Annotated in this window: 57 protein-coding genes and 6 pseudogenes (1 of these 63 cut by a window edge); 35 read left to right on the top strand and 28 right to left on the bottom strand. The window is 67.7% G+C overall.

Translation table 11 applies throughout. From position 1 onward, the window contains the following. The 3 genes in view from mshB to typA are tightly spaced (at most 44 nt apart) and all read right to left on the bottom strand, a layout consistent with a single transcriptional unit that may run on beyond the window. Positions 1-139 carry the 5' end (the start) of an N-acetyl-1-D-myo-inositol-2-amino-2-deoxy-alpha-D-glucopyranoside deacetylase gene (gene mshB, locus VX037_RS07005; RefSeq protein WP_328713730.1) on the bottom strand. Its footprint begins 758 nt before the window's first position, so 139 of the gene's 897 nt are visible here — the first part of the coding sequence; it begins with the start codon at positions 137-139; its stop codon lies beyond the left edge, outside the window. Then, complete coding sequence (locus tag VX037_RS07000; RefSeq protein ID WP_442903647.1) at positions 136-2,067, bottom strand: ABC transporter family substrate-binding protein; 1,932 nt, start codon at positions 2,065-2,067, stop codon at positions 136-138. Before VX037_RS07000 ends, mshB begins: the two co-directional genes overlap by 4 nt. 44 nt (positions 2,068-2,111) lie before the next feature. Continuing rightward, positions 2,112-4,022, bottom strand: a complete 1,911-nt coding sequence (gene typA, locus VX037_RS06995) for a translational GTPase TypA (protein WP_235722433.1) — start codon at positions 4,020-4,022, stop codon at positions 2,112-2,114. Positions 4,023-4,161: 139 nt separating this feature from the next. Between typA and VX037_RS06990 the strand changes: the two genes are divergently transcribed. Beyond that, entirely contained in the window at positions 4,162-4,338 is a 177-nt protein-coding gene (locus tag VX037_RS06990) for a hypothetical protein (protein WP_235722432.1), read from the top strand. A gap of 113 nt (positions 4,339-4,451) precedes the next feature. Further along, the gene (locus VX037_RS06985; RefSeq protein ID WP_266061783.1) at positions 4,452-4,889 is read left to right on the top strand and encodes a VOC family protein; all 438 of its coding nucleotides are present in this window, start codon (positions 4,452-4,454) and stop codon (positions 4,887-4,889) included. A gap of 23 nt (positions 4,890-4,912) precedes the next feature. Here the strand turns inward: VX037_RS06985 and VX037_RS06980 are convergent, their stop codons facing one another. From VX037_RS06980 to VX037_RS06965, 4 genes are read right to left on the bottom strand one after another with little or no spacing between them, the layout of a single operon-like run. After that, positions 4,913-5,317, bottom strand: a complete 405-nt coding sequence (locus tag VX037_RS06980; protein ID WP_266061784.1) for a (deoxy)nucleoside triphosphate pyrophosphohydrolase — start codon at positions 5,315-5,317, stop codon at positions 4,913-4,915. Further along, entirely contained in the window at positions 5,314-6,330 is a 1,017-nt protein-coding gene (locus tag VX037_RS06975; protein ID WP_328713728.1) for an ABC transporter ATP-binding protein, read from the bottom strand. Before VX037_RS06975 ends, VX037_RS06980 begins: the two co-directional genes overlap by 4 nt. 17 nt (positions 6,331-6,347) lie before the next feature. Then, positions 6,348-7,973, bottom strand: coding sequence for an ABC transporter permease (locus VX037_RS06970; protein WP_328713834.1), 1,626 nt, complete (start codon positions 7,971-7,973; stop codon positions 6,348-6,350). Further along, complete coding sequence (locus VX037_RS06965; RefSeq protein WP_235722425.1) at positions 7,949-8,965, bottom strand: thiamine ABC transporter substrate-binding protein; 1,017 nt, start codon at positions 8,963-8,965, stop codon at positions 7,949-7,951. The genes VX037_RS06970 and VX037_RS06965 overlap by 25 nt, the downstream gene beginning before the upstream one ends. 382 nt (positions 8,966-9,347) lie before the next feature. Here VX037_RS06965 and VX037_RS06960 point away from each other — a divergent pair, with 382 nt between their 5' ends. From VX037_RS06960 to VX037_RS06945, 4 genes are all read left to right on the top strand, one after another. Continuing rightward, entirely contained in the window at positions 9,348-10,124 is a 777-nt protein-coding gene (locus VX037_RS06960; protein WP_328713726.1) for an Rv1157c family protein, read from the top strand. 299 nt (positions 10,125-10,423) lie between these two features. Further along, positions 10,424-11,260: a hypothetical protein gene (locus VX037_RS06955; protein WP_372474967.1), complete on the top strand. Its 837-nt coding sequence runs from the start codon at positions 10,424-10,426 to the stop codon at positions 11,258-11,260. A 49-nt stretch (positions 11,261-11,309) separates the two neighbouring features. Beyond that, on the top strand, positions 11,310-12,509 hold the full coding sequence (locus tag VX037_RS06950) for a lipase family protein (protein ID WP_235722421.1): 1,200 nt from the start codon (positions 11,310-11,312) through the stop codon (positions 12,507-12,509). Continuing rightward, positions 12,506-13,213 carry a lysoplasmalogenase family protein gene (locus VX037_RS06945; RefSeq protein ID WP_372474966.1) on the top strand — a complete coding sequence of 236 codons (708 nt, stop codon included), beginning with the start codon at positions 12,506-12,508 and terminating at the stop codon, positions 13,211-13,213. The genes VX037_RS06950 and VX037_RS06945 overlap by 4 nt, the downstream gene beginning before the upstream one ends. Here VX037_RS06945 and VX037_RS06940 read toward each other — a convergent pair whose 3' ends face one another. Together VX037_RS06940 and VX037_RS06935 are read right to left on the bottom strand one after the other, a co-directional pair. Further along, the gene (locus VX037_RS06940) at positions 13,214-14,734 is read right to left on the bottom strand and encodes a sugar porter family MFS transporter (RefSeq protein WP_235722419.1); all 1,521 of its coding nucleotides are present in this window, start codon (positions 14,732-14,734) and stop codon (positions 13,214-13,216) included. 121 nt (positions 14,735-14,855) lie between these two features. Next, a complete protein-coding gene (locus VX037_RS06935; RefSeq protein ID WP_235722418.1) occupies positions 14,856-15,398 on the bottom strand; it encodes a hypothetical protein in 543 nt (180 codons plus the stop codon). A gap of 34 nt (positions 15,399-15,432) precedes the next feature. Between VX037_RS06935 and VX037_RS06930 the strand changes: the two genes are divergently transcribed. Together VX037_RS06930 and VX037_RS06925 are read left to right on the top strand one after the other, a co-directional pair. Further along, positions 15,433-15,999, top strand: coding sequence for an HhH-GPD-type base excision DNA repair protein (locus tag VX037_RS06930; RefSeq protein ID WP_235722417.1), 567 nt, complete (start codon positions 15,433-15,435; stop codon positions 15,997-15,999). A gap of 64 nt (positions 16,000-16,063) precedes the next feature. Then, positions 16,064-16,987 carry a hypothetical protein gene (locus tag VX037_RS06925; RefSeq protein WP_235722416.1) on the top strand — a complete coding sequence of 308 codons (924 nt, stop codon included), beginning with the start codon at positions 16,064-16,066 and terminating at the stop codon, positions 16,985-16,987. Here the strand turns inward: VX037_RS06925 and VX037_RS06920 are convergent. From VX037_RS06920 to VX037_RS06890, 7 genes are read right to left on the bottom strand one after another with little or no spacing between them, the layout of a single operon-like run. Beyond that, positions 16,954-18,306, bottom strand: a complete 1,353-nt coding sequence (locus VX037_RS06920) for a WS/DGAT domain-containing protein (RefSeq protein ID WP_235722415.1) — start codon at positions 18,304-18,306, stop codon at positions 16,954-16,956. The genes VX037_RS06925 and VX037_RS06920 overlap by 34 nt on opposite strands. A 28-nt stretch (positions 18,307-18,334) precedes the next feature. Further along, entirely contained in the window at positions 18,335-18,892 is a 558-nt protein-coding gene (locus VX037_RS06915; protein WP_235722414.1) for an alkaline shock response membrane anchor protein AmaP, read from the bottom strand. Continuing rightward, positions 18,889-19,491: a DUF6286 domain-containing protein gene (locus VX037_RS06910; RefSeq protein WP_235722413.1), complete on the bottom strand. Its 603-nt coding sequence runs from the start codon at positions 19,489-19,491 to the stop codon at positions 18,889-18,891. Before VX037_RS06910 ends, VX037_RS06915 begins: the two co-directional genes overlap by 4 nt. Next, the gene (locus VX037_RS06905) at positions 19,488-19,991 is read right to left on the bottom strand and encodes an Asp23/Gls24 family envelope stress response protein (RefSeq protein WP_235722412.1); all 504 of its coding nucleotides are present in this window, start codon (positions 19,989-19,991) and stop codon (positions 19,488-19,490) included. The genes VX037_RS06910 and VX037_RS06905 overlap by 4 nt, the downstream gene beginning before the upstream one ends. Continuing rightward, positions 19,984-20,166, bottom strand: a complete 183-nt coding sequence (locus tag VX037_RS06900; RefSeq protein ID WP_235722411.1) for a DUF2273 domain-containing protein — start codon at positions 20,164-20,166, stop codon at positions 19,984-19,986. The genes VX037_RS06905 and VX037_RS06900 overlap by 8 nt, the downstream gene beginning before the upstream one ends. Before the next feature lie 17 nt (positions 20,167-20,183). Then, entirely contained in the window at positions 20,184-20,504 is a 321-nt protein-coding gene (locus tag VX037_RS06895; RefSeq protein WP_235722410.1) for a hypothetical protein, read from the bottom strand. After that, positions 20,501-20,992, bottom strand: coding sequence for an Asp23/Gls24 family envelope stress response protein (locus VX037_RS06890; protein WP_235722409.1), 492 nt, complete (start codon positions 20,990-20,992; stop codon positions 20,501-20,503). Before VX037_RS06890 ends, VX037_RS06895 begins: the two co-directional genes overlap by 4 nt. A gap of 167 nt (positions 20,993-21,159) precedes the next feature. On the opposite strand from VX037_RS06890, the gene VX037_RS06885 reads away from it, so the two are divergent. Both VX037_RS06885 and VX037_RS06880 read left to right on the top strand, forming a co-directional pair. Further along, positions 21,160-21,849: an RNA polymerase sigma factor gene (locus VX037_RS06885; protein WP_235722774.1), complete on the top strand. Its 690-nt coding sequence runs from the start codon at positions 21,160-21,162 to the stop codon at positions 21,847-21,849. Continuing rightward, the gene (locus VX037_RS06880; RefSeq protein WP_235722408.1) at positions 21,842-22,132 is read left to right on the top strand and encodes a hypothetical protein; all 291 of its coding nucleotides are present in this window, start codon (positions 21,842-21,844) and stop codon (positions 22,130-22,132) included. Before VX037_RS06885 ends, VX037_RS06880 begins: the two co-directional genes overlap by 8 nt. 22 nt (positions 22,133-22,154) lie before the next feature. On the opposite strand, the gene VX037_RS06875 is transcribed toward VX037_RS06880, so the two are convergent. Beyond that, entirely contained in the window at positions 22,155-22,673 is a 519-nt protein-coding gene (locus VX037_RS06875) for a hypothetical protein (protein WP_235722407.1), read from the bottom strand. A gap of 141 nt (positions 22,674-22,814) precedes the next feature. On the opposite strand from VX037_RS06875, the gene VX037_RS06870 reads away from it, so the two are divergent. The 4 genes from VX037_RS06870 to VX037_RS06855 all read left to right on the top strand — a co-directional run bounded on the left by VX037_RS06870 (position 22,815) and on the right by VX037_RS06855 (position 29,095). Beyond that, entirely contained in the window at positions 22,815-25,202 is a 2,388-nt protein-coding gene (locus tag VX037_RS06870; protein WP_235722406.1) for an acetyl-CoA acetyltransferase, read from the top strand. Positions 25,203-25,295: 93 nt separating this feature from the next. Then, positions 25,296-26,474, top strand: a complete 1,179-nt coding sequence (locus VX037_RS06865; RefSeq protein ID WP_235722405.1) for an AI-2E family transporter — start codon at positions 25,296-25,298, stop codon at positions 26,472-26,474. Between the two features lie 189 nt (positions 26,475-26,663). Continuing rightward, a complete protein-coding gene (locus VX037_RS06860) occupies positions 26,664-27,899 on the top strand; it encodes an acyl-CoA dehydrogenase family protein (protein ID WP_235722404.1) in 1,236 nt (411 codons plus the stop codon). A gap of 50 nt (positions 27,900-27,949) precedes the next feature. Then, positions 27,950-29,095, top strand: a complete 1,146-nt coding sequence (locus tag VX037_RS06855) for an acyl-CoA dehydrogenase family protein (RefSeq protein ID WP_235722403.1) — start codon at positions 27,950-27,952, stop codon at positions 29,093-29,095. 57 nt (positions 29,096-29,152) lie between these two features. On the opposite strand, the gene VX037_RS06850 is transcribed toward VX037_RS06855, so the two are convergent. Further along, on the bottom strand, positions 29,153-29,764 hold the full coding sequence (locus tag VX037_RS06850; protein ID WP_287016689.1) for a TetR/AcrR family transcriptional regulator: 612 nt from the start codon (positions 29,762-29,764) through the stop codon (positions 29,153-29,155). Between the two features lie 98 nt (positions 29,765-29,862). Here VX037_RS06850 and VX037_RS06845 point away from each other — a divergent pair, with 98 nt between their 5' ends. From VX037_RS06845 to VX037_RS06835, 3 genes are all read left to right on the top strand, one after another. Then, complete coding sequence (locus tag VX037_RS06845) at positions 29,863-31,179, top strand: cytochrome P450 (RefSeq protein ID WP_328713724.1); 1,317 nt, start codon at positions 29,863-29,865, stop codon at positions 31,177-31,179. A gap of 135 nt (positions 31,180-31,314) precedes the next feature. Further along, positions 31,315-31,944, top strand: coding sequence for an endonuclease (locus VX037_RS06840; RefSeq protein WP_328713722.1), 630 nt, complete (start codon positions 31,315-31,317; stop codon positions 31,942-31,944). A 280-nt stretch (positions 31,945-32,224) separates the two neighbouring features. Beyond that, complete coding sequence (locus VX037_RS06835; protein ID WP_235722399.1) at positions 32,225-32,545, top strand: transglycosylase family protein; 321 nt, start codon at positions 32,225-32,227, stop codon at positions 32,543-32,545. Positions 32,546-32,597: 52 nt separating this feature from the next. Here VX037_RS06835 and VX037_RS06830 read toward each other — a convergent pair whose 3' ends face one another. Further along, positions 32,598-33,800, bottom strand: coding sequence for a cation:proton antiporter (locus VX037_RS06830; protein WP_328713831.1), 1,203 nt, complete (start codon positions 33,798-33,800; stop codon positions 32,598-32,600). A gap of 105 nt (positions 33,801-33,905) precedes the next feature. Between VX037_RS06830 and VX037_RS06825 the strand changes: the two genes are divergently transcribed. Together VX037_RS06825 and VX037_RS06820 are read left to right on the top strand one after the other, a co-directional pair. Next, a complete protein-coding gene (locus VX037_RS06825) occupies positions 33,906-34,673 on the top strand; it encodes a hypothetical protein (RefSeq protein ID WP_328713720.1) in 768 nt (255 codons plus the stop codon). Positions 34,674-34,768: 95 nt separating this feature from the next. Continuing rightward, positions 34,769-35,263, top strand: a complete 495-nt coding sequence (locus VX037_RS06820) for an acyl-CoA thioesterase (protein ID WP_235722397.1) — start codon at positions 34,769-34,771, stop codon at positions 35,261-35,263. A gap of 43 nt (positions 35,264-35,306) precedes the next feature. Here the strand turns inward: VX037_RS06820 and VX037_RS06815 are convergent, their stop codons facing one another. Continuing rightward, the gene (locus tag VX037_RS06815) at positions 35,307-35,690 is read right to left on the bottom strand and encodes a hypothetical protein (RefSeq protein ID WP_235722396.1); all 384 of its coding nucleotides are present in this window, start codon (positions 35,688-35,690) and stop codon (positions 35,307-35,309) included. Positions 35,691-35,791: 101 nt separating this feature from the next. Next, positions 35,792-35,983 (bottom strand): annotated as a pseudogene (locus VX037_RS06810) (response regulator transcription factor); the annotation flags it as partial. A gap of 14 nt (positions 35,984-35,997) precedes the next feature. On the opposite strand from VX037_RS06810, the pseudogene VX037_RS06805 reads away from it, so the two are divergent. The 5 genes and pseudogenes from VX037_RS06805 to VX037_RS06785 all read left to right on the top strand — a co-directional run. Further along, positions 35,998-36,831: pseudogene (locus tag VX037_RS06805) on the top strand (ABC transporter ATP-binding protein); the annotation flags it as partial. Then, positions 36,828-37,253, top strand: a pseudogene (locus VX037_RS06800) (ABC transporter permease); the annotation flags it as partial. The pseudogenes VX037_RS06805 and VX037_RS06800, both read left to right, overlap by 4 nt. A gap of 57 nt (positions 37,254-37,310) precedes the next feature. After that, entirely contained in the window at positions 37,311-37,892 is a 582-nt protein-coding gene (locus VX037_RS06795; RefSeq protein WP_328713718.1) for an IS607 family transposase, read from the top strand. After that, complete coding sequence (tnpB, locus tag VX037_RS06790; protein WP_328713706.1) at positions 37,892-39,355, top strand: IS607 family element RNA-guided endonuclease TnpB; 1,464 nt, start codon at positions 37,892-37,894, stop codon at positions 39,353-39,355. Before VX037_RS06795 ends, tnpB (VX037_RS06790) begins: the two co-directional genes overlap by 1 nt. Positions 39,356-39,408: 53 nt before the next feature. Continuing rightward, positions 39,409-39,801, top strand: a pseudogene (locus tag VX037_RS06785) (ABC transporter permease); the annotation flags it as partial. Positions 39,802-39,843: 42 nt separating this feature from the next. Here the strand turns inward: VX037_RS06785 and VX037_RS06780 are convergent. Together VX037_RS06780 and VX037_RS06775 are read right to left on the bottom strand one after the other, a co-directional pair. Then, on the bottom strand, positions 39,844-40,896 hold the full coding sequence (locus VX037_RS06780) for a PHP domain-containing protein (protein ID WP_287016797.1): 1,053 nt from the start codon (positions 40,894-40,896) through the stop codon (positions 39,844-39,846). Then, positions 40,893-41,078, bottom strand: a complete 186-nt coding sequence (locus VX037_RS06775) for a hypothetical protein (RefSeq protein WP_235726275.1) — start codon at positions 41,076-41,078, stop codon at positions 40,893-40,895. The genes VX037_RS06780 and VX037_RS06775 overlap by 4 nt, the downstream gene beginning before the upstream one ends. Positions 41,079-41,112: 34 nt before the next feature. Between VX037_RS06775 and VX037_RS06770 the strand changes: the two genes are divergently transcribed. Further along, positions 41,113-41,817 (top strand): guanylate cyclase, encoded by a 705-nt coding sequence (locus VX037_RS06770; protein ID WP_235726276.1) that lies wholly within the window; start codon positions 41,113-41,115, stop codon positions 41,815-41,817. Positions 41,818-41,860: 43 nt separating this feature from the next. On the opposite strand, the gene VX037_RS06765 is transcribed toward VX037_RS06770, so the two are convergent. Next, a complete protein-coding gene (locus VX037_RS06765; protein WP_328713829.1) occupies positions 41,861-42,829 on the bottom strand; it encodes an oxygenase MpaB family protein in 969 nt (322 codons plus the stop codon). 233 nt (positions 42,830-43,062) lie between these two features. On the opposite strand from VX037_RS06765, the gene VX037_RS06760 reads away from it, so the two are divergent. After that, positions 43,063-43,659 carry a TetR/AcrR family transcriptional regulator gene (locus tag VX037_RS06760; RefSeq protein ID WP_235726277.1) on the top strand — a complete coding sequence of 199 codons (597 nt, stop codon included), beginning with the start codon at positions 43,063-43,065 and terminating at the stop codon, positions 43,657-43,659. Between the two features lie 129 nt (positions 43,660-43,788). Continuing rightward, positions 43,789-45,213 (top strand): S1C family serine protease, encoded by a 1,425-nt coding sequence (locus VX037_RS06755; protein ID WP_442903646.1) that lies wholly within the window; start codon positions 43,789-43,791, stop codon positions 45,211-45,213. A gap of 99 nt (positions 45,214-45,312) precedes the next feature. Here the strand turns inward: VX037_RS06755 and VX037_RS06750 are convergent, their stop codons facing one another. After that, complete coding sequence (locus tag VX037_RS06750; protein ID WP_328713716.1) at positions 45,313-46,284, bottom strand: isopenicillin N synthase family dioxygenase; 972 nt, start codon at positions 46,282-46,284, stop codon at positions 45,313-45,315. Next, complete coding sequence (locus VX037_RS06745) at positions 46,281-46,790, bottom strand: nucleoside deaminase (protein WP_235726279.1); 510 nt, start codon at positions 46,788-46,790, stop codon at positions 46,281-46,283. The genes VX037_RS06750 and VX037_RS06745 overlap by 4 nt, the downstream gene beginning before the upstream one ends. A gap of 89 nt (positions 46,791-46,879) precedes the next feature. On the opposite strand from VX037_RS06745, the gene VX037_RS06740 reads away from it, so the two are divergent. Then, entirely contained in the window at positions 46,880-48,418 is a 1,539-nt protein-coding gene (locus VX037_RS06740; RefSeq protein WP_328713714.1) for a PucR family transcriptional regulator, read from the top strand. 23 nt (positions 48,419-48,441) lie between these two features. On the opposite strand, the gene VX037_RS06735 is transcribed toward VX037_RS06740, so the two are convergent. Continuing rightward, a complete protein-coding gene (locus VX037_RS06735; RefSeq protein ID WP_328713713.1) occupies positions 48,442-49,863 on the bottom strand; it encodes a purine-cytosine permease family protein in 1,422 nt (473 codons plus the stop codon). Between the two features lie 105 nt (positions 49,864-49,968). Continuing rightward, positions 49,969-50,421 carry a cyanase gene (gene cynS / locus VX037_RS06730; protein ID WP_235726281.1) on the bottom strand — a complete coding sequence of 151 codons (453 nt, stop codon included), beginning with the start codon at positions 50,419-50,421 and terminating at the stop codon, positions 49,969-49,971. A 122-nt stretch (positions 50,422-50,543) separates the two neighbouring features. On the opposite strand from cynS, the gene VX037_RS06725 reads away from it, so the two are divergent. The 7 genes and pseudogenes from VX037_RS06725 to VX037_RS06695 form a co-directional block, all read left to right on the top strand. Further along, positions 50,544-51,005: a hypothetical protein gene (locus VX037_RS06725; protein WP_328713712.1), complete on the top strand. Its 462-nt coding sequence runs from the start codon at positions 50,544-50,546 to the stop codon at positions 51,003-51,005. 13 nt (positions 51,006-51,018) lie between these two features. Next, entirely contained in the window at positions 51,019-52,395 is a 1,377-nt protein-coding gene (locus VX037_RS06720) for a diacylglycerol/lipid kinase family protein (protein ID WP_328713711.1), read from the top strand. Between the two features lie 80 nt (positions 52,396-52,475). Further along, positions 52,476-52,829 (top strand): Fe-S protein, encoded by a 354-nt coding sequence (locus tag VX037_RS06715; protein ID WP_328713709.1) that lies wholly within the window; start codon positions 52,476-52,478, stop codon positions 52,827-52,829. A gap of 113 nt (positions 52,830-52,942) precedes the next feature. Beyond that, positions 52,943-54,175 (top strand): cyclopropane-fatty-acyl-phospholipid synthase family protein, encoded by a 1,233-nt coding sequence (locus tag VX037_RS06710; protein WP_328713708.1) that lies wholly within the window; start codon positions 52,943-52,945, stop codon positions 54,173-54,175. An 82-nt stretch (positions 54,176-54,257) separates the two neighbouring features. Continuing rightward, positions 54,258-54,557 (top strand): annotated as a pseudogene (locus VX037_RS06705) (recombinase family protein); the annotation flags it as partial. Continuing rightward, positions 54,557-56,020, top strand: a complete 1,464-nt coding sequence (gene tnpB, locus VX037_RS06700; protein ID WP_328713706.1) for an IS607 family element RNA-guided endonuclease TnpB — start codon at positions 54,557-54,559, stop codon at positions 56,018-56,020. The pseudogene VX037_RS06705 and the gene tnpB (VX037_RS06700), both read left to right, overlap by 1 nt. A 158-nt stretch (positions 56,021-56,178) precedes the next feature. Further along, positions 56,179-56,370, top strand: a pseudogene (locus VX037_RS06695) (FAD-dependent oxidoreductase); the annotation flags it as partial. Positions 56,371-56,455 lie beyond the last annotated feature (85 nt).

Genomic DNA, 56,455 nt, shown 5'->3' with positions numbered 1-56,455 from the left:
CTTCACCGAGGGTGAAGGTCAGCACGCGCACGTCGACGCCCTCGGCGAGGTAACGGGCGATGGTGCCGCCGGTCATGATCGTCTCGTCGTCGGGATGCGCGTGCAGCAGCAACAAACGCCGCGAGGTGTCGGTGGTCATCGTTGCTCCCAGGCGACCGTGTCGCCGAAGATGGCGACCTGGATCGGTCCGGAGAGCGGAACCCCGACGACCTGGTCGGTGAGGCCGACGAACATGCTGTCCTGATACAGCGGCACATAAACCGACTGTGCGGCGAGCAACGGCTCGGCCTCGGTGAGCAGTGGGATCGGGTTCGGCGCGGACAGCGCTTCGCGGGCCAGACCGATGAGCTGCGGATCGCAGATCCCGGAGACATTACTCGCATAGCTGTCGTCGGCCGCGCCCTCGCGACCCGGGGACACACTGGCGGGGGTAGGCGGCGTCGACAGTGACGGCGCGGTCCCCGGCTTGGGTTGATCGCAGTCGACCTGGGAGGCCAGCGATGCCGCGGCCGGCACGCCGAGGCCCTGCCAGCCCACCACGAGATCGACACGCGCGTTGGTCAGCGCGACACCGTAGAGCTCACTGTTGGGCAGCGCGAGCACCGTTGCCCGGACGCCTTGGCCGCGCAACTGGTCGACGATGTTGGCCGCCGCCGAGGTGGATCGTGGATCCCCGCTGATGGCGCCCACCCGGATCACCAGGTCGTCGCCGTCCTTGCGGTATGGGGCGATTCCGGCCGGTAGCGGCTCCACCTCGTTGCCACCGTCGGACGCGCTGGAGCCCTCGGAACCCGACTCGGCGGCCGATGCGGGCGCGCTCGACGCACCCATCGAGGCCGACGGAGCACCGGAAGGATTAGTGGTTTCCTCGTCGGGCGCTGCCCGTTGGTAACCCTCGTCGGCGAGCAGACCGGCGATCTCATCGGCCGTCGGCCGGACACTATCCACCGGGAAGTATCCGGGATCGGTGGGTGCGAAAACGGTGTTGGCGAACGGCGTGACGATGTCGTCCCCGGCACCGGCCAGGGTCACCAGATCCGGGTCGATCATTCCCAGCACAGCACGCCGTATCGGTAGTGCACGCATCGTCGAGGTGCGGGCGTTGACGCTGATCGACAGAGCCCGCGACGTGGGGCTGCGGCGGGTCATCAGACCGGGGACGGCCGACAGTTCGGCGGTGGTCGCCGGGCTGGTCCGCACCGCGGCGATCGCCGAGTCGCCCGTCCGCACCGACTCGACCATCTGCGATGCGGTGCCGGCACGTCGCAGCACCACCTGATCGAGACTGGGCGGTTCCATCCAGTATCGGTCGTTGCGAGCCAACCGCACCTCGTCGCGGGTCTGGTCGATGGAGACGATCGCAAACGGGCCCGCCGACACCGGTTTCCCGCTGTCCATACCGGTCTGGAAACCGGCCGGAGCACCCCGCAACACGTGACTGGGCAGCAGATCGGTGAACAATTGCCGCCACGCCGGATAGGGCTGGGCGAAGGTCACCTGCACCTCTTTACCGCCTGCGCGCGACTGCACGGAGTCGATGAGCCGGTATCCCGCGGGCGCCACCACATTGGGCTGGCGCGACATCTGTTGCCAGAGATACGAGAAATCGTCACCGGTGACCGGCAGCCCGTCCGACCACTGGGCATCGGTGTGGATCTGATAGGTCACGGTGAACGGGTCACGTGAGGTGACCTCGGCCGAGGTGATCAACGCCTCCTGGCGTTGCCACACCACTCCCTCCGGCGTTGCGACCGGCCGGAATGCGCTCGGCAGGGTCATCGCCGCGACCGCGGTGGTGACAGTGCCCTGATCGGCACCGATGTGCGGGTTGAAGCCGCCACCGACCGAATCGGTCGCGACATAGACCGTCTTCTCGGTCGGATACTCGGTCGGAGTGGGCGGTGGAGCGGTTTCTCGCACCGGCGGCGGCGGGTTGGACATACACGCCGTCGCCAGCAGCGCGAGAGCGCCGAGTAGTGCCAGCAGCCGGACCCTGCGTCCACCGGAGACCGACTGTCTCACGCGGCCCGCTCCCGCCTGCCAACGACTCACCGACAACACCCCCACAAGCTCGTCACGGCGCGAATCGACGCCGGGCGCACACGCGCCGGCTATCCGGCCGCCTGGTCACGCGACTTCGCCCGCGAGCGCTCGCGGGCGCGCGTCGAGGAGTCGAGATGCACCTTACGCACCCGCACGACCTCGGGCGTCACCTCGACACACTCATCGGCGGCGCAGAACTCCATCGCGCCCTCGAGGTCGAGTTGCATCGGCTTGGCGAGGGTCTCCATCACGTCGGCCGACGACTGGCGCATGTTGGTCAGCTTCTTCTCGCGCGTGACATTGATGTCGAGATCCTCGGCACGCGGATTGATCCCGACGACCATGCCCTCGTAGGTGTCGGCACCCGGCTCGACGAAGAAGGTGCCGCGGTCGGCGAGCTGGATCATCGCGAACGGGGTGACGCTGCCGGTGCGGTCACTGACCAGCGATCCGGTGTGGCGTGCGCGGATCTCGCCGGCCCACGCGTCGTATCCGTCGAACACGGCGTTGGCGATGCCGGTTCCCCGGGTCTCGGTGAGGAAGTCGGTGCGGAACCCGATCAGGCCTCGCGAGGGCACGATGAACTCCATCCGGACCCAGCCGGTGCCGTGATTGTTCATGTGCTCCATGCGGCCCTTGCGGGCGGCAAGCAATTGGGTGACCGCACCGAGGTACTCCTCGGGGACGTCGACGGTCAGGTGCTCGAACGGCTCCTGCACCTTGCCGTCGACCTTGCGGGTCACCACCTGAGGTTTGCCAACGGTGAGTTCGAAGCCCTCGCGTCGCATCTGCTCGACCAGGATGGCCAGTGCAAGCTCGCCGCGGCCCTGGACCTCCCAGGCGTCGGGACGGCCGATGTCGAGCACCCGCAGCGACACGTTGCCCACGAGTTCGGAGTCCAGGCGCGACTTCACCATCCGGGCGGTCAGTTTGTGGCCCGACACCCGGCCGGCGAGCGGCGAGGAGTTGGTGCCGATGGTCACCGAGATCGCCGGCTCGTCGACGGTGATCCGCGGTAGCGGCTCCGGGTTGTCGAGGTCGGCGAGGGTGTCACCGATCATGATCTCCGGCATACCGGCCACCGCGACGATGTCACCGGCCACGGCCGATTCGGCCGGGGCGCGGTCCACGCCGACGGTGGCCAGCAGCTCCGTGATCTTCGCCTTCTCGACGACCGGCTCCCCGTCCACTTCACGACACCACGAGATCTGCTGGCCCTTGCGCAGGGTGCCGTTGTGGATACGGACCAGGGCCAGGCGACCGAGGAACGCCGACGCGTCGAGGTTGGTCACATGCGCCTGCAACGGCGCATCGGGGTCGCCCTTGGGCGCGGGAACGTGCTCGAGGAGCACATCGAAGAACGGGTCGAGATTCTCCCCCGACGGCACCTCGCCGTCGGCGGGCTGCTCGGTGCTGGCGACGCCGGCGCGGCCGGAGGCATAGAGCACGGGGAGCTCGAGTGCGAGCTCGGCCGCGGCAGCGGCCTCGTCGTCCAGGTCGGAGGCGAGGTCGAGCAGCAGATCCTGACTCTCGTCGACGACCTCCTGGATGCGCGCGTCCGGGCGGTCGGTCTTGTTCACCACCAGGATCACCGGCAGCGATGCGGCGAGTGCCTTGCGCATCACGAACCGGGTCTGCGGCAGCGGACCCTCGGAGGCATCGACGAGCAGCACCACACCATCGACCATCGACAGGCCGCGTTCGACCTCGCCACCGAAGTCGGCGTGGCCGGGCGTGTCGATGACGTTGATGACGACCTCGGTGCCGTCGGGCTGGCGACGATGGACCGCGGTGTTCTTCGCGAGAATGGTGATGCCCTTCTCGCGTTCGAGGTCACCCGAGTCCATCACGCGGTCGACGAGTTCGGCGCGCTCGCCGAAGACCCCCGACTGGCGCAGCATCGCGTCGACCAGCGTGGTCTTGCCGTGGTCGACGTGCGCGACGATCGCGACGTTGCGGAAGTTGTGGACAGCGCTCACTGAGCTCTCTTTCACTGCGATGGGGACCGGTCGATCACCGGTGGACAAGTCAACGCGTACAGGGTATCGGGCGACAAGCTGAGATCGCGATCACATCTCCGGGTCGGCCGATAAGTTAGGGCATGCTAATGTCCGGCGCATGGGCAAGGTCCACCCGGCGGACATCGCCGAACTGAAGCCGAAGAAGAAATGCTGCCGCAAGTCCACCAGGTGCGTACGGTGCCCGGTGGTGGTCCATCGGATGCGCAAACTCGACGGTGCGCAGATGACGAAGAAGCAGCTCACCAAGGCCCTTAAGCGGGCGCGCGCGGCCTGAGGGTGTGCGAGGGCCCTTCGTGTCGCTCGCAAGCTCGCTCCTCGGGGACAAACGGGAGACGCTCGCAAGCTCGCTCTTCAGGGACGAGCTGGTGACGCTCGTAGGATCCGGGCATGGGCATCAAACTCGAGAACGTCGCCATCGCCGTACGTGACCTCGACGCGGCCATCGCATTCTTCACCGACCTCGGACTCGAGGTACTCGGTCGCGACACGGTAAGCGGCGAATGGACCGACACGGCCGTCGGCCTCGACGGCAACCACGCCAAGATCGCCATGTTGCAGACACCCGACGGCCTGGGGCGTCTCGAACTCTTCGAATACATCCACCCCGACGCGATCGAGACCGCACCCACGCGTCCGAACGAGATCGGTATGCACCGCGTCGCGTTCTCGGTCGATGACCTCGACGAAGCACTGCAGATCGCCGCTCGCCACGGGTGCCACCCGCTGCGCGGCGTGGGGACCTATGGGGACAGCTATCGGCTCACTTACGTGCGGGGGCCCAGCGGCATCATCGTGATGCTGGCCGAGGAGCTGAACCGCGGGTGAGCCTGGCCCGCATGGATGTCATCTCACCCGCCGAGGTCGCCGAGCAGTTCGGGCACCCACACGTTGTCGGCGGGTACCAGTCGACCCGAGTCGTGCATCAGTCGCAGGCCCGGCGCATCCACCCAACGCAGCGCCTCGTGTTCGGCGGGGTGCGGGGTGCCGCACTCGATGCGCGCCCGCAGGGCGACCAGCGTGAGATCGCGGGTCAAGGCGACCGATTCGCGCAGCGCCGCGCCCACCGCGATCGTCACCCCGAGCTCCTCACGCAGTTCTCGACGCAGCGCGTCCGCGGGGCTCTCCCCCGCCTCGACCTTGCCGCCCGGTAGCTCCCAGAGGCCCGCCAGGTCGGGTGGATAGCGCCGCTGCGCCAGCAGTAATCGATCACGGTCCAGGACCGCCCCGGCCACCACGATCCGGTGTCCGGTCATCCGCCGATCACCGCGACCCGCTCTTCGACCAGCTCGAGGGCGGCCCGGTCGCCCACGCCGAGTCGATCCGAGGTGATGGCATCGAGTTCGATGTGGCCCACCTGCACCCGCAGCCGGCGACCGGCCGGCAGATCGGCTACGGCCGCGACTACGCCGGACGACGGGCTCTCCCCGACGACACCTACGGCACGCACGGACTCGGGCCGTAGCCCCAACGACGCGTGTCCGTCCGGGAGATCGAGGGTGGCCTCCCCCAGCGAGGTCACCGCTCGTCCGTCGGTGACCTCGGCGGCCAGCACGGTGGTCACGCCGAGGAACCGGGCCGTCCACTCGTCCTTCGGGCTCAGCCACAGCTCAGCCGGCGCGGCGGTCTGCACCAACGCGCCACTGCGCATCACCGAGATCGAGTCGGCCATCAGCGCGGCCTCGGTGTGATCGTGGGTGACCACGATCGTCGGGGTCGCGGTGGTCGTGACGATGTCTCTGATCTCGGTGGCCAACCGGTCACGCAGCAACCGGTCGAGCGCGGCGAGTGGCTCGTCGAGCAACAACAGCCGCGGGCGGGGTGCCAGCGCCCGGGCCAGCGCGACACGTTGCGCCTGGCCCCCGGAGAGCTCCTCCACGCGACGCTCCCCGAACCCGCTGAGACGGACCAGTTCGAGCATCTCCTCGACTCGCACCCGGATTGCTGGACGGGGCCATCGACGCATCCGCAACCCGTAGGCGATGTTGGCGGCCACACTGCGCCCGCCGAAGAGCTGCCCGTCCTGGAACACCACCCCGAAGTCACGCCGATGCGCCGGAGTGTCGGCCAGGTCCTGGCCATCGAACATGATCCGCCCCGTTGTCAGGGGCTCCAGTCCGGCGATGGCCCGGATGAGCGTGGACTTGCCACACCCCGAGGGACCCAGCAGTGCGGTCACCACCGATCCGCCGGTGCCCGTCGACCAGGTGAGTTCGTCGATCACCGTGGTCGATCCGTACCGCACTGCCACATTGTCGAGTTCCAGCATGTCAGCGATCCACCATCTCAGAGCAGCGCCCCCTGGCGCGGCCGCAGCGCCTCCACGATCGTCACCGCCAGGGTCGTCACGGCGACCAGTACCACGGACGCTGCCATGGCGGTGGCAAGGTTCTCCGCGCCGGGTCGGTTCAGGGCGGACCCGATCAGCACCGGCAGCGTGGTGGTGTCGGCGCGCGCCAGGAAACTCGTCGCACCGAACTCCCCGAGCGCCATCACGAAGGCGAACCCGCCGGCCGCGCCCAGAGACCGTCCGATCATCGGCAGGTCGACGGTCCAGAACACCCGCAGCGGTGACGCGCCGAGCGTCATCGCGGCCTGCCGCAGTCGCCACGACACCGATTCGAGCGCGGGCACCGCCACCCGTACCACCACCGGGATGGCGATCAGTGCCTGGACGCACGGGATGACCAGTGGCGATGCGGCCACCTCCCGGGGCAACGCCGCGAGCACGATCAAATAGCCGAATCCCAGTGTCACCGCGCTGATTCCGAGCGGAATGGTCGTAATGACGCCCCCCGCTGCCGCCCAGGCCCCGGTGGATCGATGCATCGCGACGGCGGCGAGGAGACCGACCACCAGCGCGATCACCATCGCGAGCGCGGCCGTGACCAACGAGTAGCGCAGCGATTCCAGCGGGGTGACGCCGTTGACCGATTCGTTGAGCGCGCGGTAGCCGGCCAGCGTCCAGGTCCCGTCGGCTCCGGGGCGTACCGAGCGCACCACCAGGACCGCCAGCGGCGCGATCAAGACCACCGCGACCCACGCCAGAGCGGCGGACACCGGCAACCACTGCCTGCCCCGAGGCCGTACCCGGGTCTCGGCCGCAGCGGTGGGACCCGAACCGCCGGGCTCGGTAAACAGCCGGGTCAGCAGCAGCGCGGCCACCACCACGACGATCTGCAGCATCGACAGGGTCACCGCTTCCGGAATGCGGAAGTAACTGACGGCCTGGGTGTAGATCTCGGTCTCCAGAGTGCGAATCTCCCCGTTGCCCAGGATGATGATCACCCCAAAGCTCGTGGAACAGAACAGGAAGACCAGCGCAGCGGCAGCGCCGACGGCGGGGAGCAGGCGTGGGAGGGTCACGTCGACGAAAGCGCGCGCCCGGGAAGCGCCGAGCGTCTGGGCGACCTGGGCGAGCCGGGGGTCCACCGACCGCCACGCCGCCCCGACCACCCGTGCGATCACCGCGACGTTCAGGAAGGCGTGGGCGAGCAGGATCGGCCAGAGTCCCGACGAGATGTCAGCGAAGGCCAGCGGGCCATCGAGCAAGGCCCGGAACGCGACCCCGACGACGACCGTCGGCAACACGAAGGGCACCGTCACCACGACCGTCAGCAACAGCGAGCCGGGGATGTCGATACGGGCGATCAGCCACACCATCGGCGCAGCGACCACCAGCGCCAGCACGGTGGACGCGGCAGCCTGAAACAGGGTGAAGCCCAACAGGTCCACGGCGTTGGTGCGACGCAGCAAGGCACCGATACCCTCGCCCGAACGCACCTCGACCGCGCGTCGCACGAGCGCACCGAGCGGCCACAGGAAGAACACCAGGATGAAAGCCGCGGGCACCAACCTCAGCGCGAACACGCCCAGACGCCGGCCCGTCACCGCCCGACGGCGTCGCGCCATTCCTGCAGCCACGCCTCCCGATTCTGCGCGACGTAGGCAGGTGGGAGGCTGACAGTCCAGGACGGCACCGGGGCCCGCTGGACCCATCCGTCGGGCAGCGGTGTCCCCTGCTGCACCGGATAGACATACATCGATGACGGCAGGGCCTCCTGCACCGTCGGCGAGAGCATGAAGTCGACCAGTTTTCGCGCGCCGGTGAGATTGTCGGTCCCTTTGAGGATTCCGACGTACTCGACCTGCCGCCAGCAGCTGTCGAGGAGCGCCGAGGTCCCCGGGGTGGCGGCCGGCGACGATGCGTAGGACAGCACGATGGGTTTGTCGCCTTGCGCCTCACCGGCGGAGAACAGCTGGTTGTAGGCGATCTCCCAACCGGAGACCACGGTCGCACCGCCTGCGGTCACCGTCTTCCAGTAGTCCTGCCATCCCTGCGGAAACACCCCGATGGTGGTCAGCAGGAAGGCGAGTCCGGGCGACGAGGTACCGGGATCGAGCAAGGCGGCCTGCGACGCGTATTTCGGGTCACGCAGGTCACGCAGACTCGTCGGCGGTTCCTCACCGCGTGAGGCATACCAATCGTCGTCGACGTTGAGGCAGACATCGCCACGGTCCACCGCGGTCAGTTCGTTGTCGGAATCGGGCAGCGCGTAATCGGCGGCGCCGCCGGCCGCCATCGGCGACTGGTAGGGCTCGAGCGCACCCGCCTCGATCGGACGCGAGGCAAAGGTGTTGTCGATGCCGAACACCGCATCCGCTTTGGGCGATCCGGGGGTCAGCGACACGGTCGAGGCGAGCTGGCCGGCATCTCCGGATTTGACCACCTTCAGGGTCAATCCGGTCTCCTGGCGGAAGGTGTCGAACACCGAATCCGGCAGGGTGAACGAATCGTGTGTCAGCAACGTGACCTCGGCGCCGGGCTCCGCGTCGTCGGCGCATCCGGCCACCACGGTCGCACCGGTCAGCACCGCTGCCACTGCGGCGACTGCCCTGGTCACGTATCTGCGTCTGTGGACACCGATCACGATGAACGGCCACCTCTCTCGTCGTCTGGCCACTGCTCGATCTAACCAGTAACTCCACGACTACACGACCGTTGCCACAGCGAACCCCATCAGTAACAATTGCATCAACAACACCATTGGTCACATTCTTTGGCGTTAGGCTCCCTGGACGGTGCCCGTCGTCGGCGGGTGCATAGAATGACGCGCGACGCGATCTGCGTCGTCCGTCACTGACCGCGGAGTGCAGGCCACAACCGGCCCGCACCGACGACCGATTGGACCGGAAACAGTGCGTTTGCCTGCACTCCTGAGCCCGCGCTCCTCCCGCACCCGTAGCCACGCCGGCCGCCCGGCACGCCGGATCACGGTTGCGGCGATGAGCCTCGTCGCGGCGACCTCGCTGGCCGTACCCGCCGTCGCCGATGCCGCGCCGGCACCCGCACAGCCCAAGGTCGATCAGCGCGTCCTCGACTCGCTCGGCGCCTTCGCCCCCGCCATCATCGGCGCTGTCGCCACCAAGGGGCCGGACGGCAAGATCAGCCCGCAACTTCTCGACCAGGCCAAAGCCCTCGCGGCCGCCCCCGGTCTGCCGCCGAAGGTCAAAGAGATCTGGCAGGACGTGATCGACTTCCTCGGCGAGCCGGGACGGGTGGCAGCGCAGCGACATCTGGCCGCGGAACGCAAACCCGGCGAGCCCGAGATCCCACAGGGACCCAATGCACCGAAGATCCAGGAATTTCTTTATCCGACGCTGGGATTCGGCTGCATGGAGGGCAACGGCAGTCCCGACGGCGGCAACTCGCTGGGCCGGGCGTTGGTCACCGCCGGTCCGCAGGATGCGCCCGCGCCGGGGCCCAAGCGCGGTGAGGCCGGTTACGTCTACACCAGTCTCGGCACCGGCCCGGCCATCAACAACCCCGATCGCAAGCTGCGGGTGACCTGGCTCAACATCGACAACGGCCGAACCGGCCAGCAGCCGCTCAAGCGCAACCCGAAGATCAATGTGACCGACGGCCCGGGCACCTTCACCGGGATCGCCAAGACCGGCAGGGGTCGGATCGTGTCGACGATCTACGGTGACGTCACCACCAAGAGCGACGGACGCATCAACAGCTGCACCATCGTGCCGACGATCGGCCTCGCCATCATCTGACCCACGGGCGGCGACACATATAGTCACCGACCCCGACCATTCGACACCCCCGGGACTCACGTCCTCGGGGGTGTCGTCGTAGTGCCCAACGGACCATGTGATCACCGCCACACGTCCACCACCTGCGGGTTCGATCCGCTCCGCCAGATGATCGCCCCATGATCGCGACCATGTCACAGGTCGGACTCACGACTTGCTCCGTCGCTGTCAATCGTGCTCTCTTTTAACTTGAGCAACATCTGTCACATTCGTAACACCGCCGGTGAGACCCGGCGGCGTGCATCGTTGAAGGAGAGAACATGGTGGGCAGCGACATGGTGGGAGCCGGCGCGCGGACACGCCGCCGTCGTCGCCCGTACCGTCTGCGAGCGGGTGCGCTCGGCGTTGCCGTCGCAGCTGCTGCCGGACTGTGTGTACCGGCTCTGGCGACCCCCGCAGCAGCCGCGCCACTGGTAGAGCCGAATTCCCTGACGCTGCCCGACATCCCGTTCGACAGTGAACTCGCGGCGGCCGTGCGGTTGCTGAAGGATGCCGGGGTCGACCGGATGGCACTCGACGCCGCGCAGGCCATCATGACCAGTGTCGGCCAGCTCTCCAGCGACCAGATCGCCGTCCGCGGTGCCGCGACACCGGTCGCCGACTCCGACCCCATGGCGCTCCTGCGCACCCTCGGCATACAGCCACTCACCCCGTCGGTGGCGCCGTTCTGCACCACTCCCACCGACGACAACCCGCTGGGGCTGGTCACCGCCGGCGCCGGCGCGGTCCCAGGGCCATGGCCCCTGGCATCCGAACCCCTGACCCCGCTCGAGGAACTGTTCGGGATCACCCTGCCAAAGCTGAACCTCGTCGATGACGGTCAGACCGCGTATGCCTTTGTCCCGGCATCGGCCGGCACAACCGACGCCAAGATGCAGATCGCCTGGTTCAACGTGGCCACCCTGCAGGGCGGATTCGCCGATCTCGAGCCGATCAGCGACGCACCGATCCTCAAGGCGCTGCCACTGCTGTCCGGGGTCCGCCTGGCACCGGTGCAGACCGGCAACGGCACCGTCTTGTCGGCCGTCTACGGAACCGCCGACCATGCCGGGCGCACCTGCTACTTCCTACCCGCCGTGGGCATAGTCGAGGCCTGACGGGCCCTTCGGACGAGCACACCCCTTGACAACGAGAAGCCGCCACATCATGTCCTCGCCTCACCCCCGCCGCGCCATCCGCCGACGGAGATCCACTCGCAGCGCCCGCGCCGCACTGCCCATCGCGGCCGCCGCCCTCCTGCTGGGTGCGACGTCGGTCCTCACACCGACGACCGCCGCGGGTGCGCCCGGCGCCACCCCGGCCGCGGGAGCCGCCGGGTCGGTGTTCGCCAACCGGGACCTGCCCAAACACCGACTGACGTCGACTGCCGGTTCCGGAGCCGCGTTCACCTACTGGAGCACCGGCACCGACCGGGAACCACGGTTGTCCACCGGTTCGGTGGAGGTGCCGGCCGGAAAAGCACCAGGGGGCGGCTGGCCGATCCTGGTGTGGGCGCACGGCAGCCGCGGCATCGCCGACCGGTGTGCGCCGTCAGCGCAACCGACCCGCGCCGACAGCGACCAGATCGCACGCTGGCTCGACCGCGGATACGCCGTGGTGACCCCGGACTACGCCGGATTGGGCACGCAGGGCACACCGGAGTACTTCGACACAGACACCACCTCGCGCAACATCGTCGATGCCGTCCGGGCCAGTCGCGATGTCGCCGAGAACCTCAGTCGCCGTTGGGTTGTGGTCGGTGAGGGCCAGGGCGCCGCCGCGGCCATCGAGCTCGCACGCACCGCCACCCGCATGCAGGGGCCGAAGCTGGATTATCGCGGGTCGGCCGTGTCGTCCATCCCGGTCGAGTTCGACACACTGATCGGCGGCCTCGGACCTGAGACCGGCACCATGCCCAGTGGTGTCGAGTCCGCCGTGCTGTTCACCCTCAGCGCGATCCGCAACGCCCGTGAATCGGTCGATCTCGATGCGTTCCTGACCGACTCCGGTAGGCACTGGCTCGATCGCGCTGCTGCGGTCTGCGCCGACGACCTGACCGCGGAGTTCTCCGGCACCACCCTCGGATCGCTGTTCCGCCAGCCGTTGTCGGGCAATGGCCAGCTGCTCGATGTCGTCTCCCGCACCCACATGATCCCGATCAAGGGATTCACCCGGCCGGTGATGATGACGCAGAGTCTGTTCGACCAGGATGTCGTCGTGCCACTGTCGCTGCGGTATCTCAACGACGCACAGCACGCCGACCGCCGGGTGACCGCACGCACGTATCTCGCGGTCAACCAACAACAGTCCGAAGCGTTGTCCGACAACGACATGCGATGGTTCGTCGCTCGCGTGGCCGGTCGGTGAGGGCCTCCCAACCGCGTCGCACTCGGCGGCCGGACGGGCGCGCCCTCACCTATCTGGCGCTGGCCACCGCCGCCACGGTGGCCGGCGCAGCGCACCGTCGTCGGCCGGCAGCGCTCACCAAACCGCTTCCCCTGCTGTTTCTCGGGGTCGACGTCGCTCGGCACGCGGGCACTCGGTCGGGAACCGACAATGCGCTACTCGCCGGGGCGGTGGCCTTCTCCGCCGCCGGCGATCGCGCCATGTTGCTCGAGGAGTTCGCCGACGAACCGGCCGACAAGGATCGACGGCTGCAGCTCGGTGCCTCACTGTTCGCGGGCGCGCAGTTGTGCCTGACGGCAGCGATGATGCGGCGCGGCGCGCGGCCATCTGGACGGGGGCTCCTCGCCCGCACCGCTGTCCTCGCCGAATCCGCGACCGTCCTCGCGGTGCACCGTCCGCGGCTGCTGCCGATACTCGGCGGTTACGGCAACTCCCTGGCGCTGATGTCGGCGACCGCCGCCGGTATGCGCCCGTCTCGATCGGCGATGCGTACCGGGGGTCTGCTCTTTCTGGCCTCGGACCTGACGATCATCAACCGACGTCACCTCATCAACAATCCGCGCCTCGCGGCAGCCGGTGAGGCCTGGGTGCTCGCAAGCTATTTCGCCGCACAGTGGCTGCTGTTGACCGGCCTCGGCTCCGAGCCGGACAACGACGACGACTGATCAGCGACCGCCGCCCTTGGCCGACCGGATCGCCTCGAGTTGGGACAGGCGCGATGCGGCAGCCGCGTCCATGTCCTCGAGCTCCATCCCCTTGGTCTCCTCCACCTTGGACCGCACGAAGAAGAACGACGCCGCTGCGCAGAAGGCGAAGAACCCGTAGATCCACCCCAGGCCAAGGGTCTTGCTCATCTCCGGGAACAGCATCGAGATCGTGAAGTTGGCCAGCCAGTTGGCGGCGGTGCACACACCGAGTGCGACTCCGCGGATGCTGTTGGGGAACATCTCACCCAGCATCACCCACATGACCGGTCCCCAGGTGGCGGCGAAGAAGATCACGAACACGTTGGCCCCGACCAGCGCGACCGGGCCCCACGGGTCCGGCAGGGCAAGGCAATCGGCGTTGGTGTTGCCCGGCGTACAGGTCGTGTCACCCACGGTGCCGGAGTCGAGATAGGACGCCTGGGTGAATGCGATACAGGCCATGACGAGGCCGATGAACATACCGATCGAGCCGCTGAGCAACAGTTTGCGGCGACCGATGCGATCGACGAACAGGATCGCCACGAACGTCATCCCGACGTTGATGGCGGCGGTGATCACCGATGTCACGAATGCCTCGTCGGTGCTGAAGCCGACCGACTGCCACAGCGTGGTCGAGTAGTAGAAGATCGCATTGATACCGACGAACTGCTGGAAGATCGCCAGCCAAATACCCACCCAGAGAAGCGGATGCAGACCGAACGACGGACCGCGGATGTCCTTCAGCGACGTCCGCGCCTCCCGTTTGACGGTTATCCGGATCTCCTTGACCCGGTCGAGCGGATTGGGCTCGCCGGTCACCTCCTGGAGGATTCGCGCGGCCTCTTCGTCGCGGTGCCGCCCGACGAGGTAGCGCGGGGACTCCGGAATCATCAGTGCCAGCAGGCCATAGATGGCGGCCGGGACGACGCCGACGAGGAACATCCAGCGCCACGCCTCCAGGCCCCACCAGAGGTCGTTCTCCGGGCCTCCGGCGGCGTTTTGCAGCAACGTGTCCGACAGCAGCGCCGCGAAGATGCCGAGTGTGATCGCGAGTTGCTGCAGCGATCCGAGGGCGCCGCGGTAGCGCGCGGGTGCGATCTCGGCGATGTAGGCCGGCGCGATCACCGAGGCGATGCCGATGCCGATGCCGCCCAGGACGCGCCACAGCAACAGGTCCGGAACCGTCTGGGTGTATGCGGTACCGATCGAGTTGATGATGAACAGCGCCGATCCCAGCAGCATGACGCGCTTGCGTCCCCACACGTCGGCGAGCCGACCTGCGAACCAGGCGCCGAGGGCACAACCGAGCAGTGCGATGGCCACGGCGAAACCGGTCAGCAGTTCGGCCATGCCGAAGGTGTCCTCGATGGACTCCACCGCTCCGTTGACGACCGAACTGTCGAAACCGAACAGGAAGCCGCCGACCGCCGCGGCGACCGTGACACCGATGACCTTCGCGGTATGTTGCTCAGCGGCCTCGGGGTTGTGCGACTGCGCCATTTGCCGTGTCCTCACCATCGAATTCCGCCACGTCGAGGCGGAGTGCGATTGTCAGGCTACTAGTCCGAGCCCGCGGCGCCGGGGCATTTACGCGCACTATTTGGTATCGAAATCCGTTCTCTCAGGCCGTGGCGCGGCCCGCGCAGGTCGACGTGGTCGCGCCGACCATCGGCACGAATGCCATCACACCGATCTTCTGCCGGATGGTGAATGCGACCGGCCCCGGACCCGGGTGGAGATCGACCTGCCAGGTGACCGTGCGCGCACGGGTCGGCACGGTGACCGTCCCGCTGCGGCCGCTGGCGAGGTTGCGCCAGGACACCCGGACCTCGATGGTGTAGTCGAGGATCGCCGGCTGTGCCCGGTTCGACGCGATCAGCGAGATCGCCGGTCCGGGCAGACCATCGGCCGGAAACGGGATCTGGTTGAACACATCGACGTGAATGGGGATGGTCGGGCCCGGCAGCGGGTTCGCGCTGTCGCAGCGCAGGGTGGTCACGAGATTGGGATCGGTGTATTCGGGAATCGCCCGCGCGGCTCCCGCTCCGTTGGTGATGACCCCGCCGACCACCGCGGCCACGGCGAGCACCGCAGCAGCGAAGCGGCGGGTTCGCCCACGCTGTGCACAACCCCTGCTGCCCGGCCCCCTGCGCACAATCCCCATGAGGCCAGAGTCTAGGGCCAACTACGATGACCCCATGGCGAATCTCCAGATTGCGCAGGACCCGGCCGCCGATGCCCTGCTGTCCACCGACGCCTTCGCGCTGCTGACCGGGATGTTGCTCGATCAGCAGTTCCCGATGGAACGCGCCTTCGCCGGGCCGGCCAAGATCCGCGATCGGTTCGGCACCATGGAGCCCGATGCGATCGCGGCCGCCGACCCGGAGTCCTTCGCCGATCTGTGTGCGACCCCACCAGCGATCCACCGCTACGGCCGGTCGATGGCCGGTCGCGTCCAGGCCCTTGCACAGGTCGTCGTCGACGAATACGGCTCAGACACCGAACGCATCTGGACCGAGGCGTCCTCGGGCGCCGACCTGTTCGACCGCATCCGCGCCCTGCCCGGTTTCGGCGATCAGAAGGCGAAGATCTTCACCGCTCTGCTGGCCAAGCAGCTCGGCGTGAAACCGACGGGCTGGACCAAGGTCGTTGGTGACTACGGCAAGGCCGGTTTCCGATCGGTGGCCGACGTCACCGATCCGGTGTCGCTGCAGAAGGTCCGCGATTTCAAGAAGGCAGCCAAGGCCGCAGCCAAGAAGGGCTGAATCGGCGCGCCGGATCTGCCAAGCCCCCTCCCGCCAGAACCTGACATCACATAATGTCAGGGTCATGGTTGAGAACAACGGCGGTTCGCCCGGCGTCATCGAGTTGCCGTTCCGACTCGGCTTTGCCGTGACCGGCGTGGTACTGACCGCCGCTGAATCCGCTGTCACCATCGCCCGACTGACCGCCAACAGCGTCCAGCACGAGGTCAACACGGCGCTGGGGATGTCCGGCGATGAACTGGGCAGCTCACGGACACCGATCGCGCTGCTCAACCAACTCGCCGAACTTCTCGGGCCGGACCGGCCGTTCGGACGGATCCTCGCCGCGGGCGGCCCCCTGGAACGACTGTTGAACCCCGACGGTGTGATCGACCGACTGACCGCCCCCGATGGGTTACTCGAGAAGCTCACCGCCAAGGGCGGTCTGTTGGAGCAGATGACCGAGGAGGGCGGCATCCTGGTCCGGCTGACCGCCAAGGACGGACCGCTCGACCGACTCACCCGGCCCGGCGGTGTGGTCGATCAGTTCACCGAGAACGAGGGCATCCTCGAACGGCTGACATCGCAGGGCGGCATCGTCGACAAGCTGACCGCGCCGGACGGAGTGATGGAGAAAGTGACCGCCGACGGTGGGGTGCTCGACCGGATGGCCGCCGACGGCGGCCTGCTCGATCAACTGGTCGGCGAGAACGGCGCGGTCGAACGCGCGATCGCGCCCGATGGTCCGCTGGACCGGATCACCGAACTCACTGAAGTGATCGGTCAGCTCGCCCCCAACCTGCTGGCCATGCAGGACACCGTGCACGAGTTGGCGCAGACCGTCGATCTGCTCAATCAGACCGTCGCACCCCTCGGTGGGCTGGCCGACCGCCTGCCGAAGCGATTGACGCGCGGTTCACGAGGTTCGACACCACACGGCGATCCGGCGATCACCGACGGATCAGAGCGCAACGGCTACTCGCGCGGCGGCGAACCCGACGAGTCCTGACCAGCGCGGCCACCGCCGACCTGGGTCAGCGCCTCGTCGAGCAGGCCCATGTACCCGTCGACATCGGGCATGATCTCCGGACTGGTCGTGACCGAGATGGCCACCGTGTCACCGATCCCGTGCACGCCGTGGGTGAGTCCCTGCGCCGGGGACAGTGCCGGGAAGCCGGTGGTGAACTGAACCCGTCCACCACCGAGCGCGAGGTCGTCGGCGCCGCGGTAGACCGAGGACACCACGGTCACCCCGGTGACCCGATCCGGTCGGCGATCGACGTCGAAATGCCTGACACCCCAGTGGGTCAGTATCGACGGCACCGCATCGTCGGCGCGCCGCTGCGCGATCCGCGCGGGTTCATCGTCGGCGTCGCGGGCGAGAGCGATCTCGGCGGCGATCGCCGTCGACCGTCGGACGGGGTCCGCGATCTCGAGGTGCAGGTCGACACCGACGTTGCGGAAGTTGTTGCGCGCAGCCGTCGGCCGGCTGCGGCCGACGGTCAGTTCGGCCCCGATGCCACCTCGGGGCATCCCGAGATGACGCGCGAGGGCGATCGAGATCACCGTCAGGGCACCGACGGTGACGGTGTGCTCACGCGGGAGTGCATCCCGATCGACAACGATCACCCGCAGGCTCCGTCGGTCGCCGGGTGGACGGTTCAGCACGGTCGGCGGGTATCCGGCCGTCCCGGTAGGCCGGCGACGACGAGCCGCCCGGTAGGCGCACCCGCCACGCCAGATCATCCGGCCGAGTCGCACAGGCAGCAGCACACCACCGATCGCGGCGGCCGCCCCGGCGGCGACCGCAGGCGGCATACCGTCGGTATGGCTCGTCGCGTTCGGACGAAAAACATCGGGAGCGAACAACTTTCGCGCGATGTCGGCCGCACGTCTGCCATCGCCGAGCGCGTGACAGATCTGCAGGACCACCACCACACCGCGCCCACGCGGCGTGGTCACCGGCCCCAAGAGGTGGGCACGCCAGGCATGCCTCGTCGGTGACAGTTGAGCCGACATCAGGGTCGCGATCCGGTCCAGACACTCCGGCCAGGACGTGACGTCGCGATGGAGTCGCACCTGGGAGTCGTCCACGCCGCAGGTCACCCACAACGGGCGATCCAGTACCGCCGGAACATCGCGCACGCGCCGGGTCAGATCCGCCACATCACGCGATCGCCGGCGCAGCTCGTCGGCCCACCGGTCGAGCGGGACACCCTGGTCGGCAAAGGAATACACCAGGAACTGATCGTTGGGGATCGCCTCGGACATCCAGTAGGTCCGAGCGTCGGCCGGTGCCATCCGCTGCATGCCCGCACGGTAGCTCATCGGCGTGCAGCTTCACGGCCGCCGCCGATCACTTCGAGTGTGGTTCCAGATGGATGAAGGCCTGCACGTGGACCTGCGCACCCTCGAGGGCGTCGCGGATCTCGTCCACCGCATCGCCCACGACGCCGGCGAGTTCGTCATAGGAACGCGTCGGTTGCGCCGTGACCGTGAGCCGGATTATCTTTCGGCCGCGGTCGTCGGTCGCCGTGGCCTTCGCCCCGTCGAGAAGCGGATTCGCGGCGAGTTGGGCGCCGACCGCGGTCGCGACCAGTTTCGGTGGCACCGTGAGCACCCCGGAGCGATTGCTGCCGTCGAGGACGAGGTCGTCGACCTTTCCGGGGCGGACCGTGGCCGTGAGCAGCCGCAGACCCCACAGTGCGGCGACGATGGCCACCGCGCCCAGGATCGCCGGCCACCAGGCGGTCTCGGCGGTCCGCGCCGCCCATCCCGCATCGATCCGGTCGATCCAGTCCCGTACGGGACCAACCTCGGCTCGCCACAGCAACGCACCCGCACCGACGGCTACGAGCAGCGCACCGATCACCGCCACTGTGAGCCGGTGCCACACCGCCGGCCTTCGGTTCATCGTTCATCACCTCCGCGCGCGCTCACGATTCTGACCTTGCGACGCAGCGGCGCGGCGATGGTCGACAACACCTCGCCCACGACCTGGTCGATGACCGATCGGTCCACCGAATCGTGCACCGTGACCGACACTTTCACGGTGCGACGGCCCACCACGGTCGTCGCATGCGACACACCGCCGAGCGCGGAGACCGCAGCACTGCAGCGCCGTGCGACATCACCGCGTCGGGTCCACAACACTTCGTGCTCGGCGACGCTCAGATGGGTGCGCCGACGGGGCCGCACGGCGAGCCAGAGCAACACGCCGCCTACGATGATCGACGCGACCGCCGCCGGCCACATCCAGTCCCACCAGTCGATGTCGGCCACCCACAGTGCGGCCGTGGTCAACCAACCGGGCCCGGAGATCCAGCCGGCCGCCACGAGCAGGTCGCGCACGGCGACCACGGCGAGGCTGAGCATTGCGACGCCGATCAGGACACCGGGCACCACCGCGGTGGGATTCGCGGCCGGCGCGAACACCTTCGCGTCGTGAGTGTCGGCGGTCTTGGCCGCGGTCGTGCGGTTGTGCTCGCCGGGAACCGACATCTGCGTCGTCACCGCTGTACCTCCTGACGTTCGGCATCGGGCCTTGCGTCTGCGTCCGCATCGTCGAGGGCCGGGTCGGGTTCCCTCGGCGCCGGAGGCACCGGAGGCAGCTCGGTGTAGCCGCGACGAGGGTCACCGGTGGCGGCGATGTCGGCGGCGTTCACCACCGCCGCGACGGAGACGTCCACTCGTGACGGTCGATGTCCGGTCAGCCGATCGAGATCGCGGGTCACCGCATCGCGCACCATCAGGCACACATCGGTGAGCCGGCACGGCCACCGCACCGCGATCGTCACCTGCACCCGCGGCGTCGCCGCCGACATGTCCACCGAGACCTGCGGGTAGTCGCCACCGGCGATGGCCCGGCCCGGCGTCGAGCCGGACAGCATCGACCCGAGCGTCGTCTGGTGGGCGATGACGCCGTCGACTCCGAGGGCCGCACGGACCGCGGTCTTCTCACCGACGCGATCGGCGATGACCAGACCGCCGCGGGCGGTGGCATGGTCAACCACGGTTGCGGCTCCGTACCACGGCCCGCACATCGATCACTCCGTCGCGCTGCAGACCCGCCAGCACCCCGATCGCACCGAGCACCAGCGCGAGCACGAAGCCACCGAAACCACCGGTGATCGCCGCTATCGCCAGCAGCAGGCCGGCGATCATGCCGACCACCGCGTTCTGTGGCATCTGGTTCTCCTTCCCCATCACAACCCACCATCGGCTGCATCGATCGGCTCGGTCCTGACGCTGATGTCCTCGACCGTCACGACGGTGGGGACGCCGGTCAGGTCGTGCACCGTCTCGCGCACCGCCGACGCGACCTCACGAAGGTCGTGGGTCGCGTCGACAACGATATGCACCTCTGCCGAATCATCGGTCAGCACAACGCCGTTCACCCGCCGACCGGGCAGATAGGTGGCGATCTCGCCGAAGACCCCGCCGTACAATCCGGTGACCCCGGGCACGGCGGTCACGGCATCCACCACACCGGCCGCGGTTGTCGCCTGCGCGTCCCCCGTGCTCACTGGACGCGCGGGGTCTCGTCGACGCCCTCGTCGTCGTCCTCGAAGCGGATGTCGTGCACCGTGACGTTCACCTCGGTCACCTCGAGTCCGGTCATCTGCTCGATGGCGGTGATGACGTTGCGCCGAATGGCGGCGGCCAGCTGGTGGATCGCCACGCCGTAGTCGGCCACGATCGACACGTCGACGGCTGCCTGCCGTTCCCCCACCTCCACGGCAATCCCCTGAGTGGTGCTGGTGGTCGCGCCCGGCAAAGCTTCCCGGACCCGGCCGACCACCCGCTCAGCAGCGCCGCCGACATCTTGGACGCCGTCGATCTCGCGGGTGGCGATACCCGCGATTTTCGCCACGACGATGTCGGAGATCGATGTCCTCCCGCGATCGCCGGCCGGGTCCTTGTGCACCAGGCTGGTGCCGACACCGCCGGTCGCGGCCGACGGCCGCTCCCGCTCGATGGTGGCGGACTGGGTGCGGCTGGTCGTGTCGGACATGCGAACTCCTTCGTTCTCCGGGGGCCACCACGTTCTTCGGTGCGCGACCTGCGTACCCGGGCGGTGGCCCGTGTATAGAGTCAGTCGCAGTGGAAACGGAAAGTGCACGCACGAGTTCTGGTGATGCCGGTCACATGAATGGTTCAAGGTTCCCACGAGTGGCCGGCATGGATGGCCATGGGCCGACGGCACACCGGCCCGCATCGTCGCCGCTGGAACTGACGGCGATGTCCGACGACGAGTTGGCGGCAGCCGCCGCGGTCGGTGATCGTGAGGCCTTCGGCCTGTTGGTGGCGCGCGTCCCTCCCGGCCTGCTGCGCTATCTGAGACGCATGGTGCCCGACCCCCAGACCGCCGAGGATCTCGCCCAGGAGACCTTGATGCATGCGTGGAAGAGCCTGCCGGATTTCGCATTCCGCAGTTCCTTTCGCACCTGGATGTTCGCCATCGCTCACCGTCGGACCACCGATTACCGACGCAGGCGTCGCGAGTTGCCCACCGCCGACGAGCAGTTCGCGGCGCTCGCCGACCCATGCCCCCTCCCCGCAGATGTCGCCGAACACTCCTCGTTGGTCGAGGCATTGCGCACCGAACTCGGCAACCTGCCGCCCACCTCGCGCACGGCGTGGTGGCTGCGCGAGAACGAGGGGATGTCGCTCGACGAGATCGCCCGGGTGTTGCAGACCAGCACCGGGTCCGTCCGCGGTCATCTGCAGCGCAGCAGGAGGTATCTGTCCATCCGGCTGCGACCCTGGCGCCCCGGCGGCCCACCCGATGCGGAGAAACCCCCGACAACCAGACCGCCACGGAACACAGACCGATCGACAACATCCGGGAAGGAGCGCAACCGTGAATGACATATTCGTCGACGGTGGGCACTCCGACGAGACGGACGCGTGGCTGGTGGAGGCGAGTCGAGACCTCGACGAACCCGACGAGGACGTGACCCGTCTGATCGACGTCGCCGGTCTGCGGATCGGACTGATCGCGCGCTACCGCGACGACCTCCTCGCGTTGTCCAACGAGGTGCGCGACGTCGCCGAAGCAGTGTTGAGCGCAACCCTCGGAGACTGGAGCAGCGCGGCTGCGCGACAAGCCATCACGGTCCGATGGCAGGATGTGTACACCCGGCTGACCTGACGGGCGCGTTCGGTCGGCAGCCTCAGTCCACGACGGGACCCGTGCTGCGCACCTCGTCGACCCGGTCCATCGCCGTGCGAAGCTCGGTGAGCCACGAATCCGTGTGCTGCCCGACGAGTTTCACACACCAGGCCAGCGCATCGGCGCGACTGCGTGCAACCCCGGCCGAGACCAGTGTGTCGAGTACCTGGCGTTGCGGTTGACGCAGTCGCGTCATGACGGGCACGGCGAGGTGGGTGAACAACTGCGCGGATTCGCCGCATCGCACGCCCCAGGCGACCTTGCGGTCGAATCGATGTTCCGCCTCCCGCGCAACCTCTATGCGTTGATCACGCGTGGTTTCCCGGAAGCGCGCGATCCGGCCGGCCTCGGCCTGCGCGACCGTCGCCGGATCGGCCCCGGATTCGGTATCGGGCGCAGCAATGGTGCCGACGATGGTGATCTCCTCACGATCAACCGATACCTCGGGTGCGCCGACGAACAATTCGTCGGGCAGGCGTCCGGCCAACCATCCGCTCACTTCTGCCGCGGTATCGGACATGGCAACCTCCAGGTGATTACTTGTAATCAGTATTACTTGCATTCAGGGTAGCTCGATCCATGGTTCGGAGCCAGCGCCTCATCGCCCGAAGAATCAGGGGTAGGTCAGCGCGAGCGGTGACCGGAGTGCATAAATGGACACATGCCGAGATCTGTCTCTATCCACGCGCTCGATCCGAACACTCCGGTCATCGTCGGGGTCGGCCAGTCGTCCGAACGCCTCACCGACGACGACTACCGAGGCCTCTGCGAATCCGACCTCGCATCGCGCGCCGTCGAGGCGGCGCTGGCCGACACCGGCGTGGTCGCACCTGCGGTCGCCGCCGAGATCGACACCGTCGTCGCTGTGCGCACGTTCGAACAATCCACTCCGATGTCATCCTCGCCGCTGGGCAGACCGGACAACATGCCGCGGGCGGTGGCCAAACGGATCGGGATGGACCCCGAACACGCCGTGCTCGGGGTGACCGGCGGGCAGAGTCCACAGAGCCTGCTGACCGAGTTCGCCGGCGAGATCGTCGCGGGGCGTCGTTCGGCGGCAATGATCTTCGGCGCCGAGGTGATGTCGACGGTGCGCCACCTGATGTCGACCACCACTGAGCGCGATCGACCCGATTTCACCGAGCAGGTCGGAGGTCAACTTGAGGATCGTGGCTTCGCGATCGCCGGTCTCACGACCCACCAGGAGGCGAAACACGGACTGCTGTCGCCGGTGGCCCAGTACGCGGTCCTGGAAAACGCCCGTCGCCACCGGGTCGGCCTGCCCCGCGGACGCTATACCGAGACCATGGGCGAACTGTTCGCCCCGATGTCGGAGGTCGCGGCCGCCAACCCGCATGCGGCAGCCCCCACGGTGCGATCTGCATCCGAACTCGCCACCGTGTCGGAGACCAATCGCGTTGTGGCCGACCCGTTCACCAGGTTCATGGTCGCGCGCGACCAGGTCAACCAGGCGGCCGCCACCCTGGTGATGTCCGTGCGGGTCGCCCGACAACTCGGGATCGACCCGTCACGGTGGGTGTTCCTGCACGGCCACGCCGACACCCGCGAGCGCCCACTGATGCAGCGCCCAGACCTCAGCCGCGGGCCGGCGGCCGCCGCGGCCGTGCAGCACGCGCTCGCGGTGGCCCAGATCGGCCTCGACGACGTCGCGCACCTGGACATCTACAGTTGCTTCCCGATCGCGGTGTCCAACGTGATCGATCCACTCGGCATCGATGCCGACGACCCCCGCGGATTGACCCTGACCGGCGGTCTGCCGTTCTTCGGCGGCCCGGGCAACAACTACTCGATGCACGCGATCGCCGAGGCCGTCGACCGGTGTCGTGGCGAGCGCGACTCGTTTGCACTCGTTGCGGCCAACGGCGGCATCCTCAGCAAGACGTCGGTGGGGATCTACAGCACCCGACCGACCGCATGGTCGCCGGACGACTCGAGCGGTGTACAGGAGGTGCTCGACGCCGCTCCCCGCGTACAGACCTCGGATTACGCCGACGGTCCGGCGACAATCGAGGGATTCACGGTCATGCCCGGCCGCGACGGCTCACGAACCGGCATCGTCATCGGCCGTCTCGACTCCGGTCGACGGTTCATCGCCACAGTGGCCACCGACGACGAGTCGATGTTCGAACTACTGGCCACCGACGACCCGGTGGGCGCCGACATCTACGTCCGGTCGAGCGCGAAGGGCAACCGCGTGTTCACCGATCGGGCATCGATGCTCCGTCACCACCCACCGGTTGCGCCCACCTTCCGTTCCTCCTACGAGCACGTCGAGGTCCGCCGCGACGGCCACCTGTTGGAGGTGACGATCAATCGCCCCGAGGCGCGCAACGCACTGCACCCGGCCGCGAACGCCGAACTCGATGAGATCTTCGACGCGTACTTCGCCGACGCAGACCTCTGGGTGGCGATCCTGACGGGTGCCGGCGACAAGGCGTTCTCCGCCGGCAACGATCTCGCGCAGACCACCGGTGCCGGCCTGGAGATTCCGGGCAACGGCTTCGCCGGGCTCACCTCCCGCCGATCGATGCCCAAACCCGTCATCGCCGCGGTCAACGGCTTCGCCCTGGGCGGCGGCTGTGAGATCGCGATGGCCTGTCACATCGTCGTCGCCGACGAACGCGCCACCTTCGGCCTCCCGGAGGTCAGGGTGGGTCTGGCGGCGCTGGCCGGCGGGCTGGTGCGCCTGCCGGCCGCCGTCGGTGGGGCGCTGGCCCGCGACATGATTCTCACCGGACGACGACTCGACGCCGCCGAGGCGCTGGCCGCAGGACTCATCAGCCGCATCGCGCCACCCGGCGAGGTGATGGACCTCGCGCGCACCGTGGCCGCCGAAGTACTCGCGGCGTCACCCACATCGGTGCGGGAATCGCTACGCGCCATGGACACCGCGGCTGCCATCCCCGATGAGATCGAGGCCATCGAGGCGACTTCGGCCGCCATGGACAGCCTGCTGGTCAGCCAGGACACGATTGAAGGGATCACCGCGTTCGTCGCCAAGCGACCACCACGCTGGACCGGTCGCTGACCGCATCGTCGGTGAATTCGGCGGCCGGAGGGTTACCATTCGTCCGACCATCGGCGAGCCATTCGCCACAGCCACACGACGAGAGGCTCGGACATGACGCTGGAGCAGGCAGGCACCGAGGAGCCGAAGGGCTGGTCGATGCCGCGGGGCACGATCGTGTTGCTCTCGGTCACCGGCTTGATCGTCACCGTCGGCGGCATGAAGGCGGTGTCCGGCCTCGTGGGGCCGATCTTCCTCGCCCTGATGCTCACGGTGGCCGTCCAGCCGATCCCGGTGTGGCTGCGCCGCAAGGGAATGCCTACGTGGCTCGCCTTCGTCGCCACCCTGGTGGCCGTCTATGGCATCTTGTTGACACTCTTCGGGTCGCTGGCCTTCTCGATCGCCCGGCTCGCGACGATCCTGCCCGAGTACGCCGACAAGTTCCAAGGCCTCATCGACAACTTCCAGGAGTTCTTGACCAGTCACGGCGTGAGCCCGGACAACGTGCACAACATGATCTCCCACGTCGACCCGGGCAAGGCGCTCGGATACATGTCGGACGTCCTCGAGAGCACGTTGTCGGTGGCGTCGGCGCTCATCCTGGTGGTCACGCTCCTGCTGTTCATGGCCGCCGACGCGATGTCCTTCGACAAGCGCATCGATGTGCTGCGCGGCATCCGACCCGACATCGCCATGGCGTTCCGCAGCTTCGCCCAGGGCACCCGCAGTTACCTGCTGGTGTCCACCGTCTTCGGCCTCATCGTCGCCGTCTTCGATTCGGTGGCGCTGTGGATCGTCGGCATCCCTCTGCCGATCCTCTGGGGACTGCTCTCGTTCATCACCAACTACATCCCGAACATCGGGTTCGTCATCGGCCTGATCCCCCCGGCCCTGCTGGCCCTGCTCGACGGCGGCTGGGGTCAGATGCTGTTGGTGATCGCCATCTACAGCGTCATCAACGTGGTGATCCAATCGGTGATCCAACCAAAATTCGTCGGCGACGCCGTGGGGTTGTCCACAACGTTGACCTTCCTTTCACTCGTGTTCTGGGCGTGGGTCATCGGACCGTTGGGTGCGATCCTCGCGGTGCCGCTGACGCTGATGTCCAAGGCCCTGCTCATCGACATCGATCCGTCCACGCGGTGGGCCGACATCCTGCTGTCGTCGTCGGCACCGAAGTCCGAACCCGACGCGGGCACCGGGCCACCCACCGACGAGGCCTCCCCGGACGCCGACGGCGACGCCGGACCGGACAGCCCCGGCGAGACCGGAGCGTCCCCGCAGCCGAGCTGAGGGCACTTACCCCGCACGAACTTCACACCGCGACAGCGACCGTCGCGCGAACTCGCCACCGGCAAAACCCGCATCTGCTTCCCCACGCGGGCGACGTCGGAGTACATTCGGCGTGTCACATATATTTGATACGTAGGTGGCAACGACGTGAGCGCACAGCTTCAGTGAAGACAGAGGTGGCAACTCGAAATGGACATGACATGGTCGGACGCCGACATCGCGTTCCGCGATGAGGTACGGGAGTTCCTCGAGGCCAAACTGACCCCCGATCTGCGCGCCGCGGGCCGCCTGCGGACCAGCGTGTACGCAGATCACGAGGCGTCTATGACGTGGCAGGCAATCCTGCACGAGCGCGGCTGGGCCGCGCCCGCGTGGCCGGTCGAATACGGCGGCTGCGATTGGACCCTCGGGCAGCACTACCTGTTCAGCCGCGAATCGATCCTGGCCGGCGCACCGGCGCTGTCGCCGATGGGCATCCGGATGGTGTCCCACGCGATCATGGCATTCGGTACGCAGGAGCAAAAGGACTTCTACCTGCCCGGCATCCTCGACGGCAGCGTGTTCTTCTGCCAGGGCTACTCCGAGCCCGAGGCAGGTTCGGACCTGGCGTCTCTGTCGATGGCCGCGGTCAGCGATGGCGACGACTTCGTGGTCACCGGTAGCAAGATCTGGACGACGCATGCCGCGGAGGCCAACTGGATCTTCTGCCTGGTCCGGACGTCCCGCCAGGAGCGCAAGCAGCAGGGCATCACTTTCTTGCTGATCGACATGAACTCACCGGGCATCGAAGTCCAGCCACTCGTGATGGCCTCCGGTGAGCAGGTCCAGGCACAGGTCTTCTTCGACGGCGTCCGGGTCCCGAAGCGCAACGTGCTCGGCAAGGTCGACGAGGGTTGGACCGTCGCCAAGTACCTGCTGATCTTTGAACGTGGTGGTGGCGCCGCGGCCCCCGCCCTGCAGGTGATGGCCGAGAACATCGCAGCCGAAGCCGCCGCGATGACCGGGCCGTCGGGTGTACCCCTGATCGAGGAACCGGCGTTCGCGGCCAAGCTGGCCGACGTACGTGTGCGCGCGAAGATCCTCGAGGTCCTCGAGTACCGTGCGCTGGCCGCGATGAGTTCCGGCGGAGATGCCGGGTCGCTCGCCTCGATGCTCAAGATCCTCGGCACCGAACTGAGCCAGAAGATCACCGAACTCGACCTCGAGGCCGCAGGAGTGCACGGGCGCGTGTACCAGCCGCACGCCGCTGCCCCCGGCGGTCCGATCAACCGGTACACCCCGCCGACCGACGGGTATGTCAGCGGCGAGGCATGGCAGGCCGTCGCCCCGCTGCACTACATGAACGATCGTGCCGGATCTATCTATGCGGGCAGCAACGAGATCCAGCGGAACATCCTGGCCAAGGCCGCGCTGGGACTCGGGTAGACAACCGCGGTCCCACATCAACCCGGCACACAAACGGAGCACACAGAACAATGGACTTCACCCTCACCCCGGAACAACAATTGCTGCGCGACGGACTCACCAAGTTCCTAGGCGCACGCTACGACCTGGAGGCCAGCCGCGAGGTGGCCAAGGTGGGCGCCGGATGGCAACCCGAGATCTGGCGCTCGTTCGCCGAGGAGCTCGGCGTGATCGGCGCCTGCCTACCCGAATCCATCGGCGGTGACGACGGCGGACCCGAAGAACTGATGGTGGTCACCGAGGCCCTCGGACATGCGCTCGTCGTCGAGCCGTTCGTCGACACCGTGGTGCTGGGCGCGCGTCTGCTGGCCCGCACCGGTCACCCGCGGGCGCTGGCCATCGGTGAGCAGATCGTCAGCGGCAACGCACTGACCGCACTCGCCGCGATCGAAGACGGCTCGGGCGGCATGCTTCACCACGTCGGCACCCGGGCCGAGAAGTCGGGCGACTCGTGGATCATCAACGGTGCCAAGGCCGTTGTCACCACCGCGCCACTCGCCGATCACCTGATCATCACGGCGCGGACCGGCGGTGAGACCCGTGAACGCGACGGGGTGTCGATGTTCCTGGTGGACCTCACCGAGACCGTGCCCGAGGGCCTGACCATGCACGCGGTGCGCACCATCGACGACCGCCGAGCCGCGGACCTGACCTTCACCGACCTGCGGGTCGACGCCGACGCACTGATCGGCAACGAGGGGCAGGCTCTCCCCGTGCTCGAGTACGCATGGGATGAGGCGACCGCGGCCGTGGTCTCCGAGGCGGTCGGGGCGATGCGCAAGGTGCTCGACGACACCGTCGAGTACGCCAAGCAGCGACAGCAGTTCGGTCAGCCCATCGGTAGCTTCCAGGCTCTGCAACACCGCATGGTGGACATGCACATCGAACTCGAGCAGGCGGTTGCCGCACAGTATTACGCCATCCTGACCCTCGACGCCGAACCCGCAGCACGAGCCGCGGCAGTGTCGGCAGCAAAGGCCACTGCCAGCCGCGCGGCCAGGTTCATCGGCCAGAATGCAGTCCAACTGCACGGCGGCATGGGTATGACCGAGGAACTGGCCATCGGCCACTACTTCCGCCGATTGACCGCTGTCGAGTACGAATTCGGCTCAGCCGACGCTCATCTCGCGCGCTTCGCCAAACTGGCCGACGCCTGAGCAACCACCGATGCGACCAACGTCCCGGTGCGCACCGTCGCACCGGGACGTTGGTCGTCAACTCCGGATGTTCGCTCCGATCAGGGCGATACATGCCGCGACCACGGGTTCGACGATGCTGTAGAGGGACCGGTCCTGTTCCATCGCGGACGCCGCCAGTTCGCGGATACCACCCCAGATCATCACCGCCGTCTCATGCGTCATCGGAGAGATGCCCGCTTCCCGCATACGCGGCGAGTCGGTGAGCGGCACCAGAACCGCGATGAGCGATTCCATCGCGTCCACCTGGACGCGGCGCGCCGAGTCCCCGAGTGCCGGCAGTTCACGAATCCAGCTCCAGGCGATCGCCGGGTTCTGTTCGGTGACCGACACATACGCCTCGACCGCCTGCCGGATCTGCATGGTCCACTCCGCGGCAGGATCGACATCCTCGGAGATCGCCTGGATCATCGCGTCGTTGGTGGTGCGCAGGAGATCGACGAAGCAGGCCTGTTTGTCGGCGAACTCCTGATAGAAGGAACGGCGCGAGGTCCGCGCGACCCGGACCACGTCGGCGACCGTGGTCTCCCGATAGCCGCGTTCCATCACGCAGGTGGCCATGGCCTGCAGAAGCCGTTCCCGCACCGGGGATGCGGCGCCCTCCGACGAGACGACAGCTTCGGGCAACATGCCCCAACGATACGACCCCGCCCTTGTCAGTCGCGGTACGCACGCGTACCGTCGGGTGGTACGGAAGCGTACCGGGCACACGACGAGAGGACCGCGGGATGACGACCGGACAGATCAGCGAGGTCGAACCGATTCTCCCCCCGCGCCCGCGCCTGCCGAGGGTCGCGACCGGTCTCGGTTTCGCCCTCCGCAGGCGCCAGACGATGACACAACTGACGCGGCGATACGGTTCCACGTTCACGATCGGGCTGCCCGTGTTCGGCGACGTGGTAGTGGTCGCCGATCCCACTCTGGCACGGCAACTCTTCACCACCTCGACCGATCGCGTCGCCAACATCCGCCCCAACCTCGGCCGCGTCCTCGGCGCCGGGTCGATGTTCTCACTCGACGGCGCCGAGCATCGGCGACGCCGGAAGCTGTTGACACCGCCGCTGCACGGCAAGCGGATTCGGTATTACGAGGCGGTCGTCGCCGAGGAGTTCGCCGCCGAGGCGGTCACGTGGCCGACCGGACGCCCGTTCGCCACCCTCGAGCCGATGATGCGGATCACCCTCAACGTCATCCTGCGCACGGTGTTCGGTGCGCGCGGGGCCGACCTCGACGTCCTGCGTCAGATCATTCCGCCCATGGTGACGACCGGATCGCGGCTGGCGACGATTCCCGACCTGCCGCTGACCTTCGGCCCACTCGATCCGCGTTGCCGATTCGCTGCACAGCGCGAGACCTATGACCGCGTCGTCGGATCGCTGATCGCCTCCGCCCGCGCCGAGCACGACCTCGCCCACCGCACCGACATCCTGGCGCTGATGATCCTCAGCCGACACGAGGACGGCTCGGCGATGACCGATGCGGAGATCGCCGACGAACTGCTCACCTTGCTGGCCGCCGGACACGAGACCACCGCGACGACACTCGCCTGGGCGATCGAACGCCTCCAGCGTCATCGCAGGGCGCTCGACACGCTCGTCGCCGAGCTGGACGCGGGTGGCAGCGATTACCTCACGGCCACGATCACCGAGATCCAGCGCAGCCGGCCGGTGATCGACCTCGCCGGCCGCCATGTGATCGACGACCTCGTCGAGCTCGGCCCGTATCGAATACCCAAGGGCCACAACATCATGGTGTCGATATCCCTCTTGCACGACGACAGCCGCCAGTTCCGTGATCCCGAGCGGTTCGATCCGGAACGCTTCGTGGGGACCACAGCCGGGCCCGCATGGCTGCCGTTCGGCGGCGGTACGCGCCGATGCATCGGCGCCGCGTTTGCACAGATGGAGATGGACGTCGTTCTGCGCGCACTGTTACGCGATTTCACCATCGAACCGTCGACATCGCCGGATGAACGCTGGCACTCTCGCGGCGTCGCGTACGCACCCGCCCGCGGCGGACGTGTCGTACTGCACCGCCGTCGGTAGCGCGTCATGCTCCCCGGGACAGGATGGACGATTACCTGACCCGCCGTCCGGGTAACACCTCAGCGACAGCTCGCGGGGGCGGGCGCGTGGCGCCGTCGACCCGTGAGACCTCACGAGTCGACGAGAGGGATCACCGTGTCACACCAGCGCGTCGTCTCGGCGCTGATCGAACGCGTCGGGCGCACCTACGCCGACGAGGCCGGCATCACCCTGAAGAACACGCCGGCACCCCTGTTCCAACTGCTAGTCCTGTCGCTGTTGCTGAGCGCGCGCATCTCGGCCGACATCGCGGTCGCGGCCGCACGCGAGTTGTTCGCCGCGGGCTACCGGACGCCGGCGAAGATGGCCGACGCCGACTGGCAGGACCTGGTCGATGCGCTCGGGCGCGGACACTACGTGCGCTACGACGAGAGCACCGCCACCCGACTCGGCGAGGCCGCACGCAAGGTCGGCGACGACTACCAGGGCGACCTACGCACGCTGGCCGACCGCGCCGACGGAGACGTCGGTCGCGCCGCCAAGGAACTACAGACGTTCACCGGGATCGGCCCCACCGGCGCATCGGTGTTCCTGCGCGAGGTACAGGACGTGTGGGACTGGGTCACCCCCTACTTCGGCGAGCGGGCACTGTCGGCAGCCGGCGAACTGGGGTTGCCCGACGACCCCGTCGAACTGCACCGGCTCGCGGACGGTCATCCGGCACTGCTGGCAGCGGCCCTGGTGCGCGTATCGCTCGACGACGACCTCCGGGCGGAGTTGACCTGACGCCACACGCGGACCCGCTCCGCGCGTCGATGTCGGTGACCGACACCACAATCTGGCTGTGCGATCCGTCACAGTGAAGCGGATGTCAGATCGTGATCCGCGGCCCGCAAAACGCCGCGATGCGCAGGGAATTCACAGGATTCGACCCTACGTTATCGACGCGTGATCAAAATCCTGCAGGTCACCGAGTCGATGTGACCTTTCTGTTATCCGCTTGTACCGTCGCCACCGGTCCGAGATCAGCCGCCCAGCCAGCTACGGGGTGGCGATAGGAGGAACGATGACCATGAGCATGAAGAAGCTTGCTGTGCGCGCCGGAATCGTCGGCGCCCTGTCCCTGGCCCCGTTCGCTGCAGTCGCCGGCACCGCGTCGGCGAACAACTGGGACGCAGTCGCCCAGTGCGAGAGCGGCGGCAACTGGGGAATCAACACCGGCAACGGCTACTACGGCGGCCTGCAGTTCTCGCAGAGCACCTGGGAAGCCAACGGCGGTGTCGGGAACCCGGCCAACGCCTCGAAGGCCGAGCAGATCCGGGTGGCCGAGAACGTGCTGGCCACTCAGGGCGCCGGCGCATGGCCGACCTGCGGTGCCTACCTCTGACACCGCGCGTGTGACCGTGTTGTGTGGCCGTCGCCCCTGACCGGGGCGGCGGCTACACCCGTTCTCGGGGCGTGATCAGGCGTGCGATGAGCGGGAACACCAACACCGTGGTGGCGCCGGCTGCGACGAGCACCGATGCCAGTTGCACCGACATCAGATCGGCCGCAGTGGCCACTCCGGTGACCGCCACGATGATCGGCAGGCCGGTGGCCGCATACAAGGCGAGCTGAGTTCGTTCTCGCTGGTTCACCAGATTGTTGCCATGCTGCACGTAGCGCTCGCTGAGCCACACCGGCAGTCCGCGGGCGACCGCGATCGCGACGACCAGCCCGAGCCACAGCACCGGTTGCCCGAGCACGGCCGTCACATCGATGTTCATCCCCGAGACGACGAAGAAGACGGGGATGAGCACACCGAAGCCGACGACCTCCAGCGACTTCCCGACCTCGTGGTTCTGTGGCCCGATGAGCCGCTGCAGGATCAGTCCGGCGGCGAAGGCGCCGAGCACCACATCGAGGTCGAAGACGGCGGCCACCGTCATCAGGGTGACCAGCAGCAGGAACACCACCCGGACCGGCAACTGTGCTGTGCCCTCGCTCATCTCCGACACCGCGTATCGCACGCCCGGGATTCGCTCCACGATGCGTTGGGGTACCGCACCGATGAGCACCGCGGCGACCCCGAAGAGGATCAGCACCACCAGCGCACCGCCCACGCTGCGACTGGTGAGCAGTAGCGACATCGCGATGATCGGCGCCAACTCCCCCACCGCCCCGTGGGCCATCACCGACCGACCCAGCGCGGTGTCGAGCAGTCCGTCCTGCTTGATGATGGGCAGCAGCGTGCCCAATGCGGTCGAGGTCAGCGCGATGGCCACCGCGATGTGCGCGCTGAAGTTCTCGTCCGGGATCGCGAAGGTGACCGCGATCAGGGCGATCGCCAGACCCGCCAGCCACGTCATTCGCGCCACCCTGCCCGACCTACCGCCGAGCAGTTTCGGATCCAGTTCGTAGCCGGCCAGCAGGAACAGCATGCCCAGGCCCAGTTCGCTCAGGATCTGCACGCTGTCGACGTCGGCCCACCCCAGCAGATGGGGGCCGATCGCCATGCCGCACACCAACAGGATCACCACATCCGGCACGTAGCCGCGCGTGATCCGCGACAGGATCGGCGACGCTGCCGCGGCGACGGTGATCCAGAACAATGATTCGATCGCGGAGGTATCGGCTGACGAAGACGCCTCGGCGATCACCATCATCCGGTCATCCTGGCACATCGCCGGGCAACCAACCCATCCGCACACTCTCACCGGGCGAATCACGTGTGCCAGAACACAGACGACGACGTTTCGGAGATTCGTATGGGTACACGCACACACGGCCGGCACCGGCTGGATCGACGCGACAGCCGCACCCCGCAAGCCGTCGACCGGCGCCGCCCGGCCAGACTCGCCGCCTGGGTGGCGGCCGGATCGGCACCGGCGATACTCGCCTTCACCGGGGGCGCGATCGCTTCGGCCCAACCGGCTCCCGCACATCTCACGGCCGACATCGGACCGCACCACGTCGTCGATGACAACGCGGGTACCCGGACCGGGCCCGGCAGTCGCGCGCTACCCGACCGGCCGCTGCCCACTTTCGATCCGAGCACGCTGCACGCCCCGGCACCCACCGCACCGGTCCGGCCGATCACCGCGCCACCGGACACCGTACGGATCGGAGACATCACCGCACCGGCGCCGCAGTGGCTGCCGCCCGAGCAGACCGAACAGGTCAATACCGCCGCCGCGACCGGCGAGGCGCAGATCGCCACCGCGGGCGACGCCGTGGGCCTCGATTCCGCGCGCTCGGACCGGGTCGCGGCGACCACCATCGCCGGCGCGGCCACCGGCGCAGCCGTCGCCACTGCGACGGTCGGTGCCCCGCTCGCGGTCGCCGGCGGGGTCGTCGGTGGTGTCGCCGGACTGGTGGCGGGGGTGCCATTCTTGCCCGCCGGCCTGGTGGTGGGACCGCCGGTCGGGGCGGCCATCGGCGCAGCCGCCACTGCGGCGCCGTTCGCTGCGGCCGGCGCAGCCATCGGCGGCGGCGTGGGCCTCGCCCAGGGGCTGGCCGAACCCGCACATCCCTGAGGCACCCCGTCGGGATATCACTGCGTTGCCGACCTGACCAGCCGGTAGGTGAAAGGCTGGTCAGGTCAGACGCCGCAGCCCGATGGGAGCCATAAATGGAGACTGTCACCGACCGAACCGACGCCGACGAACCCGAGGCCGACGACGACCGGATCAGCTTGTCGATGTCGTTGTTGATGACACCGGACATGGCCAACTTCACCGGCAACGTGCACGGCGGGACCTTGCTCAAATTGCTGGACCAGGTCGCCTACGCCTGTGCGAGCAGGTACTCCCGTCGGTACGCCGTGACATTGTCGGTGGACCGGGTGATCTTCCGCGAACCGATCCGGGTGGGCGAAGTGCTGACCCTCTCGGCGTCGATCAACTACACCGGGCGGACCTCGATGGAGGTCGGTATCCGCGTGGACACCGAGAACGTGCTCACCGGCGAACGCCGCCATACGAACAGCTGCTACTTCACGATGGTCGCCACCGATGACGCCGGCCGACCACACCCGGTGCCCCAGCTGGTACCGCGCACCGCAGTCGCGCGCCGACGGTTCACCGAGGCCGAGGAACGCCGAGCGGCACTTCGATCAGCCCAGTGAAAGTGACCCGGTGACGATCAGCCCAGGGACGCCGATGGTCGCCTCATTCGTCGGAGGCGTCATCCTCGTCGAGCGCGCTGACAGTGATGCCGTAGGGCAGAAACCGGACCTTACGCCGCGGATCGGTGTTGTGTTTGTTGGCCCGCAGCGCGTCGATCTCGGAGGCGTAGACCTGTTCGACCCGTGCACCGCCGTCGTCGCTGACGACGAAGACAGCCCAGACTCCGGTGCCGGTCTCCCCCGCCGTCTCGGGTTCACGACGGCGCGGGCGTCCGGCGTCGGTGAACAAGGTCGACCACGCCGCGCCCTGGGCCCCGGAGCCGGACAAGAACTTGCCGACCATGTCGCGCACACCGTCGGTGGCCTCGCGGGCAAAGCGATCGAAGTCCTCGGGACTCATCCCGAATGGACCGTTGTTCTCCGCCATGTGCGACCTCCTGCTGCTGCGGATCGGCATCGTCGCCGTGTGATGTCCAGTGTCCACCGGAACACACGTCTACGCCACGTCCCAGATCAGGCGGGCCGACATCAGGCCAGGCCGGCGTCATGCAGCGCAATCGCGACCTGCACGCGGTTGGTGACGCCCAGTTTGGCGAAGATGTGCGAGATGTGCGCCTTCACGGTCGCGACACTCATGAACAGCTGCGCGGCGATCTCCGAGTTCGAGGCACCCGTGGCCACGCACACCGCGACGGCATGTTCTCGTTCGGTGAGCGCCGCCAACGACTCGCGAGCAGGTCACCGGTTTTCTCGGACCCAACGGTGCCGGGAAATCGACGACCATGCGGATCATCGCCGGGCTGACCCCGCCGACGTCGGGTTCGGCGACGGTCGTCGGACGCGTCTACCGCGACATCCCCAACCCGGCAACGCACGTGGGGGTGTTGCTCGACGCGTCCGCGCAACACGCGGGTCGCACCGGGGCCGAGATCCTGCGACTCAGCGCGATGACCCTGGGAGTCCCGCGGGCACGCGTCGACGAGATTCTCGAGCTGGTGAGTCTGACGCCCGATGAAGCCGACCGCCGGGTACGCAACTACTCGCTGGGCATGCGTCAACGTCTGGGCATCGCCAACGCGCTGCTCGGCGATCCGAACATCCTGATTCTCGATGAACCCGCCAACGGGCTCGACCCCGCGGGCATCCACTGGATGCGCACGCTGTTGCGCGACTACGCCGACCGTGGCGGGACGGTGCTGCTGTCCTCACATCTGTTGCACGAGATCGAGATCATCGCCGACGAAATCCTCGTCATCGGCCACGGCCGAATCGTCGCGCAAGGCACCACATCCGAGCTGCTGGCCGCCCAGGGAACCCTGGTCCGGTCGCTCGACGACGCGGCGCTGGCCACCGCGCTGGGCATCACCGGCATCGAGGTGCGGGCCGCCGACGGCGGCGGTCTGCGCACCGACGCCGCACCGGAGGACGTCGGTCGGGTCGCGGCCGCCACGGCCATCGCGTTGGTGGAACTGCGACCCGCCGACGGAGCCCAGCTCGAGGAGATGTTCCTCGAACTCACCCAACAGACCCAGCGCGAACAGCCCGCCCTGTCAGGAGTGCCGTCATGACCGTCCAGATTCCCACTCGCCCAGCAACTCCGGCGCCCGATGACGCCGGCGGGATCCGCGACACCGCGATCCCGCTGACCCGATTGACCCGCGTCGAACTGCGCAAGCTGGTCGACACCCGCGCCGGATTCTGGCTCGCCGCATCCATCGGTGTCATCTCGGTGGTGGTCGCGGTCGCGATGCTGATCGCCGACCGCAACAGCCCCGAGAACCTGAACTACGGACAGTTCTTCGGCATGATGAACATTCCGACCGGCATCATCCTGCCGGTCCTCGCCATCCTGCTGGTCACCGGCGAATGGAGCCAACGCACCGCGCTGACCACGTTCACGATGGAACCGCGCCGAGAACGGGTGGTGCTCGCCAAATTGGCCGCAGCGCTCATCGCGGGGGTCACCGCCGTGATCATCTCGCTGGGGTTGTGAACTGTTCCTTACGTTGTGAGTAAAACGTGATCGAATGTGTGTTTTGGTGAGTGGGTGAAGTTGGCTGAGTGGGCGCGGTCGCAGGGGGTGCATCCGCAGACTGCGTATCGGTGGTTTCGGGAGGACCGGATGCCGGTGCCTGCTCGTCGTCTGGAGTCGGGCACGATCTGGGTCGACGTTGCTGAGGTCGGTGGTGGCGGCCGGGTGGTGTATGCGCGGGTGTCCTCGCATGATCAGCGCGCGGACTTGGATCGTCAGGTTGCCCGGCTCACCGAGTGGGCGACTGCGAATGGCCACGAGGTCGGTGAGGTGGTGTGTGAGGTCGGGTCCGGGTTGAACGGGAAGCGCCCCAAGATTCGGCGGGTGTTGTCGGACCCGTCTGCCAGTGTGGTGGTTGTGGAGCATCGTGATCGTCTGGCGCGGTTCGGGGTGGAGTATCTCGAAGCGGCGTTGTCGGCGCAGGGGCGTCGGATCGTGGTGACTGATCAGGGTGAGACCGACGATGATCTGGTCCGCGACGTGATCGAGGTGTTGACGTCGATGTGCGCGGGTTTGTATGGCCGTCGTGGTGCACGCAATCGGGCGCTGCGCGCTGTCACCGCTACCACACATGCCGAGACGACCGGGCTGGGCTGATGGCCCGGTTCGAGGTGCCCGCGGGTTGGACAGTCCAGGCGTACCGGTTCGCGCTCGATCCCACGCCTGCGCAGGTGCGGGCGTTCCGGTCTCATGCCGGGGGTGCACGATTTGCCCACAATGTGATGCTGGCGGTGGTGAAGGCGGTGATCGATCAACGGGCCGCCGAACGCTCGTACGGGATCGTCGAGGCCGAGTTGACGCCGCTACTGAATTGGTCGTTGGCTGGATTGCGTAAGCAGTGGAATGCGCGCAAGGACGAGGTCGCCCCGTGGTGGGGTGACAACTCGAAAGAGGCCTACAGTTCCGGACTCGACGCCTTGGCTCGGGGCTTGGACGCGTGGGGCAAGTCGCGTGCAGGCAAACGTGCGGGGAAACCGGTCGGGTTCCCGCGGTTCAAGTCCGCACGGGCACGTAGGTCGGTGCGGTTCACGACCGGCACTATCCGGGTCGAGACCGACCGCCACCACATCACTCTGCCCAGGATCGGGCGGATCAAGACGCACGAGTCGACCCGAAAGTTGGCTCGCCGCATCGATAACGGAACAGCCCGGGTTCTCTCGGCGACTCTGTCCGAAGACGCGTCAGGCCGCTGGCATGTGGCATTTCAGGTCGTCGTGCAGCGAGCAGTCGCGGTACCCGGCCATGTCGGTGCCCAGGCGCCGGTGGTGGGTGTTGATGTCGGGGTGAAGGCTGACAGTCTGCTGGTTGTGGCTACCCCGGACGGGCGTGAAGTGGCGCGGGTCGCGGCACCGAAATCGTTGACCGCCGCCCAGCATCGGCTACGGGCGCTGCAGCGGCGCGCCGCCCGCCAGCGTGGCCGCTATGATTCGGCCACCCAGACTCGGCAGCAGCCGTCGAACCGGTGGCGCGTCACGCAGCAGCGGATCGGGCGTACCCACGCCCGCGCCGCAGCGGTACGCCGCGACGTCCTCCACAAGGCCACCACCACACTCGCTGCGCACCATCAGGTGATCGTGGTGGAAACATTGAACGCGGCCGGGATGGGCTCGGCCGGGGGTTCGCGCAAACGTGGCCTGAATCGGGCGTTGGCTGATGCGTCGCTTGCCGAAATCCGGCGGCTGCTCGGCTACAAAACACGGTGGTACGGTTCGGTTCTCGTCGAGGCCGACCGTTGGTATCCGTCATCGAAAACATGCTCGGCCTGCCTGACAGTGAAAACCAAACTGTCGCTGGCGGATCGGGTGTTCGTGTGTGACAACTGCGGCGTGCGGATCGATCGTGATCGCAACGCCGCGATCAACCTCGCCCGACTCGGCGACACCCACACCCTGGGTGAACAGAGTCCCACCGAGAGTGGCTCGGTGGCAGGACGTGGAGCCAGCCAGGAGACCGACCCCGCGCAAGCGGGCGACGCAGGAGGCGATGAAACGTCAACCCCGCACAACACCACCAGTGTTGGTCAGACGGGGACCGCCTCACCGCAAGGCGAGGCTGCCTGATGACACCGCAGACACAGCAGCAATGCTCACGTTTGCTCACCAGAAGGCAACGGTTGGGTGCGCTGGCCAACATCGTCGCCGACATCGCCTACACCGATCCGGCCGGGGCGTGGTCGTTCACCGCCGCCGGGCTGAACTCGTTCGTACTCCAGATGTTCGGCCTTCTCCTGGGATTCGGCTTCGCGGCGCTGATCCTGAACACGCCGGGCGCGATCGTCGCCTACTTCGCACTGCCGACCGCGTTGATGCTGTTCACCGAGCTCGTGCCGTGGTTCGGCGACAACGTGGGCCAGTGGCTCGACCCCGGGTCGACCAACGCACCGTTCCAGTCAGGTGACTGGGCCACCGGCGGCGAGTGGGCGCGGCTGGTCGTGTCCGCCATGGTGTGGATCATCATCCCGTTGACGCTGGGAGTGATCCGCGTCCTGCGCTCGGAAGTGAAGTGAGCCGGTCACGTGAGCCGGCCCGGAAGAGCCGTGGTCCGCACCTCAGGTGCGGGCCGCGGCCCACTCGATCACCCGGTCTGCCGGCCAGGTGGTGACGATGCGTTCGGCCTCGATCCCCAGCTGTACCGCACGATGCGCCCCCAGCGCGGTGAAATCGAGTTGACCAGGTGCATGGGCATCGGAGTCGATCGCGAACAGGCAGCCCATGTCTCGCGCGAGTTCGATGAGATCATCGGGTGGATCGACGCGTTCGGGACGTGAGTTGATCTCGACGGCCGTACCGTGCTCGGCGCACGCTGCGAACACCTCTCGCGCGTCGAATGTCGACGGTGGTCGGGCACCCCGGCCGGTCCCGACCCGCCGGCCCGTGCAATGGCCGAGCACATTGCAGCGCGGATCGCTCACCGCGGTCACCAGGCGACGCGTCATCGGTGCCGCGTCCATGCGCAGCTTGGAGTGCACCGATGCCGTGACGATGTCGAGTCGGTCGAGCATCTCGGTGGTCTGATCGAGTGTGCCGTCGTCGAGGATGTCGACCTCGATACCGGCCAGCAGGCGCAGCTCGCTGTCGGACTGGTCGTTGTATGCGTCGATCTCATCGAGTTGGGCACGCAACCGTGCCACGCTGAGTCCGTTGGCGACCGTCAGCCGCGGCGAATGGTCGGTGATCGCCAGCCACTCCAACCCCAGGGTTGCGGCTGCGGAAGCCATCTCGGTCAACGGTGCGCCGCCGTCGCTCCAATCGGTGTGGGTATGCAGGTCGCCGCGCAATCGCGCGTAGAGCGCATGCCCGCCGTCGGCCAACGACGCCGGCGCCGCGTCCTGCAGCCGCCGCAGATACTCGGGTAACCCACCGGCCACCGCCTCGGCAATCACCGCCGCCGTCCGCGTACCGATCCCACCGATGTCGGTGAGGGTTCCTGCCGCCGCACGGCGCTGCAGTTCGTCTCGCCCGACCTCGTGTGCCGCGCGCGCCGCGCGGCGGAATGCCTCCACCCGATAGGTACTCTGCCGGTCCCGTTCGAGCAGCCAGGCGATTCGGCGCAGTGCGGTCACCGGCTCCACCGGGGCGTCGAGTGGCGGCAGACCTCTCACCGTTGGTCGCCGCCGGCATCATCGGCGGGCGCGTGGGCCTGGCCGTGCCGCCGATGCAGGCGTTCGCGAACGTCGTCGGCACTGTAGGCGTTGCGCTGTCGTTGATCCCGGGCCACCACCACTCCACCGGCCGCCACTCCGACCGCACCGGCGAGTCCCAACCACTTCCACGCGTTGCGCATGGCTCGAGGATAGTTGCTGCCCTAGGCTGCTCTCGTGCGCACAGGCGAGGAACTCGGCGGCACCGGCATCGAACTCGAACGGGCTCTGGATGTGACCCGCACCGGCGATATCTGGCTGTTCCGCGGCCGATCCGGGCCGGATCGGGCCATCCGGACCCTCACCAATGCGCCGGTCAATCATGTGGCGATGACCGTCGCGATCGACGATCTGCCCCCGTTGCTGTGGCATGCCGAGCTCGGCGACCGGCTGACCGATGTGTGGACCGGCCGTCACCATCGCGGAGTCCAGCTGCACGATGCGCATGACGCCGTCCGGCAGTGGATGGATCGCTACGACCAGGATTGTTGGCTGCGCCAGCTCAGCCCGGACATCACCCGCGCACAGGAGGACAGCCTGCTCACCACGATCGCCCGCCTGGACGGGACACCCTTCCCGGCGACGGCGCGGCTGGCCGGCCGATGGTTTCGGGGCCGAATGCCCAACAGCGTCGACGTGGTCCGCGGCATCCCGTACCTCGACCGCCGGGCACGTGAGCGCCGGGCACGACGACACGCGCACGACACCGGGCTCGAGTCGGCGTATTGCGCCGAGGTGGTCGCGATCACCTACACCGACATGGGCCTGCTCGACGCCGACAAGGATTCCCGGTGGTTCGATCCGGGCCGATTCTGGAGCGGCGATCAGCTACCGATGACAGCCGGGTTCGCGCTCGGCGAGGAAATCGCGGTGGCGAAGTAGATCTGTGGGCCGAACGGGCCGACCGACGCAGGCCGTCGCCGCATCAGAGTGCGGCCTCGACCTCCGCGCGGCCGAGTTCCGGGTCGCTGCCGGGTACGTACGTCGACTCCGTGTGCGCCACGGTGACCCCGTCGGCAACCCGTGCCCGCGCCGCGGTGTACTCGGGCAGGTCACCCATGGTCGCCTGCAGACCGTTCAGTGCACTCCACACGACGCTGCGCCGCGCGCGGCGCTCGATGGGGTTGGGCGGTCGGTGCAGCACCAATTGCGCCGCCCACTGCGGCATGGTGTCACGGATCGCCCAGTCCACCGCGGCCTGTGCTTGATTGGTCAGATTCACGCCGGTGGCGACGGCATTTCCATGGGTGAGCGCCAGCCTCGGTAGGTACTCCTCCAGACAGGCGAGCGTGTCGGCCTTCGTGGTGGGCAGGTCGACGCCACCCAAGGCATGCCCGACGCGGACGAACTCGCCGTAATAGCGGTCGAGTTCGGCGCCCCGCAACGGCCGCGGATGATAGATCTCGTGCGCGGTGGCGATTCCCCACACCACGGTGGCGTAGTTCCACCGCAGCCAGTCCGGATCGTCGGCGTCGTAGGCCAGACCGTCGGGGCGGGTTCCCTTGATCGTGTGGTGCATCGCCCGCACCGTCCGGGCGAGACGTTGCGCCGTCTCGGTCGACCCGTAGGCGGTGCCGATGAAGAACGCGACCGAATGACCGAGCCGCACTGCCGCTCCGGCGGGATCGATCCGTCCGGTGGGTTCGCCGTCATCGGTCTTCTGCACGAGGCGCGAATGATGCACTCCCATCCAGAAGATGCTCGGATCGAGGCGCTCGAGATAGGAGGCGCACTGCAAACCGAAGATCAGCGCCGGCGTGTGCTGGTGGACGTACCAGGTGGCACTGTCGGGTCCGAACCACCCCGGATCGCCGTGCGGTTCGTCGAACTGCATGCCGCGAAAGAACTTCGCGCGGACCATCTCGTCGAAGCGGCCGTTGAGCCACAGCCCCATCAGCTGATGTGGCAGCGGGAAGGGCGCCAGATTGGTTAACGACAGCCCTTTCGGGATGGATAGGGCATTCGGGATGGATAGGGCATTCGGGATCGAGGGGGCGGTGAGCGTCGGCGACATCGCGCGTCCTTCCGGTAGTCGGCGGTGGACCGTTGCGCTCCACCCTACTTTCTGGTGACAGACGTGACCAGACTTCATTGGGATCAGGATCGGGCGCGACGTAGGCTGATGCGATGTCGACACCAACCCGTTGGGCAGGAGTGCCGCTGACCGACCGCCGGATCGAGCGCCGTGCGTTGTTGATCGACGCGGCCTTCGAGGTGTTCGGCGCCGAGGGCGCCGCCGGACTGTCGGTGCGCTCGGTCTGTCGCGCGTGCGGCCTCAACACCCGCTACTTCTACGAGAGTTTCTCCGACACCGACGAACTACTGGGCGCGGCCTACGACATGATCGCCGGACGGCTCGCCACCCGCGTGGAAGAGGCTATGTCGGCGACTGACACATCGGTACGATCACGCACGGCCGCCGGGATCCGGGCTGTCCTCGGGTTCGGTTCCGACGACCCCCGATGCGGCCGGATCCTGTTCACCGAGGGGCGCGCCCACCCGGTCCTGTCCGCACGGCGCACGGCCACCCAGGACCTGCTCACCGAACTGGTTGTCGCCGAGACGGCGTCGTCGCGCTCGGCGCGCGATCCTCTCAGCCTGCACACCGGTGCCACCATGTTCACCGGGGCGATGGCCGAACTCGCCCAGCAATGGCTGGCGGGCAACCTCGGCGAGGATCTCGACGCCGTCGTGGAGCGGGCGGTGGCATTCGTTCTTCGGTGAGGTCACCCGGCCCGCGCCACACAGCAGCCGAGAATCTCCGATTTACCTGAGATTTCGGCCAGCGAATTGCCAGCGAATCCGCAGCCCGATTCTTGAGATCCTCTCATCCTGGGCAGGCATCGTGGGCTCGTGAACCAAACTCCTCCCGCCGATTCGGGTGACGGACACCGCGAGCACGGCGCTGCCGACTCCGCCCCCGACACCGAACACCTCACCGAACCGGTGACCACTCCCTTTGCCGCACAACAGCAGCCGTATCCGCCCGGCCAAAACCACCAACCGTGGGCGCACGGCCCGATGACGAGTCCGTACCCGACGAGCCACGGCGCACCGTCACATGTGGCGGGCCACCACTCAGTCGGCACACCGGATCGTCCCCGCGCCGGCGTCACCAAGCCGATCGTCGTGACCGCACTGCTCGCCGGCCTGCTCGGTGGCGTAGTGGGCGTCGGAGGCAGCGCGCTGCTGAACAACGACGACTCCGGATCGGTGCCGGTGCTCAGTTCTGCGCCGGACACCGCGAACAACGCCGCCGACGTCAAGCCCGGTTCGGTCACCTACGCCGCCCAGATCGCCTCGAAGTCGACTGCCGACATCAAGGTGGCCGGCGCGCAGGGCTCGGCCGTCGGCAGCGGCATCGTGTTGTCCCCCGACGGCTATGTGCTGACCAACAACCACGTGGTCGCCATGGCCGGCAACGGGAGCACGATCCAGGTCACCACCAGCGACGGGAAGACCTACGGGGCCGAGGTGACCGGCACTTCGCCCTCCTACGATCTCGCGGTCATCAAACTCGACGGCGCATCCGGGCTCACACCGGCTGCGCTCGGTGACTCCGACGGGCTGCAGGTCGGCGAGCAGGTCGTCGCAGTCGGCAGTCCGGAGAACCTCTCCAACACGGTCACCTCGGGAATCGTCAGCGCGTTGTCGCGCACGGTGACCGCCGCCGACGAAAGTGGTTCGGGTGTGACCGTGTACAACGGCCTGCAGACCGACACACCGATCAACCCCGGCAATTCCGGTGGGCCACTGGTGAATCTGAAGGGCCAGGTCGTCGGCGTGAACTCAGCGGTCGACACCGGGCAGGCGGCCAGCGGCGGCGTGCAGGCCTACGGCCTCGGTTTCGCAATCCCGGTCAACACCGCCAAGCGGATCGGCAACGAACTGCTCCAGGACGGCCAGGCGACCAAACCCGTACTCGGCGTGTCCGGTTCACTCACCGCGACCGACAGCGCGGCCGAGGGCGCGCAGATCTCGTCGGTGCAGTCCGGTGGTGCGGCCGATCAAGCGGGCATCAAGCAGGGTGACGTCATCACCAAGATAGGCGACACGCCCATCAGCAACTACGCCGACCTGATGGCGCAGATCCTGACTCACACCCCCGGCGAGACCGTCTCGGTCACCGTGGGTTCCGGCAGTGACGCGCGGACCGTGCAGGTGAAGCTCGGCAGCGCGGTGGACAAGCAGGAGACCACCATTCCCGAGTCCGGCGGACAGTCGAATCAGCCTCGGATTCCGTTCGGCGGCGGCGGGTTCGGCGGACTCGTGCCCTGATACCCCGGGGAACGGGGCGGCTCCGTCGGTCGGTGACCGGCGGAGCCGTTTACGCTCACCGGAAAGCCTGTATCCGCAGCTCCCGCTACGACCCGAACGTCACCCCACGGTGATGGCGTCGAGCCGTTCACGGATGAAGTCGCCGGAGACCACCGGCGGTAGTCCGCGACGCCTGCCCAGTGGCGGCGAGATGGGCGTGACCACCGCATCGTGGTTCAGTTCGTAGAAGAAGATCAGCGACACGAGATCCTCGTCGGGCGCGTCGGGATGCGGCGGCAGCACACGATGGCGTCCGGCGGGCCAGCGCCCACCGGACCAGTATTCGAGCAGGTCGCCGATGTTGATGGTGAGCGCCTCGGGATCGAAGGGGGCGTCGGCCCATCCGCCCTCGTCGCTGTACACCTGCAACCCACCGGCGCCGGGTTCGCGATCCAACACGGTCACGGTGCCGAAGTCGGTGTGCGGGCCGATCCGGAACTGCCCCGGCTCCGGCGGTCCCACCACCCTCGCCGCCGGATAGTGGTTGATGTTCGACGTCCACGTGGCATTGCCGGCGAGCCCGTGAAACGGATTGGCGCCCGGACCGAAACCGAGAGCTGCCGCCATCAGGGCGAGCAGGTCGTCGCAGAGTTGCTTGACCTGGCCGGTCCAGTCGGTGAACAAGCCGCGCAGATCCGGCGTCTCGGCCGGCCAGACGTCGGGGGCGAACCAGTAGTCGTCGACCCCGGGTATGCCGACCGGCGTCTGGGCGCCGCAGTTGTAGGTCTCCTTGAGATCCGGCGGTGTGTCGGTGCCCTCGGCGTAGCCGTTGGCCTCCATCCCGGGGCCGATCCAGCCACGCCCGCCCACCGTCACGGCGTACTGTCCCTTGACCTCGGCAGACATGGCGAAGAAGCTGCGAGCGGCCGCCCGCAGCGAAGTGGGCAGAGCGGGATCGATGCCGTGCCCGCGTACCAGCAGAAAGCCCGCCTGCTGCAGCGATTCGTCGACGGCGGCGCACACCCGGTCGGCCGCGGCACCGCCGGCCCGCCAATCATCGAGATCGACGGTGAGGATGGGACCGTCACTCATGCCCGGCCTCCTGCCGACTTCACGATCGGGGTGTCGGCCACGCCGATGTCCTCGTTCCACACCGCGGGGTGGGCGGCGATGAAATCGGTCATCATCGCCACACACCTGCTGTCGTCGACGATGGTCACCGCGACGCCGAGATCCGCCAGCCAGTCCTGTCCACCACTGAACGTCCGGTTCTCGCCGATGATCACGGCGCCGATCCCGAACTGACGGATCAAACCGCTGCAGTACCAGCAGGGCGCGAGCGTGGTCACCATCACCGTCGACGAGTAGTCACGTTGTCGCCCCGCCGCCCGAAAGGCGTCGGTCTCGCCGTGCACGGACGGGTCGTCGTGCTGGATCCGTCGATTGCGCCCCTCGCCAAGCAGTGTTCCGTCCGCCCGGAACAGAGCGGCACCGATCGGGATGCCCCCTTCGGCCAAGCCCAGTTGTGCTTGCCGGAAGGCGGTGTCGAGCAGAGCCATCGGATCCAGATCGGCAAACGGGTCGGTGCGGATGTCCATGCTCCGAGCCTGCCGCCGGTTCGGCTCGCAGACAACCGACACTTCGTCATCCTGCACTGCCGCGGCTACGGGCATATCGTCATTCGGTGGTGGCTGCCTCTCCGGTGTCGTTGTGTCTGCGAGATGTTCTCGAGCATCATCTCGACGGCGCCGATCCGCATGTTCTGACCGCACACGATCGCCTCGATCGGCCGGTGGGCTGGGTGCATTCCAGTGAGATCTTCGAGATCGGTCCGCTGCTCTCCGGTGGCGAATTGCTGCTCACCACCGGCCTGGGCCTCGCCGGTCTCGACGCCGGCACCCGCAGACACTACGTCCGTGATCTCGCGGAGCGCGGTGTGGCCGGTCTCGCCTTCGAGATCGGGCGTACCTTCGACGCGATCCCCGACGAGATGATCCGCGAGGGCTCGGCGTGCCGCCTGCCGATCATCGAACTCCGTCGAGTGCAGCCATTCATCGAGGTGTGCCGACGAGCGAACACGGCGATCGTCTCGGCGGAGGTCGACGACCTGCGGTTGCGCACCCGACTCGACGCAGCCCTGCACGCCGAGTTGACCTCATCCGGCGGGGTGGCCGGGATGCTCGGACACCTCGCCGACGCGATCGGCTCCCCCATCGTGTTGATCGGATCGCAGGGGGCACTGCTCGCTGCCCATGGTGTCGACGACGATCGGGCGGCCTGGCGGATCGTCGATGGCGCCCCGGCGTCGGTCACGATCACCGTGCGGGGCCGGGAGATCGGCCGATTGGTGGCCGGTGGCAGCCACCGATCCGGCAGTCGGGCTGAGGCGCTGCTCGACCTGGCCGCCGGCCCGCTCGCCGCGGCGCTCACACGAGCCGGCACTCGCGGTTCGGCCGTTGGGGCCCGGTTGGTCGAGGAAATCGTCGACGGCCGCCCCATCCGTCGCGCGGACCTGCTGGCTCGTCTGGTCAGTTCCGGTGTGGGTGTTCGGGATTCATCTCTGGTGGTGCCGGTGGCCGCCGAAGCACCCGATCCGCGGATGGCCGAGTCCGCGCTCGCGCGGACTGGTGGCGCGCTGGGTGGCCTGGTGCAGGCGACGGTCGATGCGACGGTGTACGGCCTCATCGTGGTGCCTTCGGCGCCGGACCCGGTGGGCCAGACGGCGCGGGCACTCGAAAAGGCCGGCAGTGCCGCGACACGCTCCACGTTCGTCGTCGGGGAAGCCACCGGCTTCGACGACTCCGCCCCCGGTGCAGGTCTGTCGAACGCGCTGACCGTCTCGCTTCGCCGGTGCGGTGAACGGATCGCCCTGGCGGACACGCTGCGTCGCGACGCTCCCGCCCGACGCGTGTTCACCGGCCGGGAACTACTCGCCGATGCCGCCGCCCATACGATCGGCGCGGAGGTCCGCGCCGAACTCACCGCCCTGCTGGCACCACTGGTGACCCACGACCGACACCACGGCGGGCCACTGGTGACCACCCTGGACACCCATCTGCGCCATGGGTGCAGCGCAACCAGATCCGCGCAGATCTTGCACATCGGGCGGCAGAGTATGTACCAGCGCCTGGACCGCATCCGCGCGGTGTTGGGTTTTGACCCCACCGAACCCGACGTCGCCGCCTCGATGCTGCTGGCGATCGGGGTGCACCGCGCCGACCGGTGACAGCGCCCGAACGATTCGTCTGTTCAGCGGTACATCTGCTGCGATCGGGCGACGCGATCACGGGCGAGGATCAGATAGCCGACGAAGGCCACCACGAATCCGACGAACGCCCCGATGTCACCGAGTTCGGGTACCGCCCGGACCACGAACCCGACGAACTTCTCCTGATTGCAGAACAACAACAGCGACCCGGCCAGGGCGATCACGAACGCCGCCACACCACCACGGTTTCGGTAACCCGTGTCGTAGAGCAGCGTCAGCGGCGGTGGGTCGCGACGCAGCAGGCGATCGGCGAAGACCACGCCGAGCCACGGACCGATCCAGTAGGCGACCAGCAACAGGAACGCCTCATAGGATGCGGCGGCGTCGGCCAGCGCCCACCATGCGACGGCGAAGCCGACCACGCCGAAGAAAACGGTGACCAACGCCCGCTGCAGGCCCACCGGAAGCGTGAATCCCATCGTCACGAATGCCATGGCGCCCGAGTACACGTTGATGGCATTGGCCGCCACCGCACCGACCGCGATCGCGAGCAGGGTCACATCGGCGATCGCCGACGGCAGGTTCGCGGTGAACGCTTCGGTCGGGTTCTCTGACACCGGATCGCCGATGGTGACCGAGGCGGCGCCCACCACCATCAGGAAGGTGCACGACGCGAACAGTCCGGCCGAGGCGAACAGGCCGGTCTGCACCTTCGACACGGTCGGCGGCAGGTACCGCGTGTAGTCGGCGGCATACGGTGTCCAGCCGGCGGTGTAGCCGAAGGCGGCACCGACGGTGAGCAGGAAGCCACCCAGGGAGAAACCGCCGTCGGCCGCGGGTGCCGCGACATCGGACTTGCTGAAGATGATCACCGCGCCGATCACGAAGACGATCGCCAACACCGGCGCCGCGAGCCGTTCGAAACGCTGCACGAGGTTGTGCCCGAAGAACGCGAAAGCTGTTTGCAGCACCACGATCACGACCAGAGCAGTCAGCGGTGTGAGCCCGAACAGCGTGGACAGTGCGAAGGCGCCGCTGACGCTGTTGGTCGCGAACCAGCCGACACCACACATCACGGCCATGAAGGTGGCCGGCAGGATATTGCCGCGGTAACCGAAGGCCAGTCGCCCCAAAACCATCTGGGGTACGCCGTGCAACGGCCCCTCGGCCGACAGCAGGAAGTGCGCGATGGCGCCGAGCAGGTTGCCCAGCGCCATCGCGGCAACCGCCTGCCAGAACGACAGTCCGAAGTAGAGAACCGAGATGATGCCGACGAAGATCGTCGCGAACTCGAGGTTGGGCGCGGTCCACGTCCAGAACAGTCCGCGGGGCCTGCCGTGTCGGGCCGCCAACGGGATCGGTTCGTTTCCGCCGGGCTCGACGGCCAGGACCTTGTCGCGATAGCCGACGTGCAGGGCGGTGGCGTCCGGGTCGGGATGCTCGGTGGGTGCGCCGATGATCATGGCGTAACTCTGCTGCCCGCGACGTCGCCGATTCAACTGACGAACTGTCGACTGCAGCGGCGGTCGCGAAGGACAGATCGCACATCTGCGTGGCCGGCCGCGACGTCACCACCGATAGTCGAGAAACTTCCCGTCGAACGTCACCACGACGCGGTCGCCGTCGGGGTCGGCACGGCGTGCCACGTCGACCTTGAAGTTGATCGCGCTCATGATCCCGTCGCCGAACTCCTCGTGGATGAGTTCCTTGAGCGCCGGGCCATACACGGCCAACGCCTCGTGGAAACGGTAGATCGTCGGGTCCGTGGCGACCGCGTCGTCGGCGATCCGCGTCGGCTGACGGGTGAGACTCTCGGCGACTCCTTCGCCGAGTCCGAGGACCTCGACCACGACAGCTGCTTTCTCCGCCGGCACCGGGTGCTGTCCGAGCAAGGCGGCGACGGTCCACACCAGCGGCGCGTCGATGCGCTCGGCGATCTCGGACCACTTCAGTCCCTGCCGGATTCGGGCGGCGACGATCAGTTCGGCGGCGTCGGACTTGGGCATGATCGGGGCGGTCATCTACTCACTCCTCGGTTCGGGGTTCACTGTCTTGTCCACCTTGCGGGGTACCGGCGGCATCCGCCACACGACGCCCCGGCGACCGGCCACCGGCCAACCACCCGGTGGGTACGCTGACTGTCGTGACCAGTCCACCAGGGCCGCAGAAGATGCCGATGCAGAATGTCGCGAACCGCATTGTCCGAGGCCTGCTGGCCACGCCGGGACTGCATCGCGTGGTGAGTGGCCGGTTGATCACCCTGTATCTGGTGGGCCGTAAGTCCGGCCGGCGATACACCCTGCCGGTCGCCTATTCCCGCGTCGATTCGTCATTGCTGATCGGCACCCCGTTCGCCTGGAGCCGAAACCTGCGCAGTGGCGGTCGAGTCGAGCTGCGGCTGCAAGGCAGCCGACGGACCGCCGACGTCGAGGCCTTCACCGAGGAGGCAGACGTGGTCGCCCACTACGCCACGCTGTGCCGCGACAATCCGCAGTTCGCGAAGTTCAACGAGATCGAGCTCGATGTGCACGGCAACCCCAGCGAGACCGATCTACACACAGCATGGCGGGCGGGAGCCCGCTCGTTCCGCCTCACGCCCCACTGACCGATCGGTGCAGATGGACGAGCAACGGAGCCAACGCAGCGACCTCACCCATCGGCCCGATCTCCGACACCGGGCTGCCGCCCTGACCGCACTCATCGGACTGGTCGTGTTCGGGGTGGCATCACTTGCTTTCGTGATCCACAGCGCACCGGCCCTTGTCGCCACCGTCGGCGGTCTCGGACTGGCCGTCGGTGGCGCCTGGTGGGTGGTGACCGAGCGCGACCGGCGGCGGCTGTGGGGTATGGCGGCGATCGTCGCGGGGTTCGTCGTCATGACCTGGGCGATGGCGCATGCGCTCATTGCCGCCGACGCGATGATCCTGCGCCTTCTGGCCGCGGTCGGGGTCCTCGGTGTGGCGGTGGCGAGTGCACGCTTCGCACTGGCCGCCGACCTGCACGCGCTTGACCGTCGTCAGCAATCCCATCGGCCGCAACGGCCAGTCCTCATCTGCAATCCCCGATCCGGCGACGGCAAGGTCGAGAGGTTCGGGCTACGTTCGGCCGCAGCGGAACTCGGTGTCGAAACTGTTGAACTCGAGCCCGGCGACGATCTGGAACAGCTTGCCCACGACGCGGTGGCCGCCGGCGCCGACTGCCTTGGCATGGCCGGCGGTGACGGTTCGCAGGCGATCGTCGCGGCCGTCGCCGTCGAACACGATCTGCCATTCGTCTGTATCAGCGCCGGCACCCGAAATCATTTCGCACTGGACCTGGGACTGGACCGCGACGACCCGCGCCACACCCTGCGCGCGTTCACAGACGCGGTGGAACGACGGGTCGACTACGGCACGGTCAACGGCCGCCTGTTCGTCAACAACGTGTCCCTCGGGGTGTATGCGACCATCGTCGCCGAGGAGTCCTATCGCGCCGACAAGGCCCAGACCGCTGCGGCGATGCTGCCCGATCTGTTGGGCCCCACCGCCCGTCCGTTCGATCTGCAGTTCACTGCCCCGTCCGGACGCGACGTCGACGGTGCTTTCGTGATCCTGGTGTCCAACAATCCCTACGTCGCATCCACGTCGCTGGACGCCACGACCCGCCGCCGGATGGACACCGGCGCCCTCGGGGTGATCGCGGTGTCCACGTCCACGGCGGCCGAGGCCGCCCGACTGATGACCCGATCGGCTCTGGGCCTCCGCAAGACCAGCCCGTTCTGGCACGAATTCACCGCCGGATCGGTCGAGATCCGGTCGCGCAGCGGTCATGCGGCCGCGGGTATCGACGGCGAGGCCGTCGACCTCACGACCCCGATGACGATTCGATCGCATCCGCGCGGCCTGCGCCTACTGGTACCGGCCGACAACGAGGTCATCGCCGCACGTCGGCAGGCACGCGACGTGAACGTCCGAGCGTTGGTGGACATGGCGGCGGGACGCGTCCCTCGACTCTGACCGCCACCCCGCCTGCGCAGGTCATGGGCGCTCCCGCAGATCACCGATGTGCCGATGTCCGATTCGGGTACGCTGACGGCGTGGATCTACTACGCAACGTCGTTGTCCTGGTGCACATCGTCGGCTTCGCGATCACCTTCGGTGCCTGGGTCGCCGAGGCGGCGGCGCAACGGTTCCGGTTCACCCGGCCGATGGAGTACGGCCTGCTGCTGTCACTGCTGACCGGTCTGGCACTGGCCGCGCCCTGGCCGGAAGGAATCGACCTCAACTACACCAAGATCGGCGTCAAACTGGTCCTCCTGCTCGCGCTGGGCGCCGTACTCGGCATCGGCAGCGCCCGGCAACGTCGAACCGGACAGCCGGTGCCGCGCGCGCTGTTCGTCGCGGCCGGTCTGTTGTCGGTGTCGGCGGCCGGCGTCGCCGTCATCTGGTAGGCCACGACCCCGGACTCAGCCGGTCACGGCGCCCATCCGCGCACCGGTCGGCACCGAACTCCCGGTGACACCCCGGCCGGAACCGCCGCGGCGGGCGTGTGACGAGGAGGGTCATGACTGTCGCAACCGCCATCGCCGACGTCGTCGAACGGCACGTCAACGGTCCGTTGCCGGTGCATCTCACCGCGTGGGACGGCAGTTCGGCCGGGCCCTGCGACGCTCCGCGTGTGGTGGTCTACCGACCGGAGGCCCTGCGCCGACTGCTCTGGCATCCCGGCGAACTCGGCGTGGCGCAGGCGTATGTGACCGGCGAGATCGACGTCCGCGACGACCTCGACGAGACCTTGACGCATTTGTGGACGGTGGCCCACGAGCGCGGGCTCAGCTCTGTGCGACTCAGTCCGCGGTCGATGCTCGACGTCATACGACTCGCACGCTCCCTGGGGATTGCTGGCCTGCCACCGGCAAACCCGAAATCGCAGGCGTCGATCCGCGGACGGCGACATTCGCCCACGCGAGACCGCGCCGCCATCAGCCATCACTACGATCTGTCCAACGAGTTCTACGCCCTCATCCTCGACGAGCACATGGCGTACTCGAGCGCCTACTGGACATCGAACGAACCCGGCTACGGTCTGGCCGACGCCCAGACCGACAAACTCGACCGGGTCTGCCGCAAGGTCAGACTCGACACACGCCCCGGGATGCGCCTGCTGGACGTCGGTTGCGGCTGGGGATCGCTCAGTCTGCACGCCGCCGAACGGTTCGGTGCGCACGTCGTCGGCGTCACGATCTCGCGCGAGCAAAAGGCCTTCATCGACGCTCGGGTGGCCGCGCGTGGACTGGGCGACCTCGTCGATATCCGGGTCCAGGACTACCGCGCCATCCCCGACCGCGGATTCGATGCGGTCGCCTCGATCGAGATGGGCGAGCACGTGGGTCAACGCAACTACCCTGTCTATGCACAGACCCTGTCCGACAAGGTTGTTCCCGGCGGGCTCGTCTGTATCCAACAGATGTCGCGGCCTGCGGGCAATCACCCGGGCGGCGGCCCGTTCATCGAGGCGTTCATCGCCCCGGACATGTACATGCGCCCGATCGGCCGTACCGTCGATATCCTCGAGGCGGCCGGCCTCGAGATCCGCGACGTCGAGGCGATGCGCGAACACTACGTCCGGACCGTCGACGCCTGGTACGAGACCTTCGAGAAGAACTGGGCACTCCTCGTCGACCTCGTCGGCGAGGAGATGGCGCGTGTGTGGCGGCTGTACCTGGTCGGCGGACGGATGGCATTCCGTGACGGCCGGATGGGGGTCGACCAGATCACTGCGCAGCGACCCGCCTGACGTCCTGGACGCGGACCGCGCTCCCCCATCGGGATGTGGCGCGTTCTCGCACCTGGACAGCGATGGGGTGAACACCGCACCGCACGGGAAGCGCCCCAAGATTCGGCGGGTGTTGTCGGACCCGTCTGTCAGTGTGGTGGTTGTGGAGCATCGTGATCGTCTGGCGCGGTTCGGGGTGGAGTATCTCGAAGCGGCGTTGTCGGCGCAGGGGCGTCGGATCGTGGTGACTGATCAGGGTGAGACCGACGATGATCTGGTCCGCGACGTGATCGAGGTGTTGACGTCGATGTGCGCGGGTTTGTATGGCCGTCGTGGTGCACGCAATCGGGCGCTGCGCGCTGTCACCGCTACCACACATGCCGAGACGACCGGGCTGGGCTGATGGCCCGGTTCGAGGTGCCCGCGGGTTGGACAGTCCAGGCGTACCGGTTCGCGCTCGATCCCACGCCTGCGCAGGTGCGGGCGTTCCGGTCTCATGCCGGGGGTGCACGATTTGCCCACAATGTGATGCTGGCGGTGGTGAAGGCGGTGATCGATCAACGGGCCGCCGAACGCTCGTACGGGATCGTCGAGGCCGAGTTGACGCCGCTACTGAATTGGTCGTTGGCTGGATTGCGTAAGCAGTGGAATGCGCGCAAGGACGAGGTCGCCCCGTGGTGGGGTGACAACTCGAAAGAGGCCTACAGTTCCGGACTCGACGCCTTGGCTCGGGGCTTGGACGCGTGGGGCAAGTCGCGTGCAGGCAAACGTGCGGGGAAACCGGTCGGGTTCCCGCGGTTCAAGTCCGCACGGGCACGTAGGTCGGTGCGGTTCACGACCGGCACTATCCGGGTCGAGACCGACCGCCACCACATCACTCTGCCCAGGATCGGGCGGATCAAGACGCACGAGTCGACCCGAAAGTTGGCTCGCCGCATCGATAACGGAACAGCCCGGGTTCTCTCGGCGACTCTGTCCGAAGACGCGTCAGGCCGCTGGCATGTGGCATTTCAGGTCGTCGTGCAGCGAGCAGTCGCGGTACCCGGCCATGTCGGTGCCCAGGCGCCGGTGGTGGGTGTTGATGTCGGGGTGAAGGCTGACAGTCTGCTGGTTGTGGCTACCCCGGACGGGCGTGAAGTGGCGCGGGTCGCGGCACCGAAATCGTTGACCGCCGCCCAGCATCGGCTACGGGCGCTGCAGCGGCGCGCCGCCCGCCAGCGTGGCCGCTATGATTCGGCCACCCAGACTCGGCAGCAGCCGTCGAACCGGTGGCGCGTCACGCAGCAGCGGATCGGGCGTACCCACGCCCGCGCCGCAGCGGTACGCCGCGACGTCCTCCACAAGGCCACCACCACACTCGCTGCGCACCATCAGGTGATCGTGGTGGAAACATTGAACGCGGCCGGGATGGGCTCGGCCGGGGGTTCGCGCAAACGTGGCCTGAATCGGGCGTTGGCTGATGCGTCGCTTGCCGAAATCCGGCGGCTGCTCGGCTACAAAACACGGTGGTACGGTTCGGTTCTCGTCGAGGCCGACCGTTGGTATCCGTCATCGAAAACATGCTCGGCCTGCCTGACAGTGAAAACCAAACTGTCGCTGGCGGATCGGGTGTTCGTGTGTGACAACTGCGGCGTGCGGATCGATCGTGATCGCAACGCCGCGATCAACCTCGCCCGACTCGGCGACACCCACACCCTGGGTGAACAGAGTCCCACCGAGAGTGGCTCGGTGGCAGGACGTGGAGCCAGCCAGGAGACCGACCCCGCGCAAGCGGGCGACGCAGGAGGCGATGAAACGTCAACCCCGCACAACACCACCAGTGTTGGTCAGACGGGGACCGCCTCACCGCAAGGCGAGGCTGCCTGATGACACCGCAGACACAGCAGCAATGCTCACGTTTGCTCACCAGAAGGCAACGGTTGATGTCCGATGTGGCGGCGACTGTGGCTGCCTAGCGTCAGAGTCGACCGGTCCGAGCCGGTCGGCCAAGCCGACACCGATGTCGGCCGACGCAGGAGGACGCCATGAACATCGAACAGATCGACACCGTCATCGTCGGCGCGGGCCAGGCCGGCCTGGCCACGGCGTATCATCTCCGCAAACACGAACAACCCTGCGTGGTGATCGACGCCAACCACCGAATCGGCGACAACTGGCGCCGCCAATGGGACAGCCTTCGCCTGTACTCCCCCGCCCGATACGACGGCCTGCCCGGCATGCCGTTTGTCATTTGCCACCGTGAAGGGACCACCCTGGGCTGATTGTTTGCCATGGGGATGGGACCACCTGGATTGCCAGTTA

Origin of the sequence: Gordonia sp. Z-3, assembly GCF_036233855.1 — a bacterium.
Classification (GTDB): Bacteria; Actinomycetota; Actinomycetes; order Mycobacteriales; family Mycobacteriaceae; genus Gordonia; species Gordonia tangerina.
This window is presented reverse-complemented; position numbering and strand designations above follow the sequence as displayed.

Coding starts and splice junctions, on each gene's coding strand:
- VX037_RS06990 (WP_235722432.1), top strand. CDS start 4,162: ATGGGCAAGGTCCACCCGGCGGACATCGCCGAACTGAAGCCGAAGAAG.
- VX037_RS06985 (WP_266061783.1), top strand. CDS start 4,452: ATGGGCATCAAACTCGAGAACGTCGCCATCGCCGTACGTGACCTCGAC.
- VX037_RS06980 (WP_266061784.1), bottom strand. CDS start 5,317: ATGACCGGACACCGGATCGTGGTGGCCGGGGCGGTCCTGGACCGTGAT.
- VX037_RS06975 (WP_328713728.1), bottom strand. CDS start 6,330: ATGCTGGAACTCGACAATGTGGCAGTGCGGTACGGATCGACCACGGTG.
- VX037_RS06970 (WP_328713834.1), bottom strand. CDS start 7,973: ATGGCGCGACGCCGTCGGGCGGTGACGGGCCGGCGTCTGGGCGTGTTC.
- VX037_RS06960 (WP_328713726.1), top strand. CDS start 9,348: ATGAGCCTCGTCGCGGCGACCTCGCTGGCCGTACCCGCCGTCGCCGAT.
- VX037_RS06955 (WP_372474967.1), top strand. CDS start 10,424: ATGGTGGGCAGCGACATGGTGGGAGCCGGCGCGCGGACACGCCGCCGT.
- VX037_RS06950 (WP_235722421.1), top strand. CDS start 11,310: ATGTCCTCGCCTCACCCCCGCCGCGCCATCCGCCGACGGAGATCCACT.
- VX037_RS06940 (WP_235722419.1), bottom strand. CDS start 14,734: ATGGCGCAGTCGCACAACCCCGAGGCCGCTGAGCAACATACCGCGAAG.
- VX037_RS06935 (WP_235722418.1), bottom strand. CDS start 15,398: ATGGGGATTGTGCGCAGGGGGCCGGGCAGCAGGGGTTGTGCACAGCGT.
- VX037_RS06930 (WP_235722417.1), top strand. CDS start 15,433: ATGGCGAATCTCCAGATTGCGCAGGACCCGGCCGCCGATGCCCTGCTG.
- VX037_RS06925 (WP_235722416.1), top strand. CDS start 16,064: ATGGTTGAGAACAACGGCGGTTCGCCCGGCGTCATCGAGTTGCCGTTC.
- VX037_RS06920 (WP_235722415.1), bottom strand. CDS start 18,306: ATGAGCTACCGTGCGGGCATGCAGCGGATGGCACCGGCCGACGCTCGG.
- VX037_RS06915 (WP_235722414.1), bottom strand. CDS start 18,892: ATGAACCGAAGGCCGGCGGTGTGGCACCGGCTCACAGTGGCGGTGATC.
- VX037_RS06900 (WP_235722411.1), bottom strand. CDS start 20,166: ATGCCACAGAACGCGGTGGTCGGCATGATCGCCGGCCTGCTGCTGGCG.
- VX037_RS06890 (WP_235722409.1), bottom strand. CDS start 20,992: ATGTCCGACACGACCAGCCGCACCCAGTCCGCCACCATCGAGCGGGAG.
- VX037_RS06885 (WP_235722774.1), top strand. CDS start 21,160: ATGGATGGCCATGGGCCGACGGCACACCGGCCCGCATCGTCGCCGCTG.
- VX037_RS06875 (WP_235722407.1), bottom strand. CDS start 22,673: ATGTCCGATACCGCGGCAGAAGTGAGCGGATGGTTGGCCGGACGCCTG.
- VX037_RS06870 (WP_235722406.1), top strand. CDS start 22,815: ATGCCGAGATCTGTCTCTATCCACGCGCTCGATCCGAACACTCCGGTC.
- VX037_RS06865 (WP_235722405.1), top strand. CDS start 25,296: ATGACGCTGGAGCAGGCAGGCACCGAGGAGCCGAAGGGCTGGTCGATG.
- VX037_RS06860 (WP_235722404.1), top strand. CDS start 26,664: ATGGACATGACATGGTCGGACGCCGACATCGCGTTCCGCGATGAGGTA.
- VX037_RS06855 (WP_235722403.1), top strand. CDS start 27,950: ATGGACTTCACCCTCACCCCGGAACAACAATTGCTGCGCGACGGACTC.
- VX037_RS06850 (WP_287016689.1), bottom strand. CDS start 29,764: ATGTTGCCCGAAGCTGTCGTCTCGTCGGAGGGCGCCGCATCCCCGGTG.
- VX037_RS06845 (WP_328713724.1), top strand. CDS start 29,863: ATGACGACCGGACAGATCAGCGAGGTCGAACCGATTCTCCCCCCGCGC.
- VX037_RS06835 (WP_235722399.1), top strand. CDS start 32,225: ATGACCATGAGCATGAAGAAGCTTGCTGTGCGCGCCGGAATCGTCGGC.
- VX037_RS06830 (WP_328713831.1), bottom strand. CDS start 33,800: ATGGTGATCGCCGAGGCGTCTTCGTCAGCCGATACCTCCGCGATCGAA.
- VX037_RS06825 (WP_328713720.1), top strand. CDS start 33,906: ATGGGTACACGCACACACGGCCGGCACCGGCTGGATCGACGCGACAGC.
- VX037_RS06820 (WP_235722397.1), top strand. CDS start 34,769: ATGGAGACTGTCACCGACCGAACCGACGCCGACGAACCCGAGGCCGAC.
- VX037_RS06815 (WP_235722396.1), bottom strand. CDS start 35,690: ATGGCGGAGAACAACGGTCCATTCGGGATGAGTCCCGAGGACTTCGAT.
- tnpB (WP_328713706.1), top strand. CDS start 37,892: ATGGCCCGGTTCGAGGTGCCCGCGGGTTGGACAGTCCAGGCGTACCGG.
- VX037_RS06775 (WP_235726275.1), bottom strand. CDS start 41,078: ATGCGCAACGCGTGGAAGTGGTTGGGACTCGCCGGTGCGGTCGGAGTG.
- VX037_RS06765 (WP_328713829.1), bottom strand. CDS start 42,829: ATGGGGCTGTGGCTCAACGGCCGCTTCGACGAGATGGTCCGCGCGAAG.
- VX037_RS06760 (WP_235726277.1), top strand. CDS start 43,063: ATGTCGACACCAACCCGTTGGGCAGGAGTGCCGCTGACCGACCGCCGG.
- VX037_RS06750 (WP_328713716.1), bottom strand. CDS start 46,284: ATGAGTGACGGTCCCATCCTCACCGTCGATCTCGATGATTGGCGGGCC.
- VX037_RS06745 (WP_235726279.1), bottom strand. CDS start 46,790: ATGGACATCCGCACCGACCCGTTTGCCGATCTGGATCCGATGGCTCTG.
- VX037_RS06735 (WP_328713713.1), bottom strand. CDS start 49,863: ATGATCATCGGCGCACCCACCGAGCATCCCGACCCGGACGCCACCGCC.
- cynS (WP_235726281.1), bottom strand. CDS start 50,421: ATGACCGCCCCGATCATGCCCAAGTCCGACGCCGCCGAACTGATCGTC.
- VX037_RS06720 (WP_328713711.1), top strand. CDS start 51,019: ATGGACGAGCAACGGAGCCAACGCAGCGACCTCACCCATCGGCCCGAT.
- VX037_RS06710 (WP_328713708.1), top strand. CDS start 52,943: ATGACTGTCGCAACCGCCATCGCCGACGTCGTCGAACGGCACGTCAAC.
- tnpB (WP_328713706.1), top strand. CDS start 54,557: ATGGCCCGGTTCGAGGTGCCCGCGGGTTGGACAGTCCAGGCGTACCGG.